General features: G+C 71.3%; 36 protein-coding genes and 2 pseudogenes (1 of these 38 only partly in view). 24 read left to right on the top strand and 14 right to left on the bottom strand.

Annotated features, from left to right (window positions below):
* Together C4B68_RS10305 and C4B68_RS10300 are read right to left on the bottom strand one after the other, a co-directional pair.
* Window positions 1-99: the 5' portion of a fumarylacetoacetate hydrolase family protein gene (locus tag C4B68_RS10305; protein ID WP_099503914.1), read on the bottom strand. Its footprint begins 738 nt before the window's first position; only the first 99 of its 837 coding nucleotides appear in the window; the start codon lies at window positions 97-99; its stop codon lies off the left edge, out of view.
* Window positions 96-1,250 carry a cupin domain-containing protein gene (locus tag C4B68_RS10300; RefSeq protein WP_099503912.1) on the bottom strand — a complete coding sequence of 385 codons (1,155 nt, stop codon included), beginning with the start codon at window positions 1,248-1,250 and terminating at the stop codon, window positions 96-98. The genes C4B68_RS10305 and C4B68_RS10300 overlap by 4 nt, the downstream gene beginning before the upstream one ends.
* Before the next feature lie 90 nt (window positions 1,251-1,340).
* Here C4B68_RS10300 and C4B68_RS10295 point away from each other — a divergent pair, with 90 nt between their 5' ends.
* From C4B68_RS10295 to C4B68_RS10275, 5 genes are all read left to right on the top strand, one after another.
* Entirely contained in the window at window positions 1,341-2,141 is an 801-nt protein-coding gene (locus C4B68_RS10295) for an IclR family transcriptional regulator (RefSeq protein WP_306511438.1), read from the top strand.
* 280 nt (window positions 2,142-2,421) lie between these two features.
* A complete protein-coding gene (locus C4B68_RS10290; protein ID WP_099504030.1) occupies window positions 2,422-3,831 on the top strand; it encodes a diaminobutyrate--2-oxoglutarate transaminase family protein in 1,410 nt (469 codons plus the stop codon).
* 418 nt (window positions 3,832-4,249) lie between these two features.
* On the top strand, window positions 4,250-6,295 hold the full coding sequence (locus C4B68_RS10285; RefSeq protein ID WP_099503909.1) for an IucA/IucC family protein: 2,046 nt from the start codon (window positions 4,250-4,252) through the stop codon (window positions 6,293-6,295).
* 38 nt (window positions 6,296-6,333) lie between these two features.
* Window positions 6,334-7,221 carry a GNAT family N-acetyltransferase gene (locus C4B68_RS10280; protein WP_099503907.1) on the top strand — a complete coding sequence of 296 codons (888 nt, stop codon included), beginning with the start codon at window positions 6,334-6,336 and terminating at the stop codon, window positions 7,219-7,221.
* 128 nt (window positions 7,222-7,349) lie between these two features.
* Window positions 7,350-9,329, top strand: a complete 1,980-nt coding sequence (locus tag C4B68_RS10275; protein WP_099503905.1) for an ATP-dependent DNA helicase — start codon at window positions 7,350-7,352, stop codon at window positions 9,327-9,329.
* Window positions 9,330-9,876: 547 nt separating this feature from the next.
* Here the strand turns inward: C4B68_RS10275 and lexA are convergent.
* Window positions 9,877-10,653 carry a transcriptional repressor LexA gene (gene lexA / locus C4B68_RS10270; protein WP_099503903.1) on the bottom strand — a complete coding sequence of 259 codons (777 nt, stop codon included), beginning with the start codon at window positions 10,651-10,653 and terminating at the stop codon, window positions 9,877-9,879.
* Window positions 10,654-11,169: 516 nt separating this feature from the next.
* On the opposite strand from lexA, the gene nrdR reads away from it, so the two are divergent.
* The 3 genes from nrdR (at window position 11,170) to C4B68_RS10255 (ending at window position 15,692) form a co-directional block, all read left to right on the top strand.
* Window positions 11,170-11,724: a transcriptional regulator NrdR gene (gene nrdR / locus C4B68_RS10265; RefSeq protein WP_099503901.1), complete on the top strand. Its 555-nt coding sequence runs from the start codon at window positions 11,170-11,172 to the stop codon at window positions 11,722-11,724.
* A gap of 150 nt (window positions 11,725-11,874) precedes the next feature.
* Window positions 11,875-14,784, top strand: coding sequence for a vitamin B12-dependent ribonucleotide reductase (locus C4B68_RS10260; protein ID WP_099503899.1), 2,910 nt, complete (start codon window positions 11,875-11,877; stop codon window positions 14,782-14,784).
* A gap of 218 nt (window positions 14,785-15,002) precedes the next feature.
* Window positions 15,003-15,692, top strand: a complete 690-nt coding sequence (locus tag C4B68_RS10255) for a DUF6215 domain-containing protein (RefSeq protein WP_099503897.1) — start codon at window positions 15,003-15,005, stop codon at window positions 15,690-15,692.
* Window positions 15,693-15,773: 81 nt separating this feature from the next.
* On the opposite strand, the gene C4B68_RS10250 is transcribed toward C4B68_RS10255, so the two are convergent.
* Window positions 15,774-16,307, bottom strand: a complete 534-nt coding sequence (locus C4B68_RS10250; RefSeq protein WP_099503895.1) for a TerD family protein — start codon at window positions 16,305-16,307, stop codon at window positions 15,774-15,776.
* Between the two features lie 151 nt (window positions 16,308-16,458).
* Here C4B68_RS10250 and C4B68_RS10245 point away from each other — a divergent pair, with 151 nt between their 5' ends.
* The 4 genes from C4B68_RS10245 (at window position 16,459) to C4B68_RS10230 (ending at window position 20,791) form a co-directional block, all read left to right on the top strand.
* Complete coding sequence (locus C4B68_RS10245) at window positions 16,459-17,064, top strand: YdbC family protein (RefSeq protein WP_099504028.1); 606 nt, start codon at window positions 16,459-16,461, stop codon at window positions 17,062-17,064.
* Window positions 17,065-17,209: 145 nt separating this feature from the next.
* Window positions 17,210-17,869: a histidine phosphatase family protein gene (locus tag C4B68_RS10240; RefSeq protein WP_099503893.1), complete on the top strand. Its 660-nt coding sequence runs from the start codon at window positions 17,210-17,212 to the stop codon at window positions 17,867-17,869.
* A gap of 12 nt (window positions 17,870-17,881) precedes the next feature.
* Complete coding sequence (locus tag C4B68_RS10235; protein ID WP_099503891.1) at window positions 17,882-18,811, top strand: ADP-ribosylglycohydrolase family protein; 930 nt, start codon at window positions 17,882-17,884, stop codon at window positions 18,809-18,811.
* Between the two features lie 258 nt (window positions 18,812-19,069).
* The gene (locus C4B68_RS10230) at window positions 19,070-20,791 is read left to right on the top strand and encodes a DUF4153 domain-containing protein (protein WP_373682246.1); all 1,722 of its coding nucleotides are present in this window, start codon (window positions 19,070-19,072) and stop codon (window positions 20,789-20,791) included.
* A 189-nt stretch (window positions 20,792-20,980) separates the two neighbouring features.
* Here C4B68_RS10230 and C4B68_RS10225 read toward each other — a convergent pair whose 3' ends face one another.
* Complete coding sequence (locus C4B68_RS10225; RefSeq protein ID WP_099503890.1) at window positions 20,981-22,537, bottom strand: MFS transporter; 1,557 nt, start codon at window positions 22,535-22,537, stop codon at window positions 20,981-20,983.
* A 173-nt stretch (window positions 22,538-22,710) separates the two neighbouring features.
* Between C4B68_RS10225 and C4B68_RS10220 the strand changes: the two genes are divergently transcribed.
* The 3 genes from C4B68_RS10220 (at window position 22,711) to C4B68_RS10210 (ending at window position 24,878) form a co-directional block, all read left to right on the top strand.
* Window positions 22,711-23,373: a TetR/AcrR family transcriptional regulator gene (locus C4B68_RS10220; RefSeq protein WP_099503888.1), complete on the top strand. Its 663-nt coding sequence runs from the start codon at window positions 22,711-22,713 to the stop codon at window positions 23,371-23,373.
* Window positions 23,374-23,481: 108 nt separating this feature from the next.
* The gene (locus C4B68_RS10215; protein WP_099503886.1) at window positions 23,482-24,183 is read left to right on the top strand and encodes a ribonuclease HII; all 702 of its coding nucleotides are present in this window, start codon (window positions 23,482-23,484) and stop codon (window positions 24,181-24,183) included.
* Between the two features lie 68 nt (window positions 24,184-24,251).
* A complete protein-coding gene (locus tag C4B68_RS10210) occupies window positions 24,252-24,878 on the top strand; it encodes a hypothetical protein (protein ID WP_099503884.1) in 627 nt (208 codons plus the stop codon).
* 265 nt (window positions 24,879-25,143) lie between these two features.
* Here the strand turns inward: C4B68_RS10210 and C4B68_RS10205 are convergent, their stop codons facing one another.
* Window positions 25,144-25,779, bottom strand: coding sequence for a hypothetical protein (locus tag C4B68_RS10205; RefSeq protein ID WP_099503882.1), 636 nt, complete (start codon window positions 25,777-25,779; stop codon window positions 25,144-25,146).
* A gap of 391 nt (window positions 25,780-26,170) precedes the next feature.
* Here C4B68_RS10205 and C4B68_RS10200 point away from each other — a divergent pair, with 391 nt between their 5' ends.
* Window positions 26,171-28,330 (top strand): RecQ family ATP-dependent DNA helicase, encoded by a 2,160-nt coding sequence (locus C4B68_RS10200; protein WP_099504023.1) that lies wholly within the window; start codon window positions 26,171-26,173, stop codon window positions 28,328-28,330.
* A gap of 135 nt (window positions 28,331-28,465) precedes the next feature.
* Here the strand turns inward: C4B68_RS10200 and C4B68_RS43120 are convergent.
* The 7 genes and pseudogenes from C4B68_RS43120 to C4B68_RS10165 form a co-directional block, all read right to left on the bottom strand.
* Window positions 28,466-28,705 (bottom strand): annotated as a pseudogene (locus tag C4B68_RS43120) (asparagine synthase-related protein); the annotation flags it as partial.
* 40 nt (window positions 28,706-28,745) lie between these two features.
* A complete protein-coding gene (locus tag C4B68_RS10190) occupies window positions 28,746-30,554 on the bottom strand; it encodes an amino acid adenylation domain-containing protein (protein ID WP_099503880.1) in 1,809 nt (602 codons plus the stop codon).
* A gap of 18 nt (window positions 30,555-30,572) precedes the next feature.
* The gene (locus C4B68_RS10185; protein WP_099503878.1) at window positions 30,573-31,337 is read right to left on the bottom strand and encodes a thioesterase II family protein; all 765 of its coding nucleotides are present in this window, start codon (window positions 31,335-31,337) and stop codon (window positions 30,573-30,575) included.
* A gap of 22 nt (window positions 31,338-31,359) precedes the next feature.
* The gene (locus tag C4B68_RS10180; RefSeq protein ID WP_099503877.1) at window positions 31,360-32,646 is read right to left on the bottom strand and encodes a M18 family aminopeptidase; all 1,287 of its coding nucleotides are present in this window, start codon (window positions 32,644-32,646) and stop codon (window positions 31,360-31,362) included.
* Window positions 32,643-38,237 carry a MupA/Atu3671 family FMN-dependent luciferase-like monooxygenase gene (locus tag C4B68_RS10175; RefSeq protein WP_099503875.1) on the bottom strand — a complete coding sequence of 1,865 codons (5,595 nt, stop codon included), beginning with the start codon at window positions 38,235-38,237 and terminating at the stop codon, window positions 32,643-32,645. The genes C4B68_RS10180 and C4B68_RS10175 overlap by 4 nt, the downstream gene beginning before the upstream one ends.
* Window positions 38,234-41,530: a type I polyketide synthase gene (locus C4B68_RS10170; RefSeq protein ID WP_099503873.1), complete on the bottom strand. Its 3,297-nt coding sequence runs from the start codon at window positions 41,528-41,530 to the stop codon at window positions 38,234-38,236. The genes C4B68_RS10175 and C4B68_RS10170 overlap by 4 nt, the downstream gene beginning before the upstream one ends.
* Window positions 41,475-42,758 carry an MFS transporter gene (locus C4B68_RS10165; protein ID WP_107475410.1) on the bottom strand — a complete coding sequence of 428 codons (1,284 nt, stop codon included), beginning with the start codon at window positions 42,756-42,758 and terminating at the stop codon, window positions 41,475-41,477. The genes C4B68_RS10170 and C4B68_RS10165 overlap by 56 nt, the downstream gene beginning before the upstream one ends.
* Before the next feature lie 439 nt (window positions 42,759-43,197).
* Here C4B68_RS10165 and C4B68_RS10160 point away from each other — a divergent pair, with 439 nt between their 5' ends.
* The 7 genes and pseudogenes from C4B68_RS10160 to C4B68_RS10130 all read left to right on the top strand — a co-directional run bounded on the left by C4B68_RS10160 (window position 43,198) and on the right by C4B68_RS10130 (window position 54,347).
* Window positions 43,198-44,991 carry a DUF4192 family protein gene (locus C4B68_RS10160; RefSeq protein WP_240634286.1) on the top strand — a complete coding sequence of 598 codons (1,794 nt, stop codon included), beginning with the start codon at window positions 43,198-43,200 and terminating at the stop codon, window positions 44,989-44,991.
* A 726-nt stretch (window positions 44,992-45,717) separates the two neighbouring features.
* Window positions 45,718-47,575: pseudogene (locus C4B68_RS10155) on the top strand (glycogen debranching N-terminal domain-containing protein); the annotation flags it as partial.
* A gap of 135 nt (window positions 47,576-47,710) precedes the next feature.
* Window positions 47,711-48,469, top strand: coding sequence for an NUDIX hydrolase (locus C4B68_RS10150; RefSeq protein ID WP_167459300.1), 759 nt, complete (start codon window positions 47,711-47,713; stop codon window positions 48,467-48,469).
* A gap of 124 nt (window positions 48,470-48,593) precedes the next feature.
* Complete coding sequence (locus C4B68_RS10145; RefSeq protein WP_099503871.1) at window positions 48,594-50,354, top strand: ABC transporter ATP-binding protein; 1,761 nt, start codon at window positions 48,594-48,596, stop codon at window positions 50,352-50,354.
* Window positions 50,355-50,516: 162 nt separating this feature from the next.
* On the top strand, window positions 50,517-51,404 hold the full coding sequence (locus C4B68_RS10140; protein ID WP_099503869.1) for a FadR/GntR family transcriptional regulator: 888 nt from the start codon (window positions 50,517-50,519) through the stop codon (window positions 51,402-51,404).
* Window positions 51,405-51,860: 456 nt separating this feature from the next.
* Window positions 51,861-53,396: an RNA polymerase sigma factor gene (locus tag C4B68_RS10135; RefSeq protein ID WP_099504015.1), complete on the top strand. Its 1,536-nt coding sequence runs from the start codon at window positions 51,861-51,863 to the stop codon at window positions 53,394-53,396.
* Between the two features lie 132 nt (window positions 53,397-53,528).
* Window positions 53,529-54,347: a S1 family serine peptidase gene (locus tag C4B68_RS10130; protein ID WP_099503867.1), complete on the top strand. Its 819-nt coding sequence runs from the start codon at window positions 53,529-53,531 to the stop codon at window positions 54,345-54,347.
* A gap of 110 nt (window positions 54,348-54,457) precedes the next feature.
* Here the strand turns inward: C4B68_RS10130 and C4B68_RS10125 are convergent, their stop codons facing one another.
* Window positions 54,458-54,685, bottom strand: coding sequence for a DUF7455 domain-containing protein (locus tag C4B68_RS10125; protein WP_099503866.1), 228 nt, complete (start codon window positions 54,683-54,685; stop codon window positions 54,458-54,460).
* A gap of 439 nt (window positions 54,686-55,124) precedes the next feature.
* On the opposite strand from C4B68_RS10125, the gene C4B68_RS10120 reads away from it, so the two are divergent.
* Window positions 55,125-57,248, top strand: coding sequence for a DNA gyrase/topoisomerase IV subunit B (locus C4B68_RS10120; RefSeq protein WP_099503864.1), 2,124 nt, complete (start codon window positions 55,125-55,127; stop codon window positions 57,246-57,248).
* Window positions 57,249-57,671: the final 423 nt, after the last annotated feature.

The raw sequence follows: 57,671 nt of genomic DNA, 5'->3' as shown, positions 1-57,671 counted from the left end.
CACGGCGCCCACGTCGCGCAGGCCGAGGTCGATGAGGGAGTCTCCCTCGACGCGAACCGCCGTAGTGCGGTCTTCGAGACGGATGGTGGCGAGCTTCACGCGTGGTTCTCCTCGACGTGGGCGCGGAACAGGTTGAGCTTGCTGAACAGGGGAGCGTCGCTGAACTGGAACAGATCGAGGGCACCGGAGTCGGAGTCGGACGCCGACGCCTCCGAGCGGACCGTCAGCGGCATCCAGGACGGGACGACGAACAGGTCGCCGCGCTGGACGGACCAGGAGTGATCGCCGACGGTGACGCGGCCCGAGCCGTCGAAGACCTGGTACACCGACGATCCGGTCTCACGGCGCGGTGCCGTCTGTGCCCCGCTGCGGATGCGGTGGAACTGCGTCCGGATGGTCGGCAGGACATCCCCGCCGGTGGTGGGGTTCGCGTAGCGCACCAGCGCGTGTCCCGGCTCGACGGTGCCGGGATGACCCGCGCGCTCCAGTTCCAGCTGGTCGGTCAGCGCGGCGTCGGTGTCCTGCCAGCGGTAGCGCAGCAGCGGAGTGCCCTCATGGGACCGGAACTGCGACACCGGCACCAGCCCGGGGTGGCCCCACAGCCGCTCCGAGCGCGAGCGGTCGGGCGTCGCGTGCTCCTCCTCGGACAGCTCGTCCCGGCCGAAGTCGAAGAACTGCGCCTCGATGTCGTACTGGAAGGGGATGTCGATGCCGTCGATCCAGGCCATGGGCGTGTCGGCGGAGTTGTGGTGGGCGTGCCAGTTCAGGCCGGCCTGCGGCAGGAAGTCACCGCGTCGCATGGGGACCGGGTCGCGCTCCACGACCGTCCACACGCCGTCGCCTTCCACGACGAACCGGAAGGCGTTCTGGGTGTGCCGGTGCTCGGGGGCGTCTTCGCCGGGCATCAGGTACTGGATGGCGGCCCACAGGGTGGGGGTGGCATACGGCCTGCCCCCGAGGCTCGGGTTGGCCAGCGCGATGGCGCGTCGCTCGCCGCCGCGCCCGACCGGCACGAGGTCGCCGGACCGGTGCGCCAGGTCGAGCAGGGAGGCCCACTCCCAGCGGTGCGGCTGCGCTTTCGACGTGGGGTGCGCGGGCATCAGGTCGCCGATGCGCGTCCACAGCGGCACCAGCAGGGCCTTCTCGAAGCTGCGGTACAGGTCCTCCAGCTCGGGGGTGACCGGCGGCTGGTCGGGCTCGTCCTCGGCGACGAGGCTGACGGGGGAGACGACGCTGTCTTTATCGGTCATGCGGAAACCGTGCGCTTCGCCGGTCGATTTGGAACAGTAGATTCTGTCTGGCAGAACACTCGCGGAGACGGGACGACCGTGGCGAAATCGATGAAGAACCCGCCGGCGTACGGCGTGAGCAGCGTGGACCACGCCCTCCAGCTGGCCGTGATCCTGCAGGTCGAAGGGCCCCTCACGGTCTCGGAGGCGGCCCGGCGGCTCGGCGTGGCCCGCTCCAGCGCCCACCGGCTGCTGTCCACGCTGGTGTACCGGGATTTCGCTGTCCAGAACGAGGACCGCAGCTACCGCGTCGGCCCGGTCCTGGAGATCGCCGCCAAGGCGCAGTCGAACGTCGCCGCCATCCGATCCGCCGCCCTCGGCCCGCTGCGGGCCCTCGTCGACACGCTCGACGAGACCGCGAGCCTCTCGATCCGCGTCGGCCGGACCGTACGGTTCATCGCCTCCGTCGAGTGCGCGCAGTCGCTCAGAGTGGGCAACCGGGAGGGCATGGTCTTCCCCGCCCACCAGGTGTCCGGCGGCCTGGTCATGCTCGCGGCTCTCCCCGACGACGAGCTGACCGCGCTCTACGCCACCACTCCCGGCGACGGCACCGCGGAGCACCCGGACCTCGCTGAGCTGCGCACCGAGCTGCGAGGGGTCCGGCGCAGCGGCGTGGCACTGAACCTGGAACGCTCCGAGCGCGGTGTCGTCGCCATCGGCCGGGGCGTGACCGACGCCCACGGCGAGACGGTCGCGGCCGTGTCGGTGGCCATGCCGAGCGTGCGGTACTCGCCGGACCGGGTGCAGGGGATCGTCGCGGCTCTGACCCGGGCAGCGGAGGCGATCTCCACCGCGATCGCCCGGCCGGACGGACGGAGCCCGACCGCGGAAGGGCCGGATGCCGCCCGCTGAGACCGTCCGCCCGGCCGGCACGCGGCAGCGCCGTCTCCGCTGCGGCTCCGGGCGGTCTCGGACGGGATCGCCGAGGCGACGCCGCGGGATGTGAGGCCGGGCCGGAGTGGCAACGGTTCCGTGACGGCAAGGATCTTCGGCTCACCCGCTTCCCCGCGCGGGTCGCGTCGTTGGTACGTACGCGGGGCCTGCCGCCTGCGTTCGGAGCCCCCTGCCAAGTCGCCTCTGGACAGCGGGAGGACCTGTAGTCGTGGCCGTGACCGAGCCTGCGGTGGTGCCGATGAGGGCGCCCGAAGTGTCTGAGGGGGCGCAGGAGACTCGTCCCGGAGCGCCCGACGGGGCGCGCGCGGCGCACGAGGGGATTCTGCGGCGCCAGTCGGCGCGCGAGTCGGCGGCGCGCACCTATGCGCGCGCCCTTCCGATCGTTCCCGTGCGGGCGCGCGGGCTGACGATCGAGGGCGCCGACGGGCGCCGCTATCTCGACTGCCTCTCGGGTGCCGGGACCCTGGCCCTCGGGCACAACCATCCGGTGGTCCTGGAGGCGATCAGAAGGGTCCTCGACTCGGGGGCGCCGCTGCACGTCCTCGACCTCGCCACGCCTCTGAAGGACGCCTTCACCACGGAGCTGTTCCGCACGCTTCCACCCCGGTTCGCCGACCGTGCCCGGGTCCGGTTCTGCGGACCGGCCGGGACGGACGCCGTCGAGGCCGCGTTCAAGCTGGTGCGCGCGGCGACCGGGCGCACGGGGCTGCTCGCGTTCACCGGCGCGTACCACGGGATGACCGCGGGGGCGCTCGAAGCATCCGGGGACGCTACCGAGGTACGTGTCGCGCGCCTGCCGTATCCGCAGGACTACCGCTGCCCGTTCGGGATCGGCGGCGACCGCGGCGCCGAACTCGCCGCGCGCTGGACCGAGTCCGTGCTCGACGACAGCAAGTCGGGCGTACCGCGCCCCGCCGGGATGATCCTCGAACCCGTCCAAGGCGAAGGCGGAGTGATTCCCGCGCCCGACGCCTGGATGCGCCGGATGCGCGAGATCACCGCGGCACGATCGATCCCCCTGATCGCGGACGAGGTCCAGACCGGAGTCGGCCGGACCGGCGCCTTCTGGGCGGTGGAACACAGCGGGATCACACCGGACGTGATGGTCCTGTCCAAGGCCATCGGCGGCAGCCTGCCGCTGGCCGTCGTCGTCTACCGCGACGACCTCGACGTCTGGCAACCCGGCGCCCACGCGGGCACGTTCCGCGGCAACCAGCTCGCCATGGCCGCAGGCACGGCGACTCTCGCGTACGTCCGCGAGAACCGTCTCGCCGAGCGCGCCGGCACCCTGGGGACCCACATACTGGCCCAACTCCGCAAACTCGCGGACGAATTCCCCTGCATCGGCGATGTACGGGGTCGGGGACTGATGATCGGCGTCGAATTCGTCGACCCGGAAGCGACCCCGCACGCCGCCGTCGGCGCCCCCCCATCGGCCGCTCCCGAACTCGCCGCCGCCGTCCAGCGAGAGTGCCTCCGCCGTGGCTTGATCGTGGAACTCGGCGGCCGCCGTTCCAGCGTCGTGCGCCTCCTGCCCCCGCTGACCATCAGCGACGAACAGGCGACCGCCGTGCTCGACCGACTCGCGGACGCGGTGGGGGCGTTGGCGGGGGCACGGGGGGACCTGGGGCGTGGGCGGACGCCGTAGGAACGGGACCCCGGGGGGATTGGGCTTGATCAAAGCGTCAGTTGGCGCGACGGCCGTCTCGTACGGCGTTGGAGCTGCCGCGAATCCTTGAATCCTTGCCCTCGCTGGGCCGACGCCGACCGCCCCGGCCTGCCCTACGCGCCCGACCCGCCCGACCCGCCCGACCCGCCCGGGCCGCCCGGGCCGCCTCCCGCGCCCGGTTCGCCCGGTCCGCGTTTGCCCGTTCAGGCCGCTGCCCGCCTCACGCGGACCCAGCGGGCCCCCACCGCTGGAGCCCATCCCGGTCACACAGACCACCCCCACATCGACTCGTCCCACCACCTCCACCCGAATTAACAGGAACGCCCAAGACCCAACACACGCCAGTTACGCCCGGGTTCGTCGCCCCACGAGCCCGAACGACCCACAAGGAACTCTCGTGAACGCCACCCCCGCACCCGACGGCCGTCCCCACACCCACGAGCGAGCGGCCTGTGGCACGCAGACCCCCCTCAGGCCGGAGGCCGAATCGGTCCCCCGGCAGAAGGAAGCGGCCCGGAAGTCCGAGCGGCCGCGCGGCGCCACCGCCGACCTGCTGGAGCATCCTGACGCGCAGACCGCGGCCCAGGCGGCGGCCGTGGAGAACCTGCTGCGGTGCTGGGTACGGGAGAACAACCTGCCGGCCCCCGACGACGGCACCCTCCGCATCCCCCTCCCCACCAGCGGCACGACCCTCGTGGCCCCCGTCCACTACTGGTCCGCCACCGGCTGGCACCGCTTCGGCCTTCCGTACCTCGCCGACGCCCCCGACGAGGTACCACCCGCCGACGCGGTCACGGTGGCGGTACTGCTCGCCCGGCAATCGGCGACCGCGTCGGCAGCCACGAGCGCCACCCCCGCTCGCGTCTCCGTCGACCCGTCGCCCACCGCACCTCACGCGCCAGAGCCCGGCGGAGCGCCCCTCGGAGCCGCCACGGCTCACCCCGAACCTCAGGCTGCCGCGCACAGCCCTGCTGGTGACGGCGCCGACCTCGTCGGCCGCGTCGCCGACTCCGTACGCCGCACCGCCGTGTTCATCAGCGACCGCAGGCAACACCCGGCCGACGAACCTGACCTCTTTCTCGCCGCCGAACAGGCCCTTTTGCTGGGCCACCCGCTGCACCCGACGCCGAAGAGCCGCGACGGACTCTCCGAGGCCGAAGCCCGGCTGTATTCACCCGAGTTGCGCGGCTCCTTCCCTCTGCACTGGATGGCTGTCGCCCCGTCGGTGCTGGCCGCCGACTCGGCGTGGACGGAACGCGGCCGCCGCGTCTCCGCGGAGCAGCTCACTCTGCGGTTGGCCGGTGCCGGGCTGCCGCTGCCCGACGGGTACGCGGCCCTGCCGCTGCACCCCTGGCAGCTGGGCGAGGCGCGTCACCGTCCCGAGACCGCAGCTCTGCTGGATGCCGGGCTGCTCCAGGACCTCGGCCCGCACGGTGTCCCGTGGCACCCCACCTCCTCGGTCCGCACCGTCTACCGCTCCGGCGCGCCCGCGATGCTGAAGCTGTGCCTGGGCCTGCGTATCACCAACTCCCGTCGTGAGAACCTCCGCAAGGAACTCCACCGTGGCGTGGAGGTCCACCGTCTGCTGCGCAGTGGCCTGTTCATGCAGTGGCAGGCCGTCCACCCGGGCTTCGACATCGTGCGCGACCCTGCCTGGCTCGCCGTCAACAATCCCGACGGCAGCCCCCTGCCCGGGCTCGACGTGATGATCCGCCACAACCCGTTCAGCCCGACGGACGACGCCGGGTGCGTGGCGGGACTGGTCTCGCCCCGGCCCCACGCCCAACCCGGCGCACAGAACCCGGCACAGGGCCTGCCCCTCATGCGCTCCCGGCTCACCGAGATCGTCACCGGGCTCGCCGGACGCACCGGCCGCCCACGCGGCGCCGTCGCCACCGAGTGGTTCCTGCGCTATCTGGAGCAGGTCGTACGCCCCGTGCTCTGGCTGGACAGCGAGGCGGGAATCGCCCTGGAAGCGCACCAGCAGAACACCCTGCTCCTGCTGGACCCCGAAGGCTGGCCCAAAGGCGGCCGCTACCGCGACAACCAGGGCTACTACTTCCGCGAGTCACGGCGCGCCGAACTCGACGCTCGGCTGCCCGGCATCGGCGAGCACAGCGACACGTTCGTTTCCGACGAGGTCACCGACGAACGCTTCGCCTACTACCTCGCCATCAACAACGTGCTCGGCCTCGTCGGCGCGTTCGGCTCCCAACGCCTGGCCGACGAACAGCTGTTGCTCGCCGCCTTCCGCCGCTTCCTCACGGACGTGGCCACCGGCCCGGCCCGGCTGCGTACGCCCCTGCCGGCCCACCTGCTCGACTCACCGGTCCTGCGCTGCAAGGCCAACCTGCTGACCCGGCTGCACGGCCTCGACGAACTCGTCGGTCCCGTCGACACGCAGTCCGTCTACGTCACCATCGCCAACCCCCTTCATTCCTGAGGAACATGACCCACCCGTCTCCTGAGAGGAGCGTCGCCGTGCCTCCCACCGATGCGAGCACCGACGCCGGTACCGCCCCCACCACCGAACTCGGCACCGACACGGGGCCCTGTTCGGGTCCCGGCTCGGGTCCCAGTTCGGGCTCCGGCGCGAGCACCGACACCGAGGACACCCTTGACCTGCGGCTCCCCGACGAGCTCATCGCGCTCTTCACCCAGGAAGCCGGGGCACCGGACGGGGCCACGGGAGAGGCAACCGGCATCGCCGCAGGAGACGGCATGGCCGGAAGCACGGGAGTGGTCAAGGGCGGACGTCGAGGCATGGCGGAGACCCGTTTCGCCGCCCCGGCCGACGACGACCTGCTCGACCGCGTCGGCGACTGGGGGCCGACCGACACGCCCGTGGGCGTCTTCCACCTTGTCCCGGTGCGTGTCGAGCGCGACCTCCCGCTCGTCACGCGCTGGATGAACGACCCTGCCGTCGCGGCCTTCTGGGAGCTGTCGGGACCCGCGTCCGTGGCCGAGGAACATCTGCGCGTCCAACTCGACGGCGACGGACGCAGTGTCCCCTGCCTCGGGGTGCTGGACGGCACCCCGATGAGCTACTGGGAGATCTACCGTGCGGACCTCGATCTCCTGGCTCGCCACTACCCCGCCCGACCGCACGACACCGGTATTCACCTCCTCATCGGCGGCGTCGCCAACCGTGGGCGCGGCATCGGCTCCACCCTGCTCAGAGCTGTCGCCGACCACGTACTGGACAAGCGTCGTTCATGCACGCGCGTCGTTGCCGAACCCGACCTTCGCAACACCCCCTCCGTCGCCGCTTTCCTGAGCGCCGGCTTCCGGCTCTCCGCCGAGGTCGATCTGCCCGACAAGCGGGCAGCCCTCATGGTCCGAGACCGGGCCCTGCGCGATCTGTTGTAGCGCCATCACTTTTAGTACACCGCTCGCCCCGATCCGGTTCCCTGCCGAGGAGCGCCCGTGCCCAGACCCTTGCGCGACACCTGCGGAGTGATCCGACTGTCAGTGGCGCCCCGTAGGCTGGCACCGCTATGACGAAGCCCTCACTCCCCGAACTCCTGGATGCTGCCGTCACTGCCGTCGGCGGTACGGAGCGCCCCGGCCAGGTGACCATGGCCGAAGCCGTCGCGGACGCCATCGACGACAGCTCCCACCTTCTGGTGCAGGCGGGCACCGGCACCGGAAAGTCGCTCGGCTACCTGGTGCCCGCGCTCGCGCACGGGGAGCGGGTGGTGGTGGCCACCGCCACCCTGGCGCTGCAGCGGCAGCTCGTGGAGCGCGACCTGCCGCGCACCGTCGACGCGCTGCATCCGCTGCTGCGCCGCCGCCCCCAGTTCGCGATGCTGAAGGGCCGGTCGAACTATCTGTGCCTGCACCGCCTGCACGAGGGCATGCCGCAGGACGAGGAGGAGGGCCTCTTCGACCAGTTCGAGGCGGCCGCGCCCACCAGCAAGCTCGGCCAGGACCTGCTGAGGCTGCGGGACTGGTCGGACGAGACCGAGACGGGCGACCGCGACGACCTCACGCCCGGCGTCTCCGACCGCGCCTGGGCCCAGGTGTCCGTGTCGTCCCGGGAGTGCCTGGGCGCCACCAAGTGCGCCTACGGAGCGGAGTGCTTCGCCGAGATGGCCCGCGAGCGCGCCAAGCTCGCCGACGTCGTCGTCACCAATCACGCGCTGCTCGCGATCGACGCCATCGAGGGCGCGCCCGTCCTGCCGCAGCACGAGGTGCTGATCGTCGACGAGGCGCATGAGCTGGTCTCCCGGGTCACCGGCGTCGCGACGGGCGAGCTCACCCCCGGCCAGGTCAACCGCGCCGTCCGGCGCGCCGCCAAACTCGTCAACGAGAAGGCCGCCGACCAGCTCCAGACCGCTGCCGAGGGCTTCGAGCGGCTCATGGAGCTGGCGCTGCCGGGACGCCTGGAGGAGATCCCGGAGGACCTCGGGTACGCACTGATGGCGTTGCGCGACGCCGCGCGTACGGTGATTTCGGCGATCGGCTCGACACGCGACAAGTCCGTCCAGGACGAGGACGCGGTGCGCAAGCAGGCTCTGGCCTCCGTGGAGACCGTGCACGACGTGGCGGAGCGCATCACCCAGGGCTCCGAGTGGGATGTCGTCTGGTACGAGCGCCATGACCGTTTCGGCGCGTCGCTCCGCGTGGCTCCTATGAATGTGTCCGGGCTCCTCAGAGAGAAGCTCTTCGCGGACCGGTCCGTCGTCCTGACCTCCGCGACGCTGAAGCTCGGCGGTGACTTCAACGGCGTGGGAGCGTCGCTGGGGCTTGCCCCTGAGGGCACGGAGGGCGAGGACCTTCCGCAGTGGAAGGGTGTCGACGTCGGCTCGCCCTTCGACTACCCCAAGCAGGGCATCCTCTATGTCGCCAAGCACCTGTCACGCCCGGCCCGGGACGGTGACCGCGTGGACATGCTGGACGAACTCACCGAGCTGATCCAGGCCGCCGGCGGTCGCACGCTCGGCCTGTTCTCCTCGATGCGGGCCGCCCAGCTCGCGGCGGAGGAGCTGCGGACGCGTATCCCCGAGTACCCGATCCTGCTGCAGGGCGAGGAGACGCTCGGCGAGCTGATCAAGAACTTCGCGGCCGACCCCAAGACCTGCCTCTTCGGCACGCTGTCGCTCTGGCAGGGCGTGGACGTCCCTGGCCCCAGCTGCCAGCTGGTCGTCATGGACAAGATCCCCTTCCCGCGCCCAGACGACCCTCTGATGAGCGCCCGCCAGAAGGCGGTCGAGGACAACGGCGGCAATGGCTTCATGGCGGTCGCCGCCACACACGCCGCGCTCCTGATGGCCCAGGGCGCCGGCCGACTCGTACGAGCGTCGGGGGATCGGGGCGTCATCGCCGTACTGGACCAGCGCCTGGCCACGGCCCGCTACGGCAGCTACCTGAAGGCGTCACTGCCCGACTTCTGGTACACGACGGACCGTAACCAGGCCCGCAGATCACTCGCCGCGATCGACGAGGTGGCACGGAAGGCGGAGAGCGACGCGTAACGCCTGGGCGGCGGGCTGGGTACGGGATCGGTTATGTCCTGTGCGGCCTTACGGGGCGAAGCTCGCCTTATCAGGCCGCCCGGCCTTGGTGAGGCTGGCCCAGGCCGACGCTGAGGCCAGTCCCGGCGCACCCAAGCCCTCGCCCACAGCCGGCTCACCGCAGACCCAGCCCCCGCCCCACCGGGCAGCACCCCACACCTCGAAGCCCTAGCCAGAGAGCGCCCGCACGCCCACCCCCGCCCGGGAAGCCCCGCGCCCAGGCCCCAGCCGGGCCCAGCAACGGACCAGGCGTGCCGCGGCCTGCCACGGTCCAGGCCCCGCTAGAGCTCCCACGGCCCAGGCCCCGCCAGGGCCAGCCACGCTCCAGGCCCCGCCAAAGCCGCCCACGGCCCAGGTCCCACGGCAGCTGGCCAGGCCCGGCGGCCAGCCAGCCCCCGGCCACCCCCGAAGGCCCCCCGGCCAGAAAAACGCGGGGCCCCGGAACCGGCGCAGTTGGTTCCGGGGCCCGGTCAGGGGCGAGGCGGGGCGTCCCGCCCTTCGCGGGTTGTCAGACCCGTCGCAGCACGGCCACGACCTTGCCGAGGATGGTCGCCTCGTCGCCGGGGATCGGCTGGTACGCGGCGTTGTGCGGCAGCAGCCACACGTGCCCGTCTTCGCGCTTGAAGCGCTTCACCGTGGCTTCGCCGTCGAGCATCGCGGCCACGATGTCGCCGTTCTCCGCGACCGGCTGGCGGCGGACGGTCACCCAGTCCCCGTCGCAGATGGCGGCCTCGATCATCGAGTCGCCGACGACCTTCAGGACGAACAGCTCGCCGTCGCCGACCAGCTGGCGGGGGAGTGGGAAGACGTCCTCGACCGACTCCTCGGCGAGGATCGGGCCACCGGCGGCGATCCGGCCGACCAGCGGGACGTAGGACGCGGCAGGCTTGCCCGCGGTGTCGGTGGGCTGCACCGAGGACTGGTCGGAGCCCCGGACCTCGTATGCGCGCGGGCGGTGCGGGTCGCGGCGCAGGAAGCCCTTGCGCTCCAGTGCCATCAGCTGATGCGCGACCGAGGAGGTGCTGGAGAGACCGACCGCCTGTCCGATCTCCCGCATCGACGGCGGGTAGCCGCGTCGCTGCACGGAGTCCCTGATGACCTCGATCACCCGGCGCTGCCGGTCCGTGAGTCCGGAGCTGTCCGCCCGGATGCCTGGAGGTCGGCCCGGCAGCGAGCGCTTGGGTCCCTCATGGTTCACGGCTTCGTTCATCGCATGCACCGGCTCGAGTCGGCCCTGGGAGCGGTCCTGGGCAGTGATGGTGGCACTGTCTGCGGTGGTGGTCACGTCGGCCCCTCTCGATGGTCTCCCTGCTGCACAACGGTAGTTGCTTTCGAAAGGTTGCGCCAAACACACGTTCGAGTGAAAAAACGAGGATTGCCGGACGTGATCAAGTGTCTGGGTGTATGGCTAACGCTGCACCTGGCGGACAAAAGGGCCCATTGCTGTACTCTTCACCGCCGGGCGGTGACCGTGCCAGCAGATGTGTGCCGCGGCCCAGTCTGCCATCCACTGCCCCGTCAATGGGGTACCGGCCCCCTATCCGCACGGCGACCACGGTTTCTTCGCGTGTCCGCGACCGGTATGCCCGTGCGGCACATGCCGATCCGTGTGTGACACGCGCGATGTGTGTGAATTTACCGGCCAGGCCCCACATCTAGTGGTTGGATTGCGGTAGCAGCCCAGAAGTTGTGGTCCCCCGGTCTTCGGGCCCTCGGCCATCGCCTATGCTTGGGGCTGCTTCGAGGGGCCCACGAGGTCTCGCGAGGTCTATGAGTCGTGCTGTGAAGGAGGGTTGGAGCCATGCACTGCCCCTTCTGCAGGCACCCTGACAGCCGCGTCGTCGACAGTCGTACGACCGATGACGGCACGTCGATCCGCAGGCGCCGCCAGTGCCCCGACTGCTCCCGTCGTTTCACGACCGTGGAGACGTGCTCGCTGATGGTGGTCAAGCGCTCAGGCGTGACCGAGCCCTTCAGCCGTACCAAGGTCATCAACGGCGTGCGCAAGGCATGCCAGGGGCGGCCAGTCACCGAGGACGCACTCGCCCAGCTCGGCCAGCGGGTGGAGGAGGCGGTGCGGGCCACCGGAAGCGCCGAACTGACCACCCACGACGTGGGGCTGGCCATACTCGGCCCGTTGCAGGAACTCGACCTCGTCGCCTATCTGCGGTTCGCGTCCGTCTACCGGGCGTTCGACTCGCTTGAGGACTTCGAGGCCGCCATCGCGGAGCTCAGGGAAAAGACGAGGCAGCACCCCGCCGCGGACAAGGAAGACGCGGAAGCGGAGCGCCCGGAAAGCGACCGCGGGTCCGGAGGGGCTGTCCAGGTCCCCGTGCCCGCCAGCGCCGCCGACTGACGAGGAGGCCGGCCCGGGTCGGGCGGTCGGCGGCGACCACAGACCCGCTGCGGGGGGCCGTATGGGCGGCGCGCGCAGCATCAGACACACACCGTGCCACGGGAAGAACGAGGCACTTCAGGGCGTTTTAGCCCGATACAGGGAGGCGGCATGACAGAGACGGCGAGCGGTCCGGCACGAGGTTCCCGCGCGAAGGGCACCAAGGCCAGCAAGGGGCTGCGTATCGAGCGCATCCACACCACCCCCGGCGTGCACCCGTACGACGAGGTGGAGTGGGAGCGCCGTGACGTCGTCATGACCAACTGGCGCGACGGCTCGGTCAATTTCGAGCAGCGTGGCGTCGAGTTCCCCGACTTCTGGTCGGTGAACGCGGTCAACATCGTCACCAGCAAGTACTTCCGCGGCGCCGTCGGCACCCCGCAGCGCGAAGTGAGCCTCAAACAGCTCATCGACCGCATCGTGAAGACGTACCGGAAGGCCGGCGAGGACTACAAGTACTTCGCTTCGCCCGCCGACGCCGAGATCTTCGAGCACGAGCTGGCGTACGCCCTCCTGCACCAGATCTTCAGCTTCAACAGCCCTGTCTGGTTCAACGTCGGGACGCCGCAGCCCCAGCAGGTCTCCGCCTGCTTCATCCTGTCCGTCGACGACTCCATGGAGTCGATCCTCGACTGGTACAAGGAAGAGGGCATGATCTTCAAGGGCGGCTCCGGCGCCGGCCTGAACCTCTCCCGCATCCGCTCCTCCAAGGAGCTCCTCTCCTCCGGCGGCAACGCCTCGGGTCCCGTCTCCTTCATGCGCGGTGCCGACGCCTCCGCAGGAACGATCAAGTCGGGTGGCGCCACGCGCCGCGCGGCCAAGATGGTCATCCTCGACGTCGACCACCCCGACATCGAGGACTTCATCGAGACCAAGGTCAAGGAGGAGGAGAAGATCCGCGCCCTCCGTGACGCGGGCTTCGACATGGACCTGGGCGGCGACGACATCACGTCCGTCCAGTACCAGAACGCCAACAACTCGGTCCGCGTGAACGACACGTTCATGAAGGCCGTCGAGTCGGGCGGCAAGTTCGGCCTGACGTCCCGCATGACCGGCGAGGTCATCGAGGAGGTCGACGCCAAGGCGCTCTTCCGCAAGATGGCCGAGGCCGCCTGGGCCTGTGCGGACCCGGGCATCCAGTACGACGACACGATCAACCACTGGCACACGTGCCCGGAGTCCGGCCGCATCAACGGCTCGAACCCGTGCAGCGAGTACATGCACCTGGACAACACGTCCTGCAACCTCGCCTCGCTGAACCTGATGAAGTTCCTGAAGGACGACGGCAAGGGCCACCAGTCCTTCGACGTCGAGCGCTTCTCGAAGGTCGTCGAGCTGGTCATCACCGCGATGGACATCTCCATCTGCTTCGCGGACTTCCCGACCGAGAAGATCGGTGAGAACACCCGCGCCTTCCGTCAGCTGGGCATCGGTTACGCCAACCTCGGCGCCCTCCTGATGGCGACCGGCCACGCCTACGACTCCGACGGCGGCCGTGCCCTCGCCGGTGCCATCACCTCGCTGATGACCGGCACCTCGTACAAGCGCTCCGCCGAGCTCTCCGCGGTCGTCGGCCCGTACGACGGCTACGCCCGCAACGCGCAGCCGCACCAGCGCGTCATGAAGCAGCACGCCGACGCCAACGCCAAGGCCGTCCGCATGGACGACCTGGACACCCCGATCTGGGCCGCCGCCACGGAGGCCTGGCAGGACGTGATCCACCTCGGCGAGAAGAACGGCTTCCGTAACTCGCAGGCCTCCGTCATCGCCCCGACCGGCACCATCGGTCTCGCGATGTCCTGCGACACCACCGGCCTCGAGCCCGACCTCGCCCTGGTCAAGTTCAAGAAGCTGGTCGGCGGCGGTTCGATGCAGATCGTCAACGGCACCGTTCCGCAGGCCCTGCGCCGCCTGGGCTACCAGGAGGAGCAGATCGAGGCGATCGTCGCCCACATCGCCGAGCACGGCAATGTCGTCGACGCCCCGGGCCTCAAGCACGAGCACTACGAGGTCTTCGACTGCGCCATGGGCGAGCGCTCCATCTCCGCGATGGGCCACGTCCGCATGATGGCCGCGATCCAGCCGTGGATCTCCGGCGCGCTCTCCAAGACGGTCAACATGCCGGAGTCGGCGACCGTCGAAGAGGTCGAGGAGATCTACTTCGAGGCCTGGAAGATGGGTGTCAAGGCGCTCGCGATCTACCGCGACAACTGCAAGGTCGGCCAGCCCCTCTCCGCCAAGACCAAGGAGAAGGAGAAGTCCGCGACTGACGCTGTCACCGCCAAGGCCGAGGCGACCATCCGCGAGACGGTCGAGAAGGTCGTCGAGTACCGCCCGGTCCGCAAGCGCCTCCCCAAGGGCCGTCCCGGCATCACCACCTCCTTCACGGTGGGCGGCGCCGAGGGCTACATGACCGCCAACTCCTACCCGGACGACGGTCTCGGCGAGGTCTTCCTGAAGATGTCGAAGCAGGGCTCCACCCTCGCGGGCATGATGGACGCCTTCTCGATCGCCGTCTCGGTTGGTCTGCAGTACGGCGTGCCCCTGGAGACGTACGTCTCGAAGTTCACGAACATGCGCTTCGAGCCGGCCGGCATGACGGACGACCCGGACGTGCGGATGGCGCAGTCGATCGTCGACTACATCTTCCGCCGCCTGGCGCTGGACTTCCTGCCCTTCGAGACGCGCTCCGCGCTCGGCATCCACTCCGCCGAGGAGCGTCAGCGTCACCTGGAGACCGGTTCGTACGAGCAGTCCGTCGACGATGTCGAGGTCGACGTGGAGGGCCTGGCCCAGTCGGCGCCGCGTGCGCAGGAACTGAAGGCCGTCGCCAGCCCGAAGGCCGAGGTCGAGGCGGCCAAGCCCGCCCCGAAGCAGGCCCACACCAGCGCCGAGCTGGTGGAGATGCAGCTGGGCATCCAGGCGGACGCCCCCCTGTGCTTCTCCTGCGGTACGAAGATGCAGCGGGCCGGCTCCTGCTACATCTGCGAGGGATGCGGCTCGACCAGCGGCTGCAGCTGATGGCAGACGCCTGCTGGTCATGAACTAGCTGGTCAGGGCGGTGGAGCCGGTATCTGGGCTCCACCGCCCCGCGTTTTGCGACGTGGGCACACCGCTTGTCGGGCCGGACCCGCAGAGCACGCGACTTCCGGAACCCGGGACAATTCCTGTTTCCCGGCGAAACGATCACCGGTTAGGCTCCCCCGGCGCGCATCGGGCGCGAACGGCAGGTGGGGGACATGGTCGACGATTTCGCCGAATCCAAGAAGAGCATGAGCGCGGGGGCCCAGGCCGCCGCCGCGGTGGTGGTGGTCGCGGGCGTCATGGGTGGCATGTGGGGACTGGGCGAGGTTCTCCAGGGGAAGCCCGATGACGGTGAGCCGGCCGATTGCTCCATTTCGAGCACGCAGGACGCCCTGCCGTCGAAGTACGTCTCCGGAGCACAGCTGTGCACGGCGCTGAACCGTCCGGACCTGCCGACGCTCCTCGGAACGCCGGAGGAGCGCGCGGAGACCGCCGGGGGCAGCGACAGCTGGATCACCCTTGCCGGCGGCACCGAGATCGCCGCCCCCGAGGCGAACGTCGCGCTGAAGACCTACTCCGTGAAGCTTTCGGCGTCCTACGGCCGGCTCCCGGTCGCCCAGGAGGCCGACTACCTGGGCGAGACCGCGCAGACGAGAACGGTCCTGGGACACGCCGCGGTCCTCTCCTCGGACCGGACCATTGCCCTCACCTTCAACGGCGGCAAGATCGACACCGGCCCCGGCGGCATCGCCCGCCGCCTGCTGGTGGCCAGGGACGCGAAGGACGGGGGCGGTTCCTTCGAGATCGTCATCTGGCGCCAGGACGCCGTGCCACCTGATGACGCGGCGTTGTTCCGCGTCGCCGAGCAGGTGCTGCCGACGATCCCGGGCTGGACGGGCGACTGACGTGTCATCCGCGGGTTTCGACTGTCAGCAGGAGGGCGGCACGGCCACCGGCCGTGCCGCCCGATTCGGCAGGCTCGCGATTCAGGCGTCCTCAGGGCTGCCCATGATCCTGGCGAAGGTCGCCGGATCCGTGTCGTAGCCGTGGATGCCCGGGTGGAAGGTCCACTCTCCGGAGCCGTCGCGCCGGAACTCCCCGACGGTGGCCGCCGTCGACCCCAGGACATCGGCGAAATCATCCTCCGCGAGGACGGTGTAGCCCTCACGCATGCGCATGGCTGGGTTGACCACACTCACGAACGTCTTGTGACCGGGGCGCTGCTGGATGATGACGCCGACGACCACGCGCGCGTAGCGGGCGTTCAGCCGGTTGAGCTCGAGCGTCATCACCTCGTCCCAGCCGAAGCCCTTGCCGTCCTTGCTGTCCCGGTTCAGATAGATGGTGCCGTCGGGCGAACGGCTGTCGAAGTGCACTACATAGGCCGGTTCTCCGTGCGGGGCATCCGCGCGATAGGTCGCCGCGATGATGTCGAGATCGGTGGCGGGCTCACCGGCGGGACTCGGATCCCACTTCACCGCCAACTCGACCTTGCGGATGCCCTTGTTGAGACCGCTCACCAGATCTCCCCTCCCCTTCCCTCGTACTTCCTGGCCCAACTGCCCTGCGGTCGTGGCCGGTTGTCCATCGTGCCACGCGTGCGGGGCCTTTGCGCGGATGTACTCCGCCGAGGGTGACCGGCGCCACGCGCCCTGGCCTTACGATGGCGCGGTGCTGGTCAAGTGGATTCGCTGCACCGTGGTGGACCGCCGCGGTTTCGAGCGGGGGCAGCGAAAGTGGGCGGGGCTTCTGGGGGAGCCGGGTTTTCGAGGACAGGGCGGAGGCTGGAGCCGGGGGCGGCCCGGAGTGGCACATATCTTCGCCTTCTGGGAGAGCCGCGCCTTCTATGACTCCTTCATGGCGCGCTCCCACGACCGGCTGGCGGCAGCCCAGGCGGGCACTTTCAAGGACATCCAGGTCAAACTGTTCGACTACCGCTTCGACGTGAAGACCGGCTTCGAGCCGCGCTTCACGGACGCCGATCTGGTGCGGGTGGCGCTCTGCCGCGTCCATGAGGAGCGCGCAGAGCACTTCATGCTGATGCAGGAGAAGGTCTGGAACCCCGCGATGGCGGGGTCCCCCGGCATGATCCGTGGGCTGTTCGGCGAGGCTCCGGGAAACGAGTTCCTGGTGCTGTCGATGTGGCATTCGGAGGCCGAGCACGGCAAGTACCGCACCGAGCGGGTGGAGCGGCTCGCGCTGAGGGCCCAGACGGAAGCCGACGTCGCGTCCCTCACGGGCGACATCGTGGAGCTGGAACCCGGCTGGACGGTCTGAGGGCCGCGCGCAGTGGTTTCTGTGGCGTTTGGCGGTGCCTGTGTGGAGGTGCCGTGTGGACCCACACCGTACCGAGCGTGTGACCTACACCGTATCGAGCCCGTACGAGTGCTCGATCGGCCGTGACACGATCTAGGGTTTTGGTATGGCACGACCACGGCGCATCGTCCTTGTCCGGCACGGCGAGTCAGCGGGCAATGCCGATGACACCGTCTACGAACGCGAGCCCGACCACGCGCTCGCACTCACCGAGAAGGGCTGGCAGCAGGCGGAGGAGACCGGCAAGCGGCTGCGGGAGCTCTTCGGACGGGAGCGCATAAGCGTTTACGTGTCCCCGTACCGCCGCACCCACGAGACGTTCCGCGCCTTCCAGCTCAACCCCGAGCTCGTCCGGGTGCGCGAAGAACCCCGGCTGCGCGAGCAGGACTGGGGGAACTGGCAGGACCGCGACGACGTACGCCTCCAGAAGGCGTACCGGGACGCGTACGGGCACTTCTTCTACCGCTTCGCGCAGGGCGAGTCGGGAGCCGACGTGTACGACCGGGTCGGCGGCTTCCTCGAGAGCCTGTACCGGAGCTTCGAGGCCCCCGACCATCCGCCGAACGTGCTCCTGGTGACCCATGGCCTGGCCATGCGGCTGTTCTGTATGCGCTGGTTCCACTGGACGGTGGCCGAGTTCGAATCGCTGTCGAACCCGGGGAACGGGGAGACGCGGATGCTCGTTCTGGGGGAGGACGGCAGGTACACGCTCGACCGGCCCTTTGACCAATGGTGTGAGCCGGAATCGTACGGGGTCACCGGATAGAGTGGCAGGGCGATGACCGCTGACTCCTCTTTCGACGGGCGCCTGGACCGCGCCCTGGCCAGCCTGCGCGGACTCGCGGTGGGGGACGCACTGGGCTCGCAGTTCTTCGTGCCCGCGAATTACCCGCTGCTCAAGCGCCGCGAGCTGCCGCCCGGTCCCTGGCAGTGGACGGACGACACCGAAATGGCCTCCTCCGTAGTGGCCATTCTGGCCGCGCACCGCCGCATCGACCAGGACGGTCTGGCCCGCTCCTTCGCCGAACACCACGACTTCGACCGGGGCTACGGGCCCGCGGTCAACCGGCTGCTGCGGCAGATCCGGGAAGGCGGCGACTGGCGCGAGCTGGCATCCGCCCTCTTCAAGGGCCAGGGCTCGTGGGGCAACGGTGCCGCGATGCGGATCGCCCCCTTGGGGGCCTGGTACGCGGACGACCCCGAGCAGGCCACACACCAGGCGGAGATCTCCGCGTACCCCACGCACCAGCACCGTGAGGCCGTGGGCGGCGCCATGGCCGTCGCCGCGGCAGCCGCCCTCGCGGCCGACCCGGCGGGCCCGCCGAGCGCCGCGGCGCTCCTCGACGGCGTCGTCGCGCTCGTGCCGCGCAGCGCCGTCGGCGCGGGGCTGCGGCGCGCGCGGGACATGCTCGACTATGGGGACGCCACGACCGTGGCGGCCGTGCTCGGCTGCGGCCGGCGCACGTCGGCGCACGACACCGTGCCGTTCGCGCTCTGGTCGGCGGCCCGGGCCCTGGGTGACTACGAAGAGGCCTTCTGGGTCACCGCCCAGGTCGGCGGCGATGTGGACACGACCTGCGCCATCGTGGGCGGCGTGATCGCCGCAGGGGCGGCGGGGGCGCCACCGGCTGCCTGGGCGGAGCGTACGGAGGGGCTGCCGGACTGGGTGCCGGGGCCTGCGTACGGGCGGGCGGCGAGCGGAGCCTAGGGGCGTACGGCCATCCCGAGTGGGCCGGGGCCGCCCTAGGGAGCCGGCTACCGAGCGTGAGGCGTCGGCCTCTGTCACAGGCTTGCTACAGCCCGGCTGCCACGCCCTGGGGCACCTTGACCGTGGATACTCTGTCCGCCACGCCGCCTGTTGATCATGACGGGCGTGCGCCGACGAGACACCGGTCAGCAGCCTTCCGCCGCAGCGGCACATTGTGGGCTGCCCAGAGGCCGGCTGGGAGGGGGTCCCGTGTCAGACATGCCGTCCACGCCCGAACCGAGAGACCAGGGAACGGCGAAGCAGCAGGTTCCGGAGGCGAAGGAGTCAGTTCCGGGGGCGAAGGAGCCGACGGTTCCGATGCAGCCGAGTGAACCGGGATCGAGCGGGCAGAGCCCCGGACCGGGTTCCACGAGTGGGCTGACCTCCGGACCCGGTTCTCAGAGGGACGCGACCGAGTCGGACGAAGACGCCGACTGGGCCGATCCGTCGCCCACGCCCGTCCCCTGGCTGGCCGGCCTTCAGGTCAGGCACCCTGCCCCGGTGCGTACCGCCACGCTGTGGGCCGCGCTCGCTACCGGGGTGGCCAGCATGCTGCTCCTTGGTGACGGGCTGGCGGTCAATCTCCTGCTGGTGGCGATCCCGGCCACGCTCGCCGCGTACTTCGCCGCCCAGGAGGCGGGACGACGCACGCGCGCGTGGACGCTGGTCTGGGGCATCGGCGGTATCGGTCTGCTGACCGTGCCCGCCCTGCGCGACGCGGACTGGCCCTCGTTCCTCGCCGTCGTCTCCGCGGTCGCGCTGGGCTCGCTCGCCCTGCACGGCGGCCGGACCTGGCCCGCCGTACTGCTCGGTCCCATCGGCCTGTTCAATGCCCTGGTCATCGGTCCCACCTGGGGCTGGACCGGGCTGCGCGAACGGTTCGGCGGTGCCCGCCGCGGCGTGGGCGCGGGGCTGCGCGCGCTCGTCGTCTCCCTGGCCCTGCTGCTGGTCTTCGGGGCGCTGTTCGCGGGGGCCGATGCCGCCTTCGCGGATCTCCTCGGGAATCTGGTGCCGGATGCCTCCGCCTCCGGCGGGTTCTGGCGCATCGTGCTTCTTGTGCTCGGCCTGGTCGGAGCGCTCGCGGCGGCCCACACGGCCGCCGCTCCCGTCCAGTGGGACCGGGTCGAGGTGCCCGCGGGCCGCCCCCGCGGCCGTGTCGAGTGGGCACTGCCGCTGATCGTGCTCACCGTGCTCTTCGCGGCCTTCAACGCCGTCCAACTCGTCGTTCTCTTCGGCGGATACGACGCCGTACTCGAGAAGACCGGCCAGACGTACGCCGAATACGCGCGGCAGGGCTTCTGGCAACTGCTCCTCGTCACGCTCCTGACCCTGCTCGTCATCGTCTTCGCACTGCGCTGGGCGCCGCGCGACGACGCGGGCGACCGGAAGCTGGTGCGGGGCGTGCTGGGAACTCTGTGCGGGCTGGCGCTCGTTGTCGTCGCATCGGCGGTGCGACGTATGGACATGTATGTGGAAGCTTATGGCTTGACGCGGCTGAGGGTCTCGGTGGTGGCCGTGGAGCTCTGGCTGGGCCTGGTCATCGTGCTCATCATGGCGGCAGGCGTATGGGGCGCCCGTTGGCTGCCGCGTGCCGTCGCGGCGAGCGCGGCCGCGGGTGTGCTCGCGTTCGGACTGATGTCGCCCGACGGTCTGATCGCCGGGCGCAATGTGCAGCGGTACGAGGACACGGGCAATTTCGACCTCGACTACGCGCGCGGCCTGTCCGCCGATGCCGTACCTGCCCTCGACAAGCTGACGGAGCCGTTGCGTTCGTGCGTGCTGCAGTCCATCGCGGAGGACCTGGGCGACAGCGACGGACCTTGGTACGCCACCAGTTGGGGAGAGGGACACGCGCGGGACATCCTTCGCCACCGGCCGCCGGCGAAGGACGCGGACTGGAGCGTGTGCAGCCGGGTGAGTGACGACCTCATGTACCGCTGAGGCCGCGATCTTGCGCTCCTGAGGCCGCAGCACGTACCGCTGAGGCCGCAACCTTGCGCCGTCGAGGCCGGCTCACGTATCACCCCCACCGGGACAAGCCGCCGTTCCCCGGGCGTAGTGCGGAAGGCCGGCCCGGCGTCCTTGCCGTCGGGTCCCCCGGACACCGGTCCGGCCTCCGCACCGCTCCCGTCAGCCTGCGGCAGGGCCTGCCGTGCCGGAGAGGGCGTCCATGTCGCTCTTGCGGACCCGGATCACCAGCGCTGCCGTGATCAGGGCCAGCAGGGCCATCGCGACCGCTGGTATGAAGGCGGCCGAGATGCCGTGGGCGAGTACCTCATGGCCCCAAGGAGCTGGCAGCTGGTGGGTCTTGGCGAACTCCGCCTTCTGCTCGGCCGTGCCGTCCGTCAGGAAGCCCGGCATCTGCTTCTCCGCCTCGTCACGGCTGGCCGAGCCGAAGACCGTGGTGAGGATGGAGAGACCCAGCGAACCGCCCACCTGCTGCGTGACGTTGAGCAGACCCGAGGCCGCGCCCGCCTCGTGCTGGGCGACACCTGAGACCGCGGTGACCGTCAGTGTCACGAAGTTCAGGCCCATGCCGAAGGCGAACAGCAGCATCGGGCCGAGCACGCCGCCGACGTACGAGCTGTCGGGGCTGATGAACGTCTGCCAGCCGAGCCCGAGCGCGACAAGGACCGACCCGACGACCATGAACGGCTTGGGGCCCAGCACCGGCAGGAACCGCTGCGACAGACCGGCGCCGACCGCGATCGCGACCGTCACCGGCAGGAAGGCCAGACCGGCGGAAATCGGGCTGTACCCCAGCACGTTCTGCACGAAGAGCACGATGTAGAAGAACATGCCGAACATCGCCGCGGCCAGGCTCAGCATGATCAGATACGTGCCCGAGCGATTGCGGTCGGCGAACATCCTCAGCGGGGTGATGGGCTCCTTGGCCCGCGTCTCCACGACTCCGAAGGCCAGCAGCAGCACCACGGCCGCACCGAACGACCCGATCGTGAGGCTGTCCCGCCAGCCCTCCTCCGAGGCGCGGATGAAGCCGTACACCAGGGACGCCATGCCGGCCGTCGAAGTGAGCGCACCCGCTATGTCGAACCGCCCGGGATGGCGTTCGGACTCGTTGATGTACATCGGCGTGAGCACGGCTATCAGGACACCGATGGGCACGTTGACGAAAAGGACCCACCGCCAGTCGAGCCACTCCGTGAGCATGCCGCCGGCGAGCAGACCGATCGCGCCACCGCCTGCCGAGACCGTGGCGAAAACGGCGAACGCCCGGTTCCGCTCAGGGCCCTCGGGGAATGTGGTGGTGATGAGTGCCAGCGACGTGGGCGACGCGATCGCGCCACCGACACCCTGCAGGGCACGCGCGGCCAGCAACTGCCAGGGCTCCTGGGCGAGTCCGCCGAGCAGCGAGGCGAAGGTGAACACCAGGATGCCGGTCATGAAGACCCGGCGCCGACCGAGGATGTCACCGGCCCGGGCGCCGAGAAGCAGCAGGCCACCGAAGGTGAGGGTGTACGCGCTGACCACCCAAGTCAGGTCGGTTGTACTGAACTTGAGCGCGTCTTGAATGTGTGGAAGGGCGATGTTCACAATCGTCGCGTCGAGTACCACCATGAGTTGGCAGGCCGCGATGACGGCGAGCGCGATGCCGGGGTGCCCCTCCCGGCGGGCCGCCCCCGGCTTGGGGCCCTTTGGGTCCTGAATCAACTGAGAGGTTGTCACTATGGTTCCCCCACGAGTGCGTTAGTGAACGCTCGCGTTCACTGTCGCGTCCAAGGTAGAGAGTCCCCGACAGTGAACGCAAGCGTTCACTGAAGTCGCCGATGGATGACGTCACATCAACCGCTCGCCCCTCCCCGAAAATCCCGCTCCCCTTGCACAACGGAGAGACTCAGATGGTTACTTCGCGTTGGACGGCCGCCCCCGCTCAGGCGGCCCCCTCCGCCCAGACGGCCGCCGCCTCCGCTCAGACGGCCTCCTCGCGCCGACGCGGTGCCGTGCTCGAGCGCGCGATCCTGGAGGCCGCGCTGGAACAACTCGGCACGGTCGGCTGGAACGGCCTCACCATGGAGGGCGTCGCCGCGCGTGCCCAGACCGGCAAGGCCGCGGTCTACCGCCGCTGGCCGTCCAAGGAGGACCTCGTCGCGGACGCGCTGCAGGCCGGACTGCCGGGCCTGACGGAGGCGCCCGACCTCGGGAGCATCCGGGAGGACCTGCTGGAGCTGTGCCGGAGGGTGCGTGAGGCGATGTTCTCGCAACCCGGACTCGCACTGCGCTCCGTGGTTTACGAATGCGACGCCGCTCAGGCCGAACGCTTTCAGCGGGTGATCCTCGGCCGGGTCGTCGAGCCGACCCTGCATCTGCTGCGTGAGGTCATCAGCCGTGGCATTGAGCGGGGGGAAGTGCGGCCCGACGCCGCGAACGCGTATGTCTTCGACGCTATTCCGGCGATGTTGATGTACCGCTCCAAGGTGTGCGCGAGCGAATGGGGCGAACGGGATCTGGAGGAGATGATCGACCAGCTGATGGTCCCGCTGCTGCGGCAGCGGGCCGCCTGATCGACTCCGGCGCGGACACCCTGGTTCACCGGCGAATGTGGACACCCTGGTTGCTCGGGGAAGCCGGGGTGTCGCGAGGGTCTCCGGGCGGCGTAGGCTGAGGGCGCCATGCCGTACGAACCACCCACTCACACCGTCGAGCGCTCCCTTCGCGCCACGACCGGAGCCAAGGTCATTGCCGGTGTTGACGAGGTGGGCCGCGGTGCGTGGGCCGGCCCGGTCACCGTCTGCGCCGTCGTCACGGGACTGCGTCGTCCGCCCGAAGGGCTCACCGACTCCAAGCTCCTGACCGTCAAGCGGCGTACCGCGCTCGCCGCCCAGTTGGAGAAGTGGGTGACCTCGTACGCCCTGGGCCATGCCTCTCCGGAGGAGATCGACGACCTGGGGATGACGGCCGCGCTCCGCCTGGCGGCCGTACGCGCCCTGGAAGCCCTGCCGGTCCGGCCCGACGCGGTCATCCTCGACGGGAAGCACGACTATCTCGGCGCGCCCTGGCGGGTCCGTACCGTGATCAAGGGCGACCAGTCGTGCGTCGCCGTCGCGGCGGCTTCGGTGATCGCCAAGGTTCAGCGCGACAAAATGATGGCCGAACTGGGGATCGACCATGCAGACTTCGGTTTTGCGGCCAACGCCGGGTACCCGTCGCCGGTCCACAAGGCCGCGCTGGAGGAGCGGGGCCCCACCCCGTACCACCGGTTGTCGTGGGCGTATCTTGATGCGCTGCCCCAGTGGCGGCATCTCAAGAAGGTCCGCAGCTGGGCGGACGGAAGCGTTCCGGAGATCGAGGGTCAGCTCGGCTTCGACTTCTGACGATTCCGCTCGCACTCATGTGCCACCCGCCGACGCGATGCGCACCGGCGTTTGATAAAAATCAGCTCATGCCTCTCATTCCCGAGGAGCCTCAGATTCACGAGAGTGCCCAGGGTCCCCGCGCTACTCCGGCCAGTGGCCGTACCGCGCCGACCCCCCGTCCCGTACCCGGCCCCCGTCCCGTGGCTCCGCCGCGTCCCGGCCGTCCGGGTCCTGTCCGGCCGATGCCGGCCCAACGCACCCCGCGTGAGCCGGCCGCGGCCACGCCGGGGCCGTCCGCCCCGGCGGCCGCATCCGCTGCCGCCACCCCGCAGATCCAGCTGATCCCGGCCTCGGCCGAGGGTGCGCTGGACGCCGCCGAAGAAGCCGTCGACCTGTTGCTGGAGTCGGGCCGCGCCCCTGGTGAGGTGCTGGTGATCACCACCGGCGAGCCGCACCCGTGGGCCGCGCACGAGCTCACCTTCGGTGAGGCCGCGTACTGGGCCCAGCACGACGCGGGCGACGACGTCTTCTACGCCGACGCCTCCGTCGCGGGCCGGGCCTCGTCCCGTTCCGTGGTCGTGGTCGCCGTCAACGGTGGCCCCGACGCGGCCGCTGCCACCGCCCTGCCCCTGGCCCTCGGCCGGGCCGGCGCCCTGCTGATCGTCTGCGGTGACCCGCAGCAGATCAACTCGGTGCTGGGCGCGGGGGTCTGAGCGGGTTCCGGACGCTGTCCGGGACTGGTTCGGGGCTCGTCCGGTGTACGTCCGGGGGGACGCTGAGGTGCCGCTGCGGCGGCACCTGTACAGCGGTCACTTCGGCGTACCCACGGTGGGCCGCGGCGTACGGTGCGGCCTTGTCGTAGGCGAGTCGTGTGTGTCGTACGTCTGCTGTGGCGTACGTCTGCCGTACGCCCCCTGGGTGAGCCGATTGCCCGGTCGTACGCCGTAGAACCGATCGGCCGGCCTCGGGACCGGTGTCTCAGCGGGCGGCCGCCCGGCGCAGTACCTCCGACGCGGCGCCACCGGTGCGCGGCAGCGGCGGCGGAACCTCGGACGGGCCGAAGGACTCCGGCGGCGAGTCCGCGTTGGGCCGGCGTCCGCCGCGGCCCTCCCCGAGGACCTGCCAGCCGTCACGCGTCAGGGTGATGTACGCCCCGCAGCGCAGCCCATGGAGCGTGCAGGCGTCCCGCAGCCCCCACATCCACGCCCCGTCCTCCTCCGTCCAGCGCGCGTCGCCGTCACGGCAGTAGAGCAGCACCGCCGTCCGGACCGGAGTGCGACGCCGCAGGTCGTGCGGGATGACCCGGCGCAGCTGCGCGAGCAGCGCGTTGCGGAACATCCAGCCGTCGGCCGGAGCCGACTGCCGTACGAAAGAGGCGCTCGCCCTCAGGCGCTCGTCCATGTCGAGGACGGCCACGACCGCGGTCGAGGGCCTCGGCAGATGCCGGGCGTGCAGTCCGCTGACGACCTCTCGGGGATTGCGCAGCAGCGGAATCCCGGCGGAGGCCCACTCGGCGGGTTCGAGTATCCGGGCCAGTGGGTTGGCGGAAGCGGCGGACAGGTCGGCAGACGTCGACATGGATGCCGCCGAGGACGGAGCGAATCCGAAGGTCACGGTCCTCCCTTCGGCTACGCGCCCACTCTGCGGGCGGGGTCGGACTTGGAGGGGGCGCACGCCGCCGCAGGGCCCTACCGGACTGCGGACGAGGCGTGCGGGGATCGGACCTCAATTCTTCCTGTCGAACTGGGCTGCGGCAACGAGCAATTGGAGCCATCGACCGTTTTCTGGCGAAATGTGACCTACATCCTTGCCTGGTGTTTCCATCGGCGACGTCTGGGTCACGCCCGCACGGCGAGGGCCGGCGGCAACGCCATCGAGGGCGGTCGTGGTTGAGCGCCTGGGCCTGGCCGTCTTCGATCGGTGCGCGATCGGTGACCGTTCGCAAGATTCTTGTCACGCTGGGTGAGGTGGCTCATTGTCAGTGCCATGGGGTTGCATGGGGGGCATGGACAACCTGGAGCTTCGCGCCGAAGCCGATGCCGTCCTTGCCGAGCTCGTCGGCGCCCCGGGGGGTGCGGCGCGGCTGCGGGAGGACCAGTGGCAGGCGGTGGCGGCTCTGGTGGAGGAGCGCCGGCGTGCCCTGGTGGTGCAGCGCACCGGCTGGGGCAAGTCTGCGGTGTACTTCGTCGCCACCGCCCTGCTGCGCCGACGCGGCTCCGGGCCGACGGTGATCGTCTCGCCGCTGCTGGCGCTGATGCGCAACCAGGTCGAGGCGGCGGAGCGTGCCGGTATTCGGGCGCGCACCATCAACTCGGCCAATCCGGAGGAGTGGGAGGCCATCCATGAGGAGGTCGAGCGCGGCGAGACCGACGTTCTCCTCGTCAGCCCGGAGCGCCTCAACTCTGTGGATTTTCGTGAGCAGACGCTGCCCAAGCTCGCGGCCACGACCGGTCTGCTGGTGGTCGACGAGGCGCACTGCATTTCCGACTGGGGTCACGACTTCCGGCCGGACTACCGCCGGTTGAGGGCGATGCTCGGCGACCTCCCGACCGGTGTTCCGGTGCTGGCCACCACGGCGACGGCCAACGCGCGGGTCACAGCGGATGTGGCCGAACAGCTGGGCACCGGCGCCGGCGAGGCCCTGGTGCTGAGGGGCCCGCTCGAGCGGGAGAGCCTGCGGCTGGGAGCGGTCCAGCTGCCGGACGCCGCGCACCGCCTGGCGTGGCTCGCCGAGCACCTGGACGAGCTGCCGGGCTCCGGGATCATCTACACGCTGACGGTGGCCGCGGCCGAGGAGGCCACGGCCTACCTTCGGCAGCGCGGCTTCCAGGTGGCCTCGTACACGGGACGCACGGAGAACGCCGACCGGCTGCAGGCCGAGGCCGACCTGCTGGAGAACCGGGTCAAGGCGCTGGTCGCGACGTCAGCGCTCGGGATGGGCTTCGACAAGCCTGACTTGGGCTTCGTGGTCCATCTCGGCTCGCCGTCCTCGCCGATCGCCTACTACCAGCAGGTCGGCCGCGCCGGTCGCGGGGTGGCTCACGCCGATGTGCTGCTGCTGCCGGGCAAGGAGGACGAGGCCATCTGGCGCTACTTGGCCGATACGGCCTTCCCGCCCGAAGTGCAGGTTCGCGAGACCCTCTCGGCCCTCAGCAGTGCCGGACGGCCGCTGTCCGTGCCGGCTCTGGAGGCCCTGGTCGACCTCCGGCGCACCCGTCTGGAGACCATGCTGAAGGTGCTCGACGTGGACGGGGCGGTCAAGCGGGTGAAGGGCGGCTGGATCTCCACCGGCGAGCCGTGGGTCTACGACACCGAGCGGTACGCCTGGGTCGCTCGGCAGCGGGCGGCCGAGCAGCAGGCCATGCGCGACTACGTGAGCACCTCGCAGTGCCGGATGGAGTTCCTGCGCCGGCAGCTGGACGACGAGGGGGCGACCCCGTGCGGCCGTTGCGACAACTGCGCGGGTCCCTGGGCCGACTCCTCCGTCTCGGCGGAGACGCTGACGGCGGCGGCAAAGGAACTGGACCGCCCGGGGGTGGAGGTCGAGCCGCGCCGGATGTGGCCGACGGGGATGCCCGCACTGGGCATCGACCTCAAGGGGCGCATCCCGGCCAAGGAGCAGTGCTCCACCGGGCGCGCCCTGGGACGGCTCTCGGACATCGGCTGGGGCAACCGGCTGCGCCCGCTGCTGGCCGAGAACGCGCCCGACGGTCCGGTCCCCGACGATGTCCTGCGGGCCGCGGTGGCGGTCCTCGCCGACTGGGCGCGCTCACCGGGCGGTTGGGCGCCGAATGTCCCGGACTCCTCTGCCCGGCCGGTGGGAGTCGTCGCTGTGCCCTCCCTGACCCGCCCGCAACTGGTCGGTTCCCTCGCCCAGGGAATCGCGGCCATCGGCCGCCTCCCCTTCCTGGGCACGCTGACGTACACCGGATCGAGCGACGTGCACGCGGCGCGCCGCAGCAACTCCGCGCAACGCCTCAGAGAGCTGTCCGGCGCCTTCGCCGTCTCCGAGGACCTGGCGGCTGCCCTGGCCGGCTCTCCCGGGCCCGTCCTGCTCGTGGACGACCGCACGGACTCCGGCTGGACCCTCGCGGTCGCTGCCCGCCTGCTCCGCCGGGCAGGCAGCGGACAGGTCCTTCCCCTGGTCCTCGCCGCGGCAGGCTGAGCCTCTCCAGAGCGCTCCGGCGTCGGCCCGGGTGCCCGGCTGCGCCTGGCGGCCCCGACGGCGCGCGGCGCGCTGGGGTTCAGGCGCGTCCGGTCCTGGTGAGCCGTGCCGCCTCCCCGGCCTGGCGGCGATCGCCGGGCGCACGTACGCGTCGGCGAAGGTCTGCCGGGAGTCCACGAGGTGCAGCCGCACGCCGAGGTGGTCGGCCGTGTGCCGCAGCGCGTCGACGTCCTCGCCCGCGCCCAGGTCGACGCTGAGCGCGTGCACGTCGGTGAACCCCGCCCGGGTCAGGCGATGCAGCAGATACGTGCTGTCCAGGCCGCCGCTGAAGAGGGTGACCACGGGGCGGTGCCGGTCGAGCGCGCCGTTCGTCAGGTCGGCGAACGAGCGGATGGGCCGGGGCGGTCGTCGAGGGTCAACTCGCCCGCTCCTGGCGTGAGGTCATGAGGCCGCGGAGTTCTTCCGTGAACGCCTGCGGGGTCGGTTCGCGCAGCAGTGCCGCCAGCGGGATGTCCACCGTGGTGCGCTCGCGCAGCGTTTCCACGACCCGGACGACCCGGAAGGAGTCGCCGCCCAGGTCGAAGAAGTCGTCGTCCGGATCGATCGCGTCCACCTCCAGCACGTCCCGCCACACCGCGACGACGAGTTCCTCGAGGTCCGCGGGCCACTCGGGCGCCGGCAGCGAAGGCGCGGGCTCCAGCCGCGCCCGCTCCTCCAGCAGTGCCCGGTCCAGCTTGCCGTTGGCGGTCAGCGGCAGCGCGTCGAGCACGTCGATGGTGCGCGGGACCATGGAGTGCGGCAGCCGGGCGCGCAGGTGCTCGCGCACGGACGTCCGCAGGGCGGGCGCGGGCGGCGCGTCGTCCCCGGGCACCACGTAGGCGGCCAGCGCCTTGTCCGTGCCCGAGCCATGGGCGACGACCGCCGCCTGCCGGACCCCCGGACACCGCACGGCCGTCGCCTCGATCTCGCCGAGCTCGATGCGGATCCCACGGATCTTCACCTGCCGGTCGGCGCGGCCCAGGAACTCCAGGGAGCCGTCCGGCCGGGCCACCCGCACCAGATCGCCGGAGCGGTACAGCCGCCCGTACGGCGTGACGACGAAGCGTTCCGCCGTGAGGTCCGGGCGGTGCAGATAGCCGAGCGCGAGACCTGCGCCGCCGATGTACAGCTCGCCCGGCTCGCCCTCGGGCACGGGGGCGCCAAAGGCGTCGAGGATCCACAGCTCCGTGTCCCGTACGGGCCCGCCGATCAGCACCGTGCCGGGGTCGGGGTCGCGCGGGCAGACCCAGGCCGTGCAGTAGATCGTGCACTCGCTGGGCCCGTACATGTTCGTCAGCGTCGCGGTGGAACGGGCGTGGAACCGCGCCACCAGATCGGGGCTGAGCGGCTCGCCGCCGGTGAGGACCTGGCGGATGCCGTCGTAGCGCTCGGCCGGGTCACGGGCCAGCAGGAACAGGTCGAGCAGCGACACCACGCAGTAGAAGGTGGTGATCGCGTGGTCCCGGATCAGGGCCGCGAGATGGTCCGCGTCGCGCTGCCGGCCCGGCTCCGCGAGGACGACCGTGGCGCCCGCGAGCAGGGGCCAGTACGTCTCGCTCAGATACATGTCGAAGCTGCACGCCGTGTGATGGATCATCCGGTCGTGCTCGTCCATGCGATGCGTGGACTGCAGGGCGTTCAGCCGCGAGACGAGCGCGCGATGGCTGATCAGCGAGGCCTTGGGCCGGCCCGTGGACCCCGACGTATAGATGATCACGACCGGGTCGTCCGGCGAGCCGCCGGTCGCGGGCGCGGGTTCGGGCGCGTATGCCGCGCACTCCTCGCCGGTCAGCACGAGCACGCCGTCGAGGTCCGCGAAGCGGTCACGGAACCGGCGTTCGGTGAGCACCGCACGCGGTGCGCAGTCCCGCGTCGTGGCGCGGACGCGGCGCTCCGGGTCGCGCACGTCGAGCGCGGCGTGCGCGGCGCCCGCGAACGCGACACCGAGCATCGCCACCACGAACTCCACGGACCGCTCGTGGTGCACCACCACCCGGTCCCCGGGCCGCACCCCATGGGCGCGCAGCGCGGCGGCGGTGCGCAGCACCCGCTCCTTCAACTCGCCCATGGTGACGACGGTGTCGGCGCAGATCAGGGCGGGCAGCGTGGGGTCACGGTCCCAGCGCTCCAGGAGGAGGGCGTCGATGCGGTGGCGTACGTCGGTGGCGGGGACGGTCGTCGTCATGGCGGCAGACCTCACGAACTAGGCCGTTTCGATGGGGAAGTGGTCGAGGTTGCCCGCGATGGCGTCCACCAGCAGGGCCGGGCTCTCGGTGAGCAGCAGATGGCCGCCGGGCAGCCACACCGTCCGGCTGTGCGCGGTGAACAGATCCCAGTCCTCGGTGCGCTCCTCGGAGCACAGCGGGTCCGCGTCGCCGAAGACCGTGAGCAGCGGGCAGGTCAGCGGCGGATCGGGCGGCGACGTGTAGTCCTCGACGGCCCGCATGTCCGCGACGATCGACGGGAGCAGGAGCGCCAGCATCTCCCGGTCGGCCGCCAGCGAGTCCGGCACGCCGCCGAACTTCCGCAGGATGTCGAGAACCTGGTCGGGGTCGTCGGTGTCGCGCAGCCGCGGCCGCTCCGGGTCCGGCTTCTCGGTGACCGCCCACTGAGAGACGGCCACGAACCCGGCGACCGTCGCGTCGCCCTCGCGCTGCAGCGCCCGGACCGCCTCCAGGCCGATCACCGCCCCCGAGCACACGCCGACGACGAGCAGCGGCGCCGTACCGGGCAGCGCCCGCACCGTCGCCACGACATCGGCCACCAGCTCCGACAGGTCGCGGGCGGTCTCCCGGACCCGCGACTCACGGCCGGGCAGCCGCGTCGTCGCCACCTGCCAGTCGGCCGGGGCGTGCGCGGCGAACGGGGCGCCGCTCGCCGCGCCCGCACCCGCGTGCGGCACCAGCAGCACCCGCCACGCGGCGTCCTCCGGACCGGCACCCTTGAGCGTGAACGTCTTCACGGGCATGTCCCGTCGCTCCCCGTCGTCCTCAGCCCGCCGTCACGAACTCGGCGAGCGCACGCGCCAGATGGACCGGATCTTCGGCCCCGACCAGTTCGCGCGCGGAGTGCATGGACAGACCGGGCACGCCCACGTCGACCGTGGTGACCCCCAGACGGGCGGCGGTGAGCGGGCCGATCGACGTGCCGCACGGCATCGCGTTGTTCGAGACGAACCGCTGCCACGGCACCCCGGCCCGCTCGCACGCCGCGACGAACGCGGCGTAGCCGGTGCCCTCGGTGGCGTAGCGCTGGTTGACGTTGACCTTGATGACCGGTCCGCCGTTGGGCAGCGGACGGTTGTCCGGGTCGTGCCGCTCGGCGTAGTTGGGGTGGACGGCGTGCGACATGTCGGCGGAGACGCACAGCGCGCCCGCGAGGGCCCGCGCCCAGTCTTCGCCCGAGCCGCCGCGTACGGCCACCGAACGGCTCAGCACCCGTTCCAGCAGCGGCCCCTGGGCGCCGGTCTCGGAGCCGCTGCCGACCTCCTCGTGGTCGAACGCGGCGAGCACCGGCACCCGGTCGGGCGGCACCGTGCCGACGGCGGCGGTCAGCGCGGTGACGCCCGCGTGCACCGACAGCAGATTGTCGAGCCGCGACGACACCAGGAACTCGCGGTGCGCGCCGAGCCGCCCGGGCGGCTGTACATCGTGCAGCATCAGGTCCCAGCCGAGCAGTTCGGCCGTGTCGAGTCCGGCCTCGCGTGCGACGCGGGCGAGCAGCGCGCCTCGCTCGGGTGCGCCGAGCGACCAGATCGGCTGGGTCTGCCGCTGCCGGTCGAGGGCCAGTCCGTCGTTGACGGAGCGGTCGAGGTGGATCGCCAACTGCGGTACTCGCAGCAGCGGTTCGTCGACCTTCACCAGCACGTTCGAGCCGTCGCGCAGCGTCAGCCGGCCCGAGATCCCCAGGTCCCGGTCGAGCCACGTGTTGAGCGGCACGCCTCCGTAGACCTCCACGGCGATCTGCCGCCACCCGGCCGAGCCGGTGTCAGGGGTCGGCTTGACCCGCAGGTTCGGCGAGTCGGTGTGTGCGCCGACGATCCGGAACGGCGCGTGTGCGGGCGCGCCCTCGGGGACGTACCAGGCGAGCAGCGCGCCGCCCTTGCACAGGAAGCGGCCGCCGCTGTGGCCCTTCCACTCCTCGGTCCCGGTCAGCTCGGTGAAACCGGCCTTCTCCAGACGGCGCGCCGCCTGCGCCACCGCGTGGTACGGCGATGGGCTGTCGCGGAGGAAGGCGAGCAGATCCTCCACGTGGTCGTGGTCGGTGGGGAGGGTCATACGGAGTCCGCCTCCTCGGGCGTGGGGTGAGGGTCGAGAAGTGCCGCGACGGGACGCCCGGGGTGCGCACACAGCTCCCCGAGCAGCGCCGCGTAGGACGAGAGGAGTTCCTCGGCACTGGCCTCGTCCCACAGGTCCGCCGAGTACTCGAGGAAGGTGCGCAGGCCGAGGGCCGGATCGCGGCGCGGCGACAGGCCGAAGCAGAGCTCGGCGCGGGCGACCGGCGGCGCCAGGTCCTCGACCTCGACGCCGAGTCCGGGGATCTCGATGTCGGTATCGGTGTAGTTCTGGAACGCCAGCACGTTCGGCACCCGGTCGGGCACCTCGGTGGCACCGGCCTCGCGCATGGCCCGCATGATGCGTGCCGTCGGCAGGACGTGCGCCATGACGGCCAGGGACTCGGCGCCGACGCGGGCCACCAGGTCGGTGAAGGTCTCGGCCGGGTCGACGCGGACGCGCACCATCACGGCCGTGGACACCATCGCCACGAGCGATTCGGCGGCCGTTCCCTCCCGGTTCGCGTACGGCACGCTCAGCAGGACGTCCCGCTCCCCGGACAGCCGTGCCAGGTGCACCCCGAGCGCGGCCGCCGCGACCGCGAACGGCGTCATATGCACGGATGACGCCAACTTCTCCATGTCCGCCCGGAGTTCGGCGGACAGGGTGCCGCGTACGGTGCCGCCGTCGCCGCTCAGCCGCTCGGGCCGGGGCCGGTCCGTGGGCGTGTCCAGTCGGCACGGTGCCCCGGCGAGGTAGTCGGCGCAGAACGCGGCGCGCCGGGCCTCCTCGCGCGGGTCCTGCGCCGCGAGCAGTTCCCGTGCGTAGTCCGTGGGCTGCGCGGAGGGCGCGCCGAGCGGGTACGGGAGTCCGGCCGCCGCGGCCGTGCAGAGCGCCGCGAGTTCCGACATCAGCACCGAGTGGGACCAGCCGTCGGCGCTGATGTGGTGCAGCACGAACATCAGCACCCACTCGTCCTCGGTCACCCGCAGCAGCCGCGTCCTGGGCAGGGTGGGCTCGGAGAGGTCGAACGGGGCCGCCGCCATCCGCCGGCACACGGCGTCGGCGCGGGCCGCCGCCTGCTCGGGCGCCAGCCGCGTGAGGTCGTCGACGCGCAGCCGCGGCTCCGGTGCGGTGACGACCTCCTGCCACCACGCCTTGTCGGCGTCCCGCACGAAGCGCGTCCGCAGGGCGTGGTGCCGTTCGACCAGGTGCCCGAGCGCCGTGCGCAGCGCGTCCGGGTCCAGGGCGCCCGTGAAGCGGATCCGGGTCGGCACGTTCCAGACCTGCGCCTGCGGGAAAGCGTGGTGGGCCGCGATCATGCGGTCCTGCTGCGGGCTCACCGGGGCGCGGTCGGCCACCTCGTCGGCGGGCCCGTCGACGGGTTCACGGCCCACGGCCGCCCCGAGTTGCCCGGCCATCGCGGTGAGCGTCGCGTCCGCGAAGAAGTCCGCCAGCGCCACCTCCGCGTGCAGCTCGTCGCGCACCCGGTTCACGAGGCGGATCGCGGCGATCGAATTGCCGCCGAGGTCGAAGAAGTTGGCGTCGTCGGGCACGGAGCCGACACCGAGCACCGACTGCCACACCGCGCGCAACTCCTCGGCGGGCGCGACCGATCCGGCGGGCGGGGCGGATCCGGCCGACGCGGCCGATCCGGCGCCCGTCGCCGCGCGCGGCCGGGTGTCCCGCACCAGCTCCGCGCCGCCCTCCGTCAGCGAGCGCAGCACCCGGTCCAGGTCGGACAGGTAACCCTGTACGGTCCCGGCGTCGAAGAGGTCCGCGTCGTACCGGATCCGCAGCCGCAGCCCTGACGGCGTGCGCACCGCCATCAGGGCGAGCTCCAGCGGCGCCGACGCGGAGCCACCGGCGACCTCCTCGGCGCGCAGGCCCGGCAGCCGGACTCGGCTCAGCGGCGCCGTGTCGAGGTCCGCGGAGACGGTCACGAGCGGGCGCGGGTTGCCGGGGTCCGGGTGGAGCCGCGTCAACAGCTCGTCCAGATCCACGTGTTGGTGCCGGGCGGCCTCGAACAGCGCGTCACGCGTGGCCCGTACGGCATCGGTCAGCGGCGTGCCGTCGGTGAACGCCGCGCGCAGCGGCAGCACCGCCGCGTGGAAGCCGACGGTGTGCGCGGCCTCTGGCGCGCGCCGCCCGAACGTGGAGCCGATGACGAACTCGTCCAGGCCCGACCGCTCGCGCAGCACCAGCTGCCAGGCGGTGAGCAGCGTCGCGAACAGGGTGACGCCGCGCTGCCCGCTCCACTCCTGCAGCGCGTCCGCCCGGCCGGCGTCCAGCGGCAGCTCGGCCGCCGCGCCGCCGCCGGACGCCCGGCGTCCGCGCGGCCGGTCGGTGGGCGGCGCGAGCACCGGCGGCAGCGGGTCCAGATACTTCAGCCACCACTCCAAGTCGGCGGGGTCCGCGGGGAGTTCGGGAGCGCCGAGCGTGCTGCCCGCGGACGCCGCGAACCGGGCCTCGCGGCCCTCGACCCGAGCCGCATAGAGCTCCTGGAGGTCGTCCGCGAGCAGCCGCGCCGAGTGGCCGTCCGTGACGAGATGGTGCAGCCCGAGGAGCAGCACATGGTCGTCGTCGGCGAGCGTCAGCAGCCCCGGCGCGACCAGCGGTCCTTCGGCGAGGTCGTGGACGCGGGCGCTCTCCTCGCGCAGGGCCGCCGCGATGGCCGCGCCGGGATCCTGGCCACGGGCGTCCGTCACGTCCAGCGGGACCCGCAGCCCGGCGCGTACGACCTGCTGGAGCAGGCCGTCCTCGCCGCCCGCCCGGAACACCGTGCGCAGTCCCGCATGCCGCGCCACCAGCCCGTCGATCGCCTCGGACAGCGCCGGTACGTCGAGGGCGCCGCGCAGCCGGACCGACTGGATCTCGTTGTACGCGGCCGGGTCCCCGATCAGCTGGGCGGCGAGCCACAACCTGCGCTGCGCGGCCGTCGCGGGTGCCGTCAGCTCGGTGTCGCGGGTCGCGGCGCGCAGCGCGTCGAGGTGCTCGAGTCCGGAGCGCATCAGCTCGGCGGGCATCCCGAAGTCGACGAGCGCGGCGATCTCGTCGACGCCCGCCGCGCGCAGCGCCGCCACCACCGGGGCGCAGGTCTCCGGGGTGCCGATCAGCGCACGCTCGTCGCAGTACCGGTCGTAGGCCCGCAGGAACAGATACTCCAGGTCCTCGTCGCTCGCCTCCGCCACGTCCCGCGGCCCCGCGCCAGATGCGCCCGCGGCGGAGCGCATCTGCAGGGACGAGCGCAGATAGCGGGTCATCGGCTCGCGGGCCTGCGCGCGGGCCGTGGCGTGGTCGCCGCCGAGGTAGGTGTGCAGCAGCACGGTCACGCGCCCGGCATCCGGGTCGAGGCCGTGCTTGGCGCGGGTGGCCCGGTAGTGGGCGATGTTCGCGGCGAGTTCGGCCACGGTCTGGTTCATCAGGTTCGTGACGATGCCGAGATCGCGGCGCGCCGCCTCCTCGTACGACTCCGGCCGCCCGGACGTCGCCAGGAACATCGGCGGCGCTTCCTGCGCGGGCCGCGGATACGTCCGTACGTCGAGGGCCCGGCCGTCGCCGGACTCGCGCCGCAGCGTGCCGCCGCGCCACAGGGTCCGTACGGCGTCGAGATGGTCGAAGGCGATGTCCTTGCGGCGGGCGAAACGGTCCGGGTGCAGGGCGAAGTCCTGCGCGTGCCACCCGGTGGCGCAGCCCAGGCCGACCCGGCCGCCGGACAGCCGGTCCACGACCGCCCACTCCTCCGCCACCCGCACCGGGTCGTGCAGCGGCAGCACCACGGAACCGGCGTTGAGCCGGATCCGCTCCGTCTCCCTGGCCAGCGCCGATGCCAGCACGGCCGGGTTGGGGAACAGGCCGCCGAAGGAGTGGAAATGCCGTTCGGGGATCCACAGCGAACTGAAGCCGCGCTCGTCGGCGAACCGGGCCGTCTCCACGATCCGGTCGTACGCCTCGTCGGTGTCACCGGAATCGGGATAGTCGCCGAAGAAGTAGACGCCGAAGTCCGGGGCGGGGCGCCGGAGTCGAGGGCTTGGGGCCGCCGCGATGCGTGGCTTGGCCGTCGGGAAGAAGCCGCCGTCGCGCAGCTCCCGCAGCGAGTCCTTCACCGCGTCCGCGACCCGCTCGACGTCGGAGTCCGTGTGGGCGGTGGACAGGTAGAAACTGCGCCACTCCCACACATAGATCCCTCGCAGCAGCAGGTGCTGGTACAGCAGATCCATGTCAGCGCGGTGCGTGAAGCGGAACATGGAGCCGAAGTGGGTGAGCTCCAGGGGGAATTCCTCGCCCCTGAAGAACGTGTTCACGTGAGTGGCGAGGGCGTCAGTGCAGGCGTTGAGGCGTTCCTGGAGGGCGGGGCCCTCGGCGGCGAGGTGCGTGAGCACGGCCTTGGCCGCCGCCATCGACAGCGGGTGCTGCATATAGGTGCCGCCTAAGAACGTCGTCTCCGCCTCCGGGCTGCTGTCGTCGCCGTAGCGCCAGAATCCGCCGTCGACGCCGTCGAGGATGTCGGCGCGGCCCGCGATCGCGCCGATCGGGAAACCGCTGCCCAGCGCCTTCCCGTACGTCGCCAGGTCCGGGACGACGCCGAAGTGGTGCTGTGCGCCGCGTGGGTGCGGGCGCAGACCGGTCAGCATCTCGTCGAAGAGCAGCACGATGCCGCGCCGCCGTGTCAACTCCCGTAATCGCTGGAGGAATTCGACGGGACGCAGGGAAGGGTTGCGGCACTGGACCGGTTCGACGATCACCGCCGCGACCGTGTCGCCGAGCGTGTGGATGGTGTCGAGGGCGTCCTCGCTGCCGTACTCCAGGACGAGCAGGTCCGCCACGGCACTGTCCGGGATTCCACGCGATACCGGCACGGCGCGTCCGCCGTCCGGGCCGGGGCGGCCGAGCACCGAGTCGATGTGGCCGTGGTAGGAGCCGCGGAACATCACCACGCGGTCGCGGCCCGTCGCCGCGCGCGCGAGGCGGATCGCGGCGGAGTTGGCCTCGGTACCGGAGTTCGCGAACGCGACCCGCTCCATCCCGGTCAACTCGGCCAGCAACTGGGCGACTTCACCCGCCTCGACGGGACGTGGCCCGAACCGCAGCCCGTCCGCCATGTGCGCGCACACCGCCTCTGTCACGAACTCCGGCTCGTGCCCGAACAGCAGGGCGCCGAACCCCATCGTGATGTCGGTGTAGTCGTTGCCGTCGACGTCCGTGAGGTGCGCCCCGCGGGCCGAGCGGGCGGCGATCGGGTACAGCGTCTCCTTGGTGGCGCGCCGGAACCCGACGACGGCCCGGCTGTCCGCGAGCACCGCCCGCTGCCGCTGCGCCGTCTCCTTGGACGTGCGGGTGCGTTCGGCCAGCCGCCGGGCCAGGTCGTCCGCGTGGGCCCGCTGGCCGGCGTCCGCCGTGTCCCCGGCCATCCCTGAGCCCTCGGGCAGGGTGACGCGCGGGCCGTGCACGACGGGGGCCTCGGGCGCCGCGGGGATTTCGGGTGCCGCGGGGGCCTCGGGTGCCGGGGAACTCAACTTTGCGCGCGCTGCCGCCAGTTGCTTCGTCAGCGCGCGCGAGAGCTCCGCTGCGCGGTCCGCCGCCGTGGCCGTCATCGGGCGGTGCGGTCGGCGCCGAGGAGGGCCACCGCCTCGGAGAGCTGGGTCAGCATCGCCGACTGGGTCTCGGCCAGCAGGTTGATCTGCCGGGTGAGTTCGGCGATCTCGGCGCGGGTGGCATACCCGTCCGGTGCGGGCGACGCCGGGGGTTTCGTGGGCGTGATCACCTGCGCCTCGGGCGCCGGTGCGGGGTGTGCGCGGCGCTCCTCGATCAGCCGTGCCGTCAACTCGGGCGTTCCCGCCTCCTCCAGGATCTCCCGTATCGCGATCCGCACGTCGAACTCCGCCTCCAACTGGCGGAGCATGCCGATGAGCTGAAGTGAGTCGGCGCCGAGCCCCACATAGGTGCGGGCCGGTGTCACCTCGTCCGGGGCGAAGCCCAGATGGCGGGCGGTCAGTTCGCGCACCCGGTCGAGCACGGACCGTTCCTGCGCCGTCACTGCGGCCACTGAGTCCTCCTTGGAAGGGTCGGGTGCGGGCGCGGGGCCCGTCCAGTAGGAACGGTGCTGGAAGGGGTAGGTCGGCAGCGGGATCCGGTGGCCCGCCTGTCCGTCGAGGAGCGCCGCCCAGTCGACGGGAACCCCGGCGCAGTGCAGCCCGGCCACCGCCGACCACAGCCCGTCGGCGCCGGGCGCCCGGCCCTGCGTCGGCAGGCACGGGACATCCGGCAGCACCCGTCGGGCCATGCCGGTGAAGGGCGCGCCGGGCCCCAGCTCCACCAGCACGTCACGGCTGGCGAGCGCGCGCAGTACGGCGTGGAAGTCGGCGGTCTGCCGGGCCTGCCGCACCAGATAGTCGGCGTCCGGCCGCCACCCCGGCGGTCGTACGGTGCCGTCCAGGCCGGAAACGAACTCCGTCTCCACGGGCCGCAGTTCGGTTTTTCCGGCCACCGCCCGCAGTTCGTCGAGGATCGGGTCGAGCAGCGCCGTGTGGAAGGCGCGGTCGACCGGGAGCGGCTCGCAGGGCACGTCGGCCAGGTGGCTCCGCGCTGCGGCCACCGCGCCGGGGCGACCCGCGACGACATGGTGCTCGGGCCCGTTCGACACGGCGAGTTCGAGCCCCGCACCCACCGCGTCGAGCAGCGCCCGCACCCGCTCGTACGGGGCGAACACCGCGAGCATCGCGCCGGGCTCGGTGTCCCGCATCAGCCGGCCCCGGCGGCACAGCAGCCGCATCCCGTCCTCCAGGGACAGCGCACCTGCCGCGCACAGCGCCGCGTACTCGCCGACGCTGTGCCCGGCGACCGCGACGGGGCGCACCCTGAACCGCCGCCACAACCGTGCCTGCGCCACCTGCAGCGCGAACAGGGCGGGCTGCGCGAACGCTGTGTCCCACACCGCGGGTCCCGTCCCGTCGACCAGGCGGGCCGTGAAATCCCGTTCCTCGGTCTCCTGCCGGTGGATCCGCGCACAGGCGTCCAGCGTTTCGGCGACGAGTGGAAAACGTCTCGCCAGGGCGGCCGCTATGCCGGGCGCGGTACCGCCCTGCCCGCTGAAGAGGAACACCGGCGCCGCGGTGCTCGTCACCACACCGGTGCGGTACGCGGCCGGGTCCGGCCTGCCCGCGAGGAACGCGTCGAGCCCGGCTGCCAGGCCCCGCGTCCCGGACGCGGTCACCACCAGCCGGTGGTCGAGGTGGCGGCGGCCGAGCGCGGTCGTCGTGAGGAGATCGGCCGGGGCAAGCCCCGGATCGCGGTCGAGCGCGTCGCGGAACGACCGCGCGTACTGCGCGAGCGCTTCGGGGGAGCGGGCCGACAACGGCAGCAGGGCGGATGCTTCGGGGGAGCGGGTCGACACCGGCAGCAGGGCGGATGCTTCGGGGGAGCGGGTCGACACCGGCAGCAGGGCGGATGCTTCGGGGGAGCGGGTCGACACCGGCAGCAGGGCGGATGCTTCGGGGGAGCGGGTCGACACCGGCAGCAGCGCGGGCGCGGCCGACGGTTTCGATGCCGGTAAGGCCGACGGCTTCCGTGCCGGGGCGGGCGGCGCCTGCTCGAGGATGACGTGGGCGTTCGTGCCGCCCATGCCGATGGAGTGCACGCCCGCACGGCGGGGCCCGGCCGGGTCGGCGGGCCAGGGTGCCGCCCGGCGCGGCAGGACGAACGGGCTGCCGGACACACCCAGGCGGGGATTGGGGCGGGTGAAGTTCACCAGCGGCGGGAGCGTCCCGTGCCGCAGCACCAGGATCGCCTTGATCAGCCCGGCTAAGCCTGCCGCGCTGTCCAGATGCCCGATCGCGGGCTTCGTCGAGCCGAGCGCGCAGAAGCCGGTGCGGTCGGTGTGCCGGCGGAACGCCTCAGTGAGCGCCGCGAACTCGATCGGATCGCCCTTGTACGTGCCGGTGCCATGCGCCTCCACGTACCCGATCGACTCGGCCGGCACCCCCGCCGACTCCAGCGCGGTAAGGACTGCGTCCCGCTGCCCCGCGACGCCCGGCGCGGCGAAACCCGCCTTGTCCGCGCCGTCGTTGGTGACCGCCGAGCCGAGGATCACCGCGTGCACGGTGTCGCCGTCGGCGAGCGCCCGCTCCAGCGGCTTCAGGAGCACGGCCGCCGCACCGTTCCCGCCGACGGTGCCGTCGGCCGCCGCGTCGAAGGCACGGACAGCGCCCGTCGGCGAGATGGTGGACCCCTTCACGTGCCGGTGCCCGGTGATCTGCGGCAGATGCAGAGCCGCCGAACCGACCACCATCAGGTCCGCGTCGCCCGCGAGCAGCGCCTGACCGGCCAGATGCACCGAGACCAGCGCACTGGAGCAGGCCGTCGCGACATTGACCGCCGGGCCGTCGAGACCGAGCCGGAACGCCGCCCGGTTCGCCGTGAAATCCGGGTAGTTGCCGACCTGGATCTGCTTGACGGCCGTCCAGTCGTCGCCGCCCGCCGCCGCACCGATGTTGTGCGCCAGATAGCTGTGCAGGGAGTAGAGGCGATAGCCGACGCTCGCGTACACGCCGACACGCGCGTCCGTGCCCGCGTAGCCGCCGTCCTCCAGTGCCTGCTCGCACACCTCGAGGAACAGCCGCTGCTGCGGATCCGTCACCGTCGCCTCGCGCCCGCTCATCCCGAAGAACGCCGCGTCGAACCCGTCGATCCCGGGCAGCAGCGCGCTCGCTCCGGTGAACTCCGGGTCCCGGTAGGTCTCCTCGGGCACGCCCGCCGCCGCGAACTCGGCGTCGGTGAAGCGGCGCACGTGGGTCACACCCGCCACGATGTCGCGCCAGTACGCGTCCGGAGTGTCAGCCCCCGGAAACCTCAGCGCCATCCCGACGACCGCCATGCGCCGGTCCCGCATCGACCCCTCCCTCCCCGCTCGTGGGCCGAACTCCCTGCTGCCGCAGCAGCTGCGCCACGAAGACCACCGCCACCACGATGGCCACACCGTGCGCCACCCCCACCACCGACAGCGGCGAGAAGACGTCGAGCGCGGCCGCGACCGCGATCATGCCGACGCCGAAGCCGAGGTTCTCCACCGTGGCCGAGAGCCCGAAGGCATGGGTGCGCAGCTCCGTCGGCAGGGTCTGCAGATGCGAGCTGTACGACACCTCGGTGATGCCGTCGGCCGCGCCCGCGAGCAGCGCAACCAGGATGGTCAGGGCCCAGGGGAGCCCTGCGAACGCCAGGATGAACGTCGCCGACATCGCGATCGTGCCGAGGCCGAAACCGAGCGCCCCGACCGTCCGCCCCGACCGCTTCACGTACCGCTGCAGTACCTGCTGCACCAGCACATTGCCCATCGCCCACACGCACCAGAAGACACTCACGAACACCGCGGGCCGGTCGGCGTCCAGCTCCGTGGAGTACACCGGCAAAGCCGCGTTGTGCGAGGACGAGCCGAGCGCGTCGATCCCGCGCAGCGCCACCATCACCGCGATGAGCGGGGCCGCGCCGAGCGCGATGAGGGCGGTCGGCAGGCGCCGCCTGCCCCGCTGCGCCCGCGCGTCGTCTTCGCGCGCCTTCGGCGGGCGCCCCGGCAGCGGCAGCAGCGCCACCGTGGTGGCACACACCAGGAAGGTCGTCATGTCGATCAGGAACGCGGCGGTGTAGCCGAGCAGCGAAACGACAACGCCGGACGAGGCGAACCCGGCCACCATGGCCAGCGAACGGCCGCTCACCATCAGGGAGTTGGCCCAGGTGTGCCGGCCTTCGTCCACCATGTCCGGGATCGAGCTGCGGAAGGCGACCATGAAGAAGGTGCCCGCGGCGCCGACCGTCGCCGAGACGACGAAGAGCGCGGCCGTGCGCAGCCCGTCCGGCGCGCACACCAGCAGCACGAGCGCCGCCGCCTGCACGACGTTGGACCAGAACATCACGGGCTTGGCCGTCCACCGCGCCAGCAGCGGTGCGGCGGCGAGCCCCGCCAGGAACCCCGCGCCGAGCCGCACGGCCATGAACACGCCGACCGCCAGGGCCCGGTCCGTGACCGCGTACACGTACAGATTGAGCGCGACCAGATTCAGGAACGTGCCATAGGAGGAGATGGCATAACCGGTCACCAGGGTGCGGTACCGGCGTTCCTTCATGGGCGATTCCTTTGCGAACGTGTGAGCGAGCGCTAACGCTCCGCACCCTAGACGGCAGGATCCGCCTTCCGCAGGAGGATCATGGAATTTGTCCGGGGGCCGTACGCGGTCGCGCGCGCCGCAAGGTGTACGCCCTCCCGCACAAGGCGGAATCCGGCCGTCCAGACGAGTATCCGGCCGGCGCGGCCCGGTCGAGCGGCGGGCGGTTCCAGAACGACATGGAGACGCAGGGGCGGTACGCAGGTCTCCGTTGACGCCGGTACGCAGGTCTTCGGTGGCCGTGGGCCGCGGGTATTCGTTGGTCATGGCCCGATGAAATCCGATGGGTCGGACATCACGCGAACGCGCCCGCCGAGCTGTGGACAACTCTTGTCGCGGTCATGGTCAGGGTTATCCACAGGCCAAAGCGGAATTCCATGATCCGCGAGATGGTCACGGCATGACGAATCACGACGAAGCGGCAGGCAGGACCGGCAACGAGGACATCCGCGGTCGCGGCGGTCCGGACGGACGCGGCGGGTACGAGGGGTACGGCGGGGGCGGTGAGCGCGACGGGCAACGAGGGCCGGGCGGTCGGCCCGGGGGCGAGGGGCAGGAGCTGCTCGGCGGGCAGTTCGGCGACGGCGGGAACGCGGCGCGCTCGGGGCAGGGCCTCCTCGGTGTTCCCTGTGCCGACGGTATTTCCGGCGGTCCGGACGTTCCCGGCACCGAACCTCAGGTCACCCTGCGCACCCCGTCCGAACTGGCCGACGCCCTGCCCTACCTGCTCGGGTACCGCCCCGAGGACAGCATCGTGCTGGTCGCCCTGCACGACCGGGAGCGGCGCGGACGTTTTGGTGGCCGTGCGCGGCTCGGGATTCCCGTCCACGCCGAGGACTGGCCGTCCGCGGCCGAGCAACTGTCACAAGGGTTGGTGAAGGGAAGCGAGCGCAGAGGTGCCCGGCCCGAGAGCATGGTCGCCTACCTCTGCCAGGAACCAGGGAGTGGCGAATCGGGACGGGATGTCATGGAGCGTCTGCGCCCGCTCGCCCAGCTCCTGCGTACGGCGTGCGGCCGCCTCGACGTCCCGGTGGTCGAGGCACTCTGCGTCTCCGGCGGTCGCTTCTGGTCGTACACCTGCCCGGGCCAGGGGTGCTGTCCGCCGGAGGGCGAGGCGATGGGGCTGCCGGGGACGTCCGTCCTCGCTGCCGCCGCCACGTACGCGGGCCTCCAAGTGCGAGGATCGCTACGAGAATTGACGGCCAGGCTCCTTCCCTGGGAGACGCCGGACGCGCTGGAGCAAGAGGTCGCGCTCGACACGGCGAACACGGCCCTCGTCCCGAGGATCCTGGACGGTGAGAGCCGTGCGGCTGTGGCCGAGGAGACCCTCGAACTGGCCCGGCGGATCATGGGACGCCTCGCCGGCGCTCCACTTGTGTCCGGCACACGCCCGGCGGACCTGCGCGACGACGGACTCCTGGAACACGAGGAAGCCGCCACCCTGATCCTCGGCCTCCAGGACCGCACGACCCGCGACCGTGCCGCGGAGTGGATGGAGGGCGACGAGGCCGGTCCGGCCCTGCGTCTGTGGCGAGCGCTGGCCCGCCGCTGCGTAGGTCCCTACCGCGAGCACGCGGCGGCACCCCTCACGCTCGCCGGATGGGTCGCCTGGTCCACGGGCGACGAGCTGGAGGCCCGCGAGGCCCTCGCCATGGCGCTCGGTGCTGATCCCGACTACCTCTTCGCCCGCCTTCTGCATCAGGCGTGCAACGAGGGCCTGGCCCCCGAGTCCATCCGCCGCTGCCTGCGCGCGGAGCGCACGGGCCGTCCCTCGGCGGAAGTCGAGCAGCCCTCCGGCCGTCCAACGGCGGAAGCGGAGCAGCAGCCCTCCGGCCGTGCCTCGGCGGAAGCGGAGCAGCCCACTTGCCGTCCCAGCGCGGAAGCGGAGCAACAGCCCACCGATCCCGCGGCGCCGCTCTCGCTGGCCGAGCCGACGCTGGCCGATCCGATGCCGGGCGCCCGTCTGCCGGGCGCCGGGGCCACCACGCGACGCCGACGCCGGACACGCCCGGCGGGGAACGGTGGGGCTCGAACGAGTCGACGCAGCCCCGGGACAGCGAGCACCCGCCGACGCCGACCCATCGACGAGGCCTCGCCCGCCGGGGACGGACCAGGGCGCGCGGCCTGGGGCACGGGCGGGCGACCTCGGGTACGCCGTGAGGGCGGTCGGCTCGGCGCGGGGGAGGACACGTGAGTGTCGAAACTGCCGTGCGGGGAGGCGGATCGGGATCGGGCAGGCAGTGCCTTGGCTGCCCGCGGCCGGCCGATCGCGGGCGTCTCTTCTGCCGCACGCACGAGGGCCGGTTCCTTCGCCGTTTCGGTGGGGAGGGCAGCCACTGCGGGGCCGCGTCCGGGAGCAGTTCCCGCTGCCCGGACCGTGAACAGCGTGAACAGTGCCTCCACCGCCCGGACGAAACGCACTCCTCCCGATCCGCACGCGCCCACCGTGCGCCGGGTGACCGTGTGGCCTCCCCGCAGCACACCCATTCGGTCAGCTTCCCCGGCCGAGGGCATGACCCCGGGCAGGGCCGCTCCGTTCACCTGAGTGGCGGTACCCGTGGCCGGGCCGCGCCGCCGCAACGCCCCGGACCCTACGGAGTCCCCCACCCGGCGCCGACCGCGCTCCCCCCGCATCGAGCGCGGAGGAAGCTGTCCCATGTCCTTGCCCAACCCGTCCTCGGCCCCCGACGACGACCGTCCTTCCCTGCGCAAGAACGCGGAGCCCGTCACACGCCGGGGCGACCCGTCGGCCTCGCGCGCGGGAGGGGGCACCTCGCCGTCCTTCGGGGGAGCGGGCGGCCCCTCGGCTCCCCAGGCGCCGCTCCCCGTGGCGCGCCGGACCACCGACCTGCCGCCCGCCCACACGGCCCTGATCTGTGTGGCTCTGCCGGGCCTGGCGATCTCCTCGGAGCAGGGGCAGCTGACCGGCCGCGGGCTGGAGGGGTTCTACCGAGCGGGGCGGCGCATGCTCTCCCGCTGCCAGGTGCGGATCGCCGGCCGGGAACCGCTCGCCGTGCAGGCCCGTATGGTCGCGGCCGACCGAGCCCGCTTCGTGGGGACGCTGCGCGCGTCCTCCGACGCCGGCCCGGATCCGGACGTGGTCGTCGAACGGACGCGGTACGCGGACGGCACCGAGCGGCGGGTCACCTTGCACAGCGCGGCCCTTCGTACCCTGCGGCTGCCCGTCGAGGTCGCCCTCGGCACGGATCTCGCGGAACTGGGCTCGGTCGCCTCGGGCCGAGCGGGGCCCGAACTGCCCGCCAGCGTCCACGACTTCGGCCTGCGGTGGTCGTGCGCCATGGGGCACTCGGCGGTCACCGCAGACCCGCCGCCCAACGACGCCCTGGCCTCGCGGGACTGCTGCGCTGGGAGTTCGAACTGCCGCCGGGTGGTACGCGGAGCGTGGAGTTGCGGGTACGGCCGGTCGGTGCCTGGCCCGTCAGAGCGGTGGGACGCGGCGCGGCGAGCCCGTTCGCCCCAGCCCGGGCAGCCGGCGACGACCCCAGGGTCCGGCCGCTCCTGAACACCTGCGTCGAGGATCTCCACGCACTGCTGCTGCGCGACCCCCGGTATCCGTCCGACACGTACCTCGCGGCGGGGGCTCCCTGGCGGTGCGGCCTGGCACCGGCCGAGGCACTTGCCGCGGCGCGGATGGCGCTGTCGCGGTACCCGTCTCGCCGCGGGCACCCTGCGGACGCTCGCCCGCACTCAACTCGCCGGTCCGGGACCACGGTCCGGCCTGATTCCCGGACCGCGCCGGGACCGGGGGCCGCACCTGCCGCCGGGCTGCACGGCGACCGAGGCGACCCTGCTCTTCCCGGTGCTCCTCGCGGAGGCCTGGCGCTGGGGCCTGGCGGAGCAGGAGGTCGAAGAGCTGCTGCCCACGGCGGAGCGGTGCCTCACGCGGACCACCGTCGGCGACGGCACCTATCTGCCGGACCCGGACCCCGGTGGCCCATTCCGCCGCGAGACACAGGCGCACGCCCACCGGGCGGCACTGCTCGGCTCCGATCTGCTCGACGCGCGGGGGCGGCCGGGTGGTGCGGGGCTGCGGCAGTGGGCCCAAGAGCTGCGGACGGCGTTCCGCGACGACTTCTGGGTCGAAGACCGGAGCGGAGGCAGACCGGCCGCCGCCCGGACTCCGGATGGCCGCCTCGCGCCCCACCTGGGTTCGGGCACCGCCACCTTCTCGACACCGGACTGCTCGGCTCCGGAGTACTGGCTCCCGGCCTCCTCGACAAGATGCAGACCGAGCAGCTGGCGCGACTGCTCGGCGGCCCGGCCATGGACTCGGGCTGGGGGCTGCGCAGCCTGGGGGCGAAGGAGGCGGCGTACAACCCGTTCGGTCATCGCGCCGGTGCCGTGCGTGTGCAGGAAACGGTGACCGCCGTCGTGGGGCTGGCCGCCGCGGGCTACGAGAAGGAGGTGAGTTCGCTGTTGCGGGCGTCCTGGCGGCGGCCGAGACCTTCGGCCACCGGCTGCCCGAAATGTACGCGGGGGAGAAGCGTACGGAGGGAAGCGCCCCGTTGCCCCATCCCGCCGGCTCCCGTCCGGCGGCCGCGGCCGCGGCCGCCGGGGTCCAGCTGCTCACCTCCCTGGCCGGAATCCGCCCCGATGCCCCGGCCGGGACGGTGACCCTGCGCCCGGTCAGCGGTGCGCCGCTGGGCGAGATCGGGCTGACGGGACTGAGGATCTCGGGCGCCCCATTCTCCGTACGCGTCAGCAGACTCGGCCTCGCCATGGTCGAGGAGGCGGCCGAAGGACTGCAGTTGGGGGTGTGGCCTTGCGGGACGCGTCGCCCGGGCGTCGACCCACGGCGGCTGGTGGGCGCCGTACCCGACGGAAGTGGATCAACCATGGATGCGGCTCACGAAGGGAGTGTTTATCGTCAAGCAGACGACTATGATCGCGGCATGCCCTACGACCCGTCGGCCTTTCCGCCTTTCGCTGTGACCGTGGACCTGGTCGTGCTGACCGTGCGCCGCCATGCCCTGTGCGCGCTGGCGGTACGCAGGGGCGAGCAGCCGTTCCAGGGGCGGTGGGCGCTCCCCGGTGGCTTCGTACGGGCTGATGAGGATCTGGCTCAGGCCGCGGCGCGCGAGCTGGTCGAGGAGACGGGGCTGTGCACCCACGACCCGTCAGCGCCGGCGCAGGACAACGGCGCCCACCTGGAGCAGCTCGCGACGTACGGCGACCCCAAGCGTGACCCGCGGATGCGGGTGGTCAGCGTCGCCCATCTCGCGCTGGCCCCCGATCTGCCGGCGCCCCGGGCGGGCGGTGACGCCAAGAGCGCGCGCTGGGCGCCGGTCGAGGCGTTGCTGCAGCAGGGGGGTTACGGCCGCGAAGGCGAGCAGGCGGCGCCGCTCGCCTTCGACCACGCGCAGATCCTCTCGGACGGCGTGGAGCGCGCCCGGTCCAAGATCGAGTACTCGTCGCTGGCCACCGCCTTCTGCCCGACCGAGTTCACCGTCGGTGAGCTGCGCCGCGTGTACGAGGCGGTATGGGGGGTGGCCCTCGACCCGCGCAACTTCCACCGCAAGGTGACGGGCACTCCGGGCTTCCTGGTGCCCACCGGAGGCACGACCACACGCCAGGGCGGCCGCCCCGCCCAGCTCTTCCGCGCGGGCGGCGCCACGCTCCTCAATCCGCCGATGCTGCGCCCCGAGGTCTGACCGGGTTAGGGAACACAGGTTCCGGCCGTGGTGGCCGGGTTCTGCTGGCAGGAGGGGTGAGGCCTGTACGAGACGGGCCTCGAGGTGCCCGGAAAACCGGAAATATCGCGCTATCTTGCTGCGAGTGATCCAGGCCATCGGACTGACCAGCAACCCTCGTAAGGAGCTTCCGCCCGCCGTCGACGACGTGTCCTTCGAGGCGTGCGGCGGCCGCGTCACAGCGCTCCTCGGAGCCCCGGGCGCGGGCAAGACGACGGCGCTGAAGCTCATGCTCGAACTCCAACAGGGTCGCGGAATCACCTACTTCAGAGGCCGCCCCCTGCATCGGATCGCCCATCCGTCGCGTGAAGTCGGCGTACTCCTGGGCGAGGTGCCCGGCCACCCGGCGCGGACGGTCCGCGGCCAGCTCCGCATGCTGTGCGCCGCGGCAGGTGTGCCCGTACGACGTGCGGACGAAGTGCTCGAAGTGGTCGGCCTCGCCGGCCTCCGCGACGAACGCCTGGGCACGCTCTCGCGCGGCATGGACCGCCGCCTGGGCCTGGCGTGCGCGCTTCTGGCCGACCCGCACACCCTCGTCCTCGACAACCCGGCCGACGGCCTCTCCGCCGGCGAAGGCCGTTGGCTGCACGGGATTCTGCGCGCGCACGCGGCCCAGGGCGGCACCGTGCTGTTCACCACGGACGACCCCAAGGAGGCCGCGCGCAGTGCCGACCAGGTCGTCACGCTGGAGGAGGGCCGGCTCGTAGCAGACCAGCCGGTCGCGGACTTCGCCCGTACCCGGCTCCGCCCCCGGGTCGCCGTCCGCAGCCCGCACGCCGCCCGGCTCGGCGCCCTGCTGACCAAGGAGGCCCGTACCGCCCAGCGCTCCATCGAGATTGTCCGCGAGGAGGGCAATAGGCTCTCGGTGTACGGCAGCACCTGCGCCGACGTCGGCGAGACCGCCTTTCGGCACGGCATCCTCGTACACCAACTCGCCGACGAAATCGGCGACATGGGGCCCGTCGCAACGCCGCCCGCCGAGGGGGACGCAGACGCGACCGGCGAGCCGCGCCCGGCCGAGACGCTGACCGCGAACTCCCCGCCTCCTCTCCCGCCGCCCATCGCCGTACGCCCAGCCCCGAGCCCGCTGCGTCCCCTGCGCTACGAACTGCGGCGTGCCACCGGAGTCGGCACCGGCTACCTCACCGCGGCCGCCGTTCTCGTCACCTCGGCCCTCCTGTCCGTACTCCTCGCCAGAATCGGGCACACGCCCCAGCCGCGCCTTCTGGCCTCGTGGCCGCAAGGGCTTCCCCTGCCGCCCGCCGCGCTCGGCGCCGGACTGCTCGGCGCCATCGCCTTCGGTGAGGAGTTCCGCCACCCCGCCCTGGCCGCGGACCGCGGCACCGTCCCCCGCCGTCTGGGACTGCTCGCCGCCAAACTCCTCGTCGCCTCCGCCACGGCGCTGACGCTGGCCTTCCTCACCGTCGGATGCGACCTCGAAGTGCTCTACGTCGTCTACGGACGGGAGCTCACCGGAGTTCCCGCGGACTGGCTTTCTCTGAGTGCGAGTTGGATCGGTCTCGTGGTGGGCTGCGCCTGGGCGGGGGTGCTGGCCGCAGGGATCTTCCGGTCCACGACCGCCGGGCTCGCCGCGGTGCTCGCCGTGCCGACCGTCGTCGTACCGCTCGTACAAAAGGCCTTGGAAGGGCCATCTGTACGGAGCGCGGTCGGGTTTGCCGAGAGGCTGCGCGAGGTGGTGCTGATGCAGTGGCCGTTCGGGGGCGAACGTTTTCTGGCGGCCGTGGTGCGCGTGGTCGCTCAACCCGTGGGCGGCGCACTGATGTTGTCGCTCACCGCCCTGCTCTGCGCATATCTGCTCACGACCATGCGGAGCAGGGTCCGATGACGACCGTCCGCGTCCTTCCGTTCCCGCCGTGCGCGCAACTTCCCGGAGAAAGCCCATTTCTTTCCGATAAGGCGTCAATTGCGACGGGGTGAGCGATCACCCTTTCGTGTGCTTTTCACCAAAGACCTCAAGGGAGTTGGAGACAGCGCCGACAAAGGATCCGTGAGTACCCTTGCACAGACCATGATGACCGCCGCCCGCTCCGCAGACTCCGGCCTGGCCGGCCCGGGCGAACTCGACCGCTACCCCTATGCCGAGGCCTCGGGGGCCGACCGCGTGGGCGCCCCCGCGTGGGAGAGCGCGGACCCGGAGCTGGGCCGCGTGGGCCGCCGCGCCGCGGGCAGCCGCGGACGCGGGCTGCACGGCCAACTCGTCCAGCAACTGGGCCAGATGATTGTTTCCGGCGACCTCGGCGCGGACCGTCCGCTCGTCCCCGAGGAGATCGGCCAGCGATTCGAGGTCTCCCGCACCGTCGTCCGCGAGTCGCTCCGCGTCCTCGAGGCGAAGGGACTGGTCAGTGCCCGGCCGAACGTCGGCACGCGCGTGCGCCCCGTCAGCGACTGGAACCTCCTCGACCCGGACATCATCGAGTGGCGCGCCTTCGGGCCGCAGCGCGACGACCAGCGGCGCGAGCTGAGCGAGCTGCGCTGGACCATCGAGCCGCTCGCCGCACGTCTCGCGGCCGGGCATGGAGGCGAGGAGGTCCAGCAGCGGCTCGCCGACATGGTCGAGATCATGGGCCATGCCATGGCGCAGAGTGACTCGCTCACCTTCTCGCGGGCCGACTCGGAGTTCCACTCGCTGCTCATTCAGCTCGCCGGCAACCGGATGCTGGAGCACCTCTCCGGGATCGTGTCGGCCGCGCTCCAGGTCTCTGGCGGCCCCGCCACCGGCTGCGACCGGCCGAACGAGACCTCGCTGGGGCACCACGCCCGCATCGTCGACGCCGTCGCCGCCGTCGATGGCGCGGCGGCCGAGGCGGCCATGCGTCAACTGCTCACCGTCCACCCCGAGGTGGAGCGCGTGGTGCCCGCCCCGCGGGAGCACTGACCGCGCACCAGGCGCGCTGGGGGTGTGTGCCCCGTAAGGGCATCGCTTGGCCGGCGAACCATCTCCCGTCGGGACCCTGTCGGATCCTTCATGGACCTGACGGGGTCCGGCGGTGCGCGGGGGTGGTGAGCCATCGGTGCGGGGGCGGTGAGCCGCCGGTTCGGGGCGACGAGTCCCTCGACTGACCTCATCTGGCCATATATGGCCGTCTCTGACCGTTTTTGGGTGCTTACGGGGTGTGACTCGGGCCACGCAGATTGGGCGTAACGCTCCACGGGGCAGCGCGATGACCTAAGAGGTGACAGTCGAGGAGGGAATACAGACGCCGTTCACGGCGCTGTGCATCCTCCCGGCCCCCGCCCGCGCCGTCGGCCCATCCCCAAGTCGGCGGTCGTCGGCTCCTGTCCGCACTGGACGGGGCCGGAAGCCGTTTTCCAACGTTCCGAGAGGTTGTTCGTGTCGGCCAGCACATCCCGTACGCTCCCGCCGGAGATCGCCGAGTCCGTCTCTGTCATGGCGCTCATCGAGCGGGGAAAGGCTGAGGGGCAGATCGCCGGCGATGACGTGCGTCGGGCCTTCGAAGCTGACCAGATTCCGGCCACTCAGTGGAAGAACGTACTGCGCAGCCTCAACCAGATCCTCGAGGAAGAGGGTGTGACGCTGATGGTCAGTGCCGCGGAACCCAAGCGCACCCGAAAGAGCGTCGCAGCGAAGAGTCCGGCCAAGCGCACCGCCACCAAGACGGTGGCGGCGAAGACGGTGACCGCCAAGAAGGCCACCGCCACCGCCGCTCCGGCAGTGCCCGCCGCTGACGATCCGGCTGAGGACGCGTCCGCCAAGAAGGCCGCTGCCAAGAAGACGACCGCCAAGAAGGCCGTCGCGAAGAAGACCGTTGCCAAGAAGACGGCGGCCAAGAAGACCACCGCCAAGAAGGACGACGTCGAGCTGACCGACGACGAGGCGGTCGAGGAGACCCCGGGCAAGCCCGGTACCGAGGAGCCCACCGAGGACGGTGCGCAGGGTTTCGTGCTGTCCGACGAGGACGAGGACGACGCGCCCGCGCAGCAGGTCGCCGCCGCCGGTGCCACCGCCGACCCCGTCAAGGACTACCTCAAGCAGATCGGTAAGGTCCCGCTGCTCAATGCCGAGCAGGAGGTGGAGCTCGCCAAGCGCATCGAGGCCGGTCTGTTCGCCGAGGACAAGCTGGCCAACGCGGACAAGCTCGCCCCCAAGCTCAAGCGCGAGCTGGAGATCATCGCCGAGGACGGCCGCCGCGCCAAGAACCACCTCCTGGAGGCCAACCTCCGTCTGGTGGTCTCCCTGGCCAAGCGCTACACCGGCCGCGGCATGCTCTTCCTGGACCTCATCCAGGAGGGCAACCTCGGTCTGATCCGCGCGGTCGAGAAGTTCGACTACACCAAGGGCTACAAGTTCTCCACGTACGCCACCTGGTGGATCCGTCAGGCGATCACCCGCGCGATGGCCGACCAGGCCCGCACCATCCGTATCCCCGTGCACATGGTCGAGGTCATCAACAAGCTCGCGCGCGTGCAGCGCCAGATGCTCCAGGACCTGGGCCGCGAGCCCACCCCGGAGGAGCTGGCCAAGGAGCTCGACATGACCCCGGAGAAGGTCATCGAGGTCCAGAAGTACGGCCGCGAGCCGATCTCGCTGCACACCCCGCTCGGCGAGGACGGCGACAGCGAGTTCGGTGACCTCATCGAGGACTCCGAGGCCGTGGTTCCGGCCGACGCGGTCAGCTTCACGCTCCTGCAGGAGCAGCTGCACTCCGTCCTCGACACCCTGTCGGAGCGCGAGGCGGGCGTTGTCTCGATGCGCTTCGGTCTCACCGACGGTCAGCCGAAGACCCTCGACGAGATCGGCAAGGTGTACGGCGTCACGCGTGAGCGGATCCGTCAGATCGAGTCCAAGACGATGTCGAAGCTGCGTCACCCGTCGCGCTCCCAGGTGCTGCGCGACTACCTCGACTAGGCCTCGACCGTACGTCACTGAGGGCCCGGCTCCCGTAGGGGAGCCGGGCCCTCCGCGCGTGCGCGGAGTGCACGCCTCCGCGTACTGGATCACTCTGGGTGTTCCATGACCATCCCGGAGTGAGGAGCACGCATGCGCCGTCCCTTTGCCTCAGTGCTGGCCCTCGCGGCCGCCGCGGCCGCGATACCACTGGCGTCCCCCGTCCCCGCGGCGGCCGACGGCGTCGTCATCGGCGGCTATCCGGTCGAGATTTCCCAGAGCCCGTGGACGGTGGCGCTGTCCAGCCGTGACCGGTTCGGGGGTACGCGCGTGGGACAGTTCTGCGGAGGAGTGCTGGTCGGACCGTCCACGGTCCTGACCGCGGCCCATTGCCTGAGTGCGGATGTCCTGGGGGCGCCACCGCAAAAGGTGCGTGATCTGAGAGTCATCGCGGGCCGCGGGGACCTGCTGTCGAACGACGGCAAGGAGATCGCGGTGCGCGACACCTGGGTCAACCCGGATTACGACAGCCATACGAACGCCGGGGACTTCGGCGTGCTCACGCTCGCCACCCCGCTTCCCGAGAGCTCGGTCATCCGTATGGCGCCCTCCGGAGACCCCGCGTACGGGCAGGGTACGGCCGCCGTGGTCTACGGCTGGGGGGATACGACGGGCGCCGGTGACTACGCCCGCAGTCTTCGGGCCGCCGATGTGAAGGTGCTCCCCGACGCCAATTGCGAGCAGGCCTATCCGGGCAGCGCGGACGGCACGTACGAGGCGGCGTCCATGCTGTGTGCCGGACAGCTCGAGGGCGGACGGGACTCCTGCCAGGGGGACAGTGGGGGCCCGCTGGTCGCCCAGGGGCGGCTCATCGGCCTGGTGTCATGGGGGAGCGGCTGCGGGTGGGCTGGGAGCCCAGGGGTCTATACGCGGGTCTCGGACGTGATCCGGACGCTCGCTGCGAAACGCTGAGCGCAACAGGCGATGCGGTACGAGTGTGGGCGGTCACTCCCTGTGTCCACGGAGTGGCCGCCCCTACGCCGGCCTGGGAGCCGGCACTCGCTCGTCGTTGATGCGAAGTGTCAGCGCTCTTCTTCGGCGCTTGCCGGAACGGTCGTCAGCCGCTCCGTCTCGTCCTGTATCTCAGCGGCGATCTTCTTGAGTTCCGGCTCGAACTTGCGACCGTGGTGGGCGCAAAAGAGCAGTTCTCCGCCGCTCAGGAGGACGACGCGCAGATATGCCTGGGCGCCGCAACGGTCGCAGCGGTCAGCGGCCGTCAGCGGGCTCGCGGGGGTCAGAACAGTAGTCACGTCGCCTCTTCTCTAGCTCGACGAGCAGTCGTACCAGGGTCAACATCCAACCAGGCCGTAAACATTCCTGCTTGCGGCTTTTCCTGGAAATTTGCTTCCAGGGCGGCTGTCTGCTGCCGGGTGGCGGCGAATGGGCCGTATTACGTGTCTTCGTGTCTTACGGGTTCGCGCGGTCTGTCAGGGTCGGCCCTCCCGGCTGGGTTGCCGGTTGTTCATGAGGACGTGCCCGGAGCCTAAATGGTTCATGCCTGGAAGGGAACGTGATATGTACTTCACTCCATCGAGGGATCGAACACCCATGCGACTCTGAACTAGTCTAAGTTCATGCGAGGGTGGCGTTACAACGGCTCTACCAGGCCTCGGTACCCTCTGAGCGGCGACCGAAGCCGGGCCCTTACCCAAAAGGGTCCCATCTGAAATTCAGCGAGGAGCGAACCGCGTGACCGCCGAGACGTCCGTGCCGTCCACAGCGCTGCTGACCGGAGCAGACCGGGACGGTTCCAACTACACCGCGCGGCACCTGCTCGTCCTCGAGGGGCTCGAGGCCGTGCGCAAGCGCCCGGGTATGTACATCGGGTCGACCGACAGCCGCGGTCTGATGCACTGCCTCTGGGAGATCATCGACAACTCCGTGGACGAGGCCCTCGGGGGCTACTGCGACCACATCGAGGTGATCCTGCACGACGACGCCTCGGTGGAGGTGCGGGACAACGGCCGCGGCATCCCGGTCGACGTGGAGCCCAAGACCGGCCTCTCCGGCGTCGAGGTCGTGATGACCAAGCTGCACGCGGGCGGCAAGTTCGGCGGCGGCTCGTACGCGGCCTCCGGCGGTCTGCACGGCGTGGGCGCCTCCGTGGTGAACGCGCTCTCCGCCCGCCTGGACGTCGAGGTGGACCGGGGCGGGCACACCCACGCGGTGAGCTTCCGGCGCGGCACCCCGGGAGCGTTCAAGGCGGACGGTCCCGACGACGCCTTCGACGCGACGGGCGGGCTGCGCAAGCTCAAGAAGATCCCCAAGACCCGCACCGGCACGCGCGTGCGTTACTGGGCCGACCGCCAGATCTTCCTCAAGGACGCCAAGCTCTCCCTGGAGAACCTGCACCAGCGTGCCCGGCAGACCGCCTTCCTGGTGCCGGGCCTGACCATCGTCGTCCGCGACGAGTACGGGCTGGGCGAGGACGGCAGCAAGGGTGAGGAGTCCTTCCGCTTCGACGGCGGCATCAGCGAGTTCTGCGAGTACCTGGCCACCGACAAGCCGGTCTGCGACGTCCTCCGCTTCTGGGGACACGGCACCTTCAAGGAGACGGTCCCGGTTCTCGACGACCACGGGCAGATGACGCCGACCGAGGTCACGCGTGAGCTCGGCGTCGATGTCGCGCTGCGCTGGGGCACCGGTTACGACACGACCCTGAAGTCGTTCGTGAACATCATCGCCACGCCCAAGGGCGGTACTCACATGGCGGGCTTCGAGCAGGCCGTCACGAAGACCGTCAACGAGGTACTGCGGACCAAGAAGTTGCTCCGCGTCGCCGAGGACGACATCGTCAAGGACGACGCCCTGGAGGGCCTGACCGCCGTCGTCACCGTGCGCCTCGCCGAGCCACAGTTCGAGGGCCAGACCAAGGAGGTCCTCGGTACCTCCGCGGCCCGCCGCATCGTGACGAACGTGGTCTCCAAGGAGCTCAAGGCGTTCCTGACCTCCACGAAGCGGGACGCCGCCGCGCAGGCGCGGGTCGTTCTGGAGAAGGCCGTCGCCGCCGCCCGTACGCGGATCGCCGCCCGTCAGCACAAGGACGCGCAGCGCCGGAAGACGGCCCTGGAGTCCTCCTCGCTGCCCGCCAAGCTCGCCGACTGCCGCAGTGACGACGTGGAGCGCAGTGAGCTCTTCATCGTCGAGGGCGACTCCGCGCTCGGTACGGCGAAGCTCGCCCGGAACTCCGAGTTCCAGGCGCTGCTGCCGATCCGCGGCAAGATCCTCAACGTTCAGAAGGCGTCCGTGACGGACATGCTCAAGAACGCCGAGTGCGGTGCGATCATCCAGGTCATAGGTGCGGGCTCCGGACGGACCTTCGACATTGACGCGGCGCGCTACGGGAAGATCATTCTCCTTGTCGACGCCGATGTCGACGGCGCGCACATCCGGACTCTGCTGCTGACGCTGTTCCAGCGCTACATGCGGCCGATGGTCGAGGCGGGGCGGGTGTTCGCGGCGGTGCCTCCGCTGCACCGCATTGAGCTCAGCCAGCCCAAGAAGGGCCAGGACAAATACATCTACACGTACTCGGACGGTGAACTGCGGGAGACGCTGCTGGAGCTGCAGCGCAAGAACGTGCGCTACAAGGACTCGATTCAGCGGTACAAGGGTCTGGGCGAGATGGATGCCGACCAACTGGCCGAGACGACGATGGATCCGCGTCACCGGACTCTGCGCCGGATCAACATCTCCGACCTTGAGGCGTCCGAGCAGGTGTTCGATCTGCTGATGGGGAACGATGTGGCGCCGCGAAAGGAGTTCATCTCCAACTCGGCGGCTACGTTGGATCGGTCGCGGATCGACGCGTAGGCGCTGCCGCTGTTGCTTGCCGGTTCGCTGTGCGCGGGTGGGTGGGTCGGGGCCGTGCCGTGCCGGTACATCCGCCCGTCGCCGCTGGATCAGACGTTGGCTTGTGGGGAAGCGTCTCCAGATCCGAACGTAAGCGACGGGCATGTGATGTAGCGGCACGGCCCTTCCGTCCGTTGGCGGGTGCGGGTGCGGGTGCGGGTGCGGGTGCGGGTGCGGGTGCGGGTGCGGGTGCGTAGGGCTACATCAATAACCTCTTCGCCAAGGCGGGGGCGTCCGTTACGCCTATGGGCAAGGTCTCGTACTGCCACCGGTGGGTTGAGTCACCTGATGGAGTGAAGAGCGCGGAGAGAAGAGTTCGGGATCTTCCCGATCTGTCCATCCTTGGGCACGCGGCCGAAATGGGCCGCGGACAAGGAGAGTTCG

The sequence above is a fragment of the Streptomyces dengpaensis genome, assembly GCF_002946835.1.
Taxonomy (GTDB): domain Bacteria; phylum Actinomycetota; class Actinomycetes; order Streptomycetales; family Streptomycetaceae; genus Streptomyces; species Streptomyces dengpaensis.
The sequence above is the reverse complement of the archived record's forward strand: the minus strand, read 5'-3'. Positions and strand labels throughout refer to the sequence as shown.

What these genes read in the sequence shown, in the direction of transcription:
- C4B68_RS10175 (WP_099503875.1), bottom strand. Translation starts at nt 38,237, where the DNA reads ATGACGGCCACGGCGGCGGACCGCGCAGCGGAGCTCTCGCGCGCGCTG.
- C4B68_RS10150 (WP_167459300.1), top strand. Translation starts at nt 47,711, where the DNA reads ATGCCCTACGACCCGTCGGCCTTTCCGCCTTTCGCTGTGACCGTGGAC.
- C4B68_RS10190 (WP_099503880.1), bottom strand. Translation starts at nt 30,554, where the DNA reads ATGACGACGACCGTCCCCGCCACCGACGTACGCCACCGCATCGACGCC.
- C4B68_RS10230 (WP_373682246.1), top strand. Translation starts at nt 19,070, where the DNA reads ATGCCGTCCACGCCCGAACCGAGAGACCAGGGAACGGCGAAGCAGCAG.
- nrdR (WP_099503901.1), top strand. Translation starts at nt 11,170, where the DNA reads ATGCACTGCCCCTTCTGCAGGCACCCTGACAGCCGCGTCGTCGACAGT.
- C4B68_RS10200 (WP_099504023.1), top strand. Translation starts at nt 26,171, where the DNA reads ATGGACAACCTGGAGCTTCGCGCCGAAGCCGATGCCGTCCTTGCCGAG.
- C4B68_RS10300 (WP_099503912.1), bottom strand. Translation starts at nt 1,250, where the DNA reads ATGACCGATAAAGACAGCGTCGTCTCCCCCGTCAGCCTCGTCGCCGAG.
- C4B68_RS10215 (WP_099503886.1), top strand. Translation starts at nt 23,482, where the DNA reads ATGCCGTACGAACCACCCACTCACACCGTCGAGCGCTCCCTTCGCGCC.
- C4B68_RS10185 (WP_099503878.1), bottom strand. Translation starts at nt 31,337, where the DNA reads ATGCCCGTGAAGACGTTCACGCTCAAGGGTGCCGGTCCGGAGGACGCC.
- C4B68_RS10290 (WP_099504030.1), top strand. Translation starts at nt 2,422, where the DNA reads ATGAGGGCGCCCGAAGTGTCTGAGGGGGCGCAGGAGACTCGTCCCGGA.
- C4B68_RS10160 (WP_240634286.1), top strand. Translation starts at nt 43,198, where the DNA reads ATGACGAATCACGACGAAGCGGCAGGCAGGACCGGCAACGAGGACATC.
- C4B68_RS10295 (WP_306511438.1), top strand. Translation starts at nt 1,341, where the DNA reads ATGAAGAACCCGCCGGCGTACGGCGTGAGCAGCGTGGACCACGCCCTC.
- C4B68_RS10130 (WP_099503867.1), top strand. Translation starts at nt 53,529, where the DNA reads ATGCGCCGTCCCTTTGCCTCAGTGCTGGCCCTCGCGGCCGCCGCGGCC.
- C4B68_RS10275 (WP_099503905.1), top strand. Translation starts at nt 7,350, where the DNA reads ATGACGAAGCCCTCACTCCCCGAACTCCTGGATGCTGCCGTCACTGCC.
- C4B68_RS10240 (WP_099503893.1), top strand. Translation starts at nt 17,210, where the DNA reads ATGGCACGACCACGGCGCATCGTCCTTGTCCGGCACGGCGAGTCAGCG.
- C4B68_RS10165 (WP_107475410.1), bottom strand. Translation starts at nt 42,758, where the DNA reads ATGAAGGAACGCCGGTACCGCACCCTGGTGACCGGTTATGCCATCTCC.
- C4B68_RS10210 (WP_099503884.1), top strand. Translation starts at nt 24,252, where the DNA reads ATGCCTCTCATTCCCGAGGAGCCTCAGATTCACGAGAGTGCCCAGGGT.
- C4B68_RS10235 (WP_099503891.1), top strand. Translation starts at nt 17,882, where the DNA reads ATGACCGCTGACTCCTCTTTCGACGGGCGCCTGGACCGCGCCCTGGCC.
- C4B68_RS10255 (WP_099503897.1), top strand. Translation starts at nt 15,003, where the DNA reads ATGGTCGACGATTTCGCCGAATCCAAGAAGAGCATGAGCGCGGGGGCC.
- C4B68_RS10170 (WP_099503873.1), bottom strand. Translation starts at nt 41,530, where the DNA reads ATGCGGGACCGGCGCATGGCGGTCGTCGGGATGGCGCTGAGGTTTCCG.
- C4B68_RS10260 (WP_099503899.1), top strand. Translation starts at nt 11,875, where the DNA reads ATGACAGAGACGGCGAGCGGTCCGGCACGAGGTTCCCGCGCGAAGGGC.
- C4B68_RS10220 (WP_099503888.1), top strand. Translation starts at nt 22,711, where the DNA reads ATGGTTACTTCGCGTTGGACGGCCGCCCCCGCTCAGGCGGCCCCCTCC.
- C4B68_RS10180 (WP_099503877.1), bottom strand. Translation starts at nt 32,646, where the DNA reads ATGACCCTCCCCACCGACCACGACCACGTGGAGGATCTGCTCGCCTTC.